Here is a 46,365-nt window from a genome sequence, read left to right as displayed (position 1 = left end):
TTTTGAATCATGATGAAATTTTCCCACGTTAAAATTTATTAAATGAATAATTATTCATACTATTAAAGTAATATAATACTATATTACTAATAAAAAATAATAAATTATTGAGCATATATATTTTTATATATACATATATTTTAATAATTTTTATATACAAATTTTTTTTAATAATTATTTTTTTAAAAAAATTATAATTCTGATAAAGGAGGAATATATGAAATAGACATATCCCATGGTTGTTCTATCCAAGTATCCTGAGAAACATCGATTACATATTCATCTACAAATAATTTCCCTATAGGTTTTGCAAAAATAGTTACAAAATATGCTTTCGGATACATATTACGAATAACTTTTGCTGTACCTCCTGTGTCGACTAAATCATCAATAACTATAATTTTTTCTTCATTTCCTTTTGCTAATTTAATGATTCTTAAATCTCGTAAATGATTATAATCATAACTAGAAATGCATAAGGTATCTACTAATCTTATTCCTAATTCTCTTGCAACAATTGCGGAAGGTATCAGTCCTCCTCTACTAACAGCTATAATACCTTTCCAGTTATTTTTTTTTTTTAATAAACTTTTAGCTAATCTTCTAGCATAAATTTGTAATTTGTCCCAAGTAACAATATATTTCTTACCCATAAAAATTCCGAAATTGTTAAATTATTATTTAATAATACTTTGGGAATAAAGTTACTAATATTAATTAATATATATTCAAAATATATAAAATTTTTCTATAAAAAATAATTAATATTAGTCTCGTATAAAAATTCATTTCATAGAAATATATATTTATATATATAAAAAAATATGTGAAAAAAATAAAATTTATATATATATTAAGATTGAAACCTTTTCATTTCTTTTTCAATTAATAATATAATAATATGAATTATTTTTATATGCATTTCCTGTATTCTATCAGAATATTTAAAATGAGGAATAGTTATTTCTATATCAGCTAAACCTGCAATTTTTCCTCCATTTTTTCCTGTAAGAATAATTGTTTTCATATTTTTCTTTTTAGCTGTTTTTATTGCCTTTAGAACATTTAAAGAATTTCCAGATGTTGTTATTCCAAATAAAACATCTTCTTTATTTCCTACAGCTTCTATATATCGTGAAAATACATTTTCATAACCTAAATCATTTCCTACGCAAGAAAGATAACTACTATCCGATATTGCTATAGCGGAATATCCAGGTCTAATTTTTCGATAACATCCTGTTAATTCTTCTGCAAAATGCATAGCATCGCAATTAGAACCTCCGTTTCCACATGAAAGAACTTTTTTTTTTTTTTAAAAGTATTAGCAATTAATACTGCCGCTTTTTCTAAAAAACTTAATTGTATATCATTTTTTAAAAAAATTTTTAGTATATTTAAAGCAGAACGCAATTCATTACGAATAATTTCTTTGTACATAAATTATATCCTTCTCTATTAAATATATGTATTCCTACGTATATATATAAAAAAAATATAAATTTTATTTTATATATTAATATATTATTAAAAATAATATTTTAAGAATTCTATTGAAAATATTACTAATTCAATATTGCTAAAAGTAATTTTTTAGTAATTAACAAGATCAAAAAGATTTTTTAAAAGGATTTTATGCGCAGAATTATTAAAGAAGAAAATAGAATATGAAATATTATATACTTTCGGTGCGGACGGGGCTCGAACCCGTGACCTCCGGCGTGACAGGCCGATATTCTAACCAACTGAACTACCGCACCAAGTAAAAATCTTTTCAAATCATATTATGATACTTTTTAAAAAAGTAGTCAACTAAATTATCAATTTTTAAAAAAATCAATCCATAAACACTGTCCAGATTTTTCTTTCATTTCTTTTAAATAAGAGTTATGATCGAGTTTTTCTTTTTCGGTAGAAGGTGTATGATAACAAAAATTATTTTTTAAAAAGCTATTTTTTTTTAACATATTTTTTTGCTGATATTTATTTTCTTGTAAATCAAAATTTATTTTTTCTTGATTGCTTGTCATAAGCAAATATACTTTTGCTAATAGCTTAGCATCTACTATTGCACTATGTAATTTTCTGTTAGTATTAGTTACTTTATAACGAGAACAAAGAGCATCTAAAGAGTTTTTTTTACCTGGAAATAATTTTCTTGCAATAACTAATGTATCTATTAAATTTAAAAAATTTTTTCCTATTTTTATTTTAATATTTAAAAAATTAAATTCATGTTGAATAAAACTAAAATCAAAATCAGCATTATGTATAATTAAATCTGAATTTCTTATATATTTTAAAAATAGATTGGAAATTTGTTTAAAAGATGGTTTTTCTTTTAAAAAAGAATCAGATATTCCATGAATCTTAAAAGCTTCTGAATCAACCTCTCGATTAGGATTAAGATAAAAATGGAAATTATTTCCTGTTAATTTACGATCTATCAATTCTACTGCTCCAATTTCAATAATCTTATGATTCTTGCAAATAGAACCTTTTCGATTCATACCGGTCGTTTCAGTATCTAAAACTATTTGTCTTATCATTAGTTTAAATATAAAAATAAGTGGTTATTAATTTTTAGGAGATTATATATTAAAATGGAAAAATTAGTTAAAATATTTACTGATGGGTCTTGTTTAGGAAATCCAGGACCCGGTGGATGTTCAGCGATTATCAAATATAAAAATAATAAAAAAATATTATCTCTAGGATATTATTTAACTACAAATAATAGAATGGAATTAATGGCGACAATCATGGCTATAGAATGCCTCAAGAAAAAAAGTAACGTTTTATTAACTACAGACAGTAAATATGTCAAAACTGGAATTACTAAATGGATTTTAAATTGGAAACTAAACAATTGGAAAACCAAAAAAAACAAAAAAGTAAAAAATATAGATTTATGGAAACGCTTAAATAGTTTATTAAAACAACACAACATTTCTTGGAAATGGACAAAATCACATATTGGTAATAAAAATAATGAAAAGTGCGATAAATTAGCTAAATTAGCCGCTAAATCTGCAAACCTAGAAGATTTAGGATATAATAAATAATTATTTTATTTATATTACAAATATAAAGAATTTTTAACTATGATTAAAATAAAAAAAATAAAAGTGTTAAAAGATAACTATATCTGGATAATAGTTAACAAAAAAAAATTGGTAATTATAATTGATCCTGGTGAATCTGAACTTCTTATTTCTTACTTAAAAGAAAAAAAATATTTTCCAGTCGCTGTATTTTTAACTCATAAACATTTAGACCATACAGCAGGGGTTTTGGATTTATTAAAAAAATTTCCTAAATTAACAATTTATGGTCCTAAAGAAATAAATAACTTAAAATTTATAAACTATGTTGAAGAAAATAAAGAAATTAATTTATTTGATAGAAAGTGGAAAGTTATACATACACCAGGTCATACTATAGGTCATATAAGTTATTATTCCGATCCATTTTTATTTTGCGGAGACGTTTTATTTTCTGGGGGATGTGGAAAAGTGGATGATAAAAATTATCTTTTTTTATTTAATTCTATTAAAAAAATATCTTTTTTACCCGGTGAAACTTTAATATATTCTTCACATGAATATACAGTTAAAAATCTAAAATTTTCTCATTCTTTATTAAAGAATGATAAAAAAATTAATTTTTATTATAAAAAAATTAAAAAATACAACAAAAAAACATTTTGTAGTTTACCCACAAAATTAAAATTTGAAAAAAAGATAAATATATTTTTAAGAACTGAAGAAAAAAAAATAAAAAATTCTATAAATTTACCTTTCTCATCTAGCTCCTTTGAGTGTTTTACTAAACTTAGAATTTTAAAAGATTATTTTTAATCTTGGAGCTAAGCGGGGTCGAACCGCTGACCTCCTGCGTGCAAGGCAGGCGCTCTACCAGCTGAGCTATAGCCCCCCATTTAATAATAATGGTAGGCCTGAGCGGATTTGAACCACCGACCTCACCCTTATCAGGGGTGCGCTCTAACCAACTGAGCTACAAGCCTGTTTTACTTGTTGTTTTAAACATCAGAAAATTTGTGTGGGCACATTCAAAATTAATCATATTTTTTTAAGGAGGTGATCCAACCGCAGGTTCCCCTACGGTTACCTTGTTACGACTTCACCCCAGTCATGAATCACAAAGTGGTAAGCGCTCTCCTCTAACTCAGAGGTTAAGTTACTTGCTTCTTTTGCAACCCACTCCCATGGTGTGACGGGCGGTGTGTACAAGGCCCGGGAACGTATTCACCGTGGCATTCTGATCCACGATTACTAGCGATTCCTACTTCGTGGAGTCGAGTTGCAGACTCCAGTCCGGACTACGATTTACTTTATGAGGTTTGCTTATCTTTGCAGAGTTGCTTCTCTTTGTATAAACCATTGTAGCACGTGTGTAGCCCTGGTCGTAAGGGCCATGATGACTTGACGTCGTCCCCACCTTCCTCCGGTTTATAACCGGCAGTCTCCTCTGAGTTCCCGGCATGACCCGATGGCAACAGAGAATAAGGGTTGCGCTCGTTGCGGGACTTAACCCAACATTTCACAACACGAGCTGACGACAGCCATGCAGCACCTGTCTCATAGTTCCCGAAGGCACTTTCTTATTTCTAAAAAATTCTATGGATGTCAAGACCAGGTAAGGTTTTTCGCGTTGCATCGAATTAAACCACATGCTCCACCGCTTGTGCGGGCCCCCGTCAATTCATTTGAGTTTTAGCCTTGCGGCCGTACTCCCCAGGCGGTCGACTTAATGCGTTAGCTTCGGAAGCCATTCCTCAAGGAAACAACCTCCAAGTCGACATCGTTTACGGCATGGACTACCAGGGTATCTAATCCTGTTTGCTCCCCACGCTTTCGCACCTCAGCGTCAGTATTCGTTTAGGAGGCCGCTTTCGCCACAGGTATTCCTCCAGATATCTACGCATTTCACCGCTACACCTAGAATTCTACCTCCCTCTACGATACTCTAGTTTTTTAGTTTCAAATGCAGTTCCTAAGTTAAGCTTAGGGATTTCACATCTGACTTAAAAAACAGCCTACGTGCTCTTTACGCCCAGTAATTCTGATTAACGCTAGCACCCTCCGTATTACCGCGGCTGCTGGCACGGAGTTAGCCGGTGCTTCTTTTTCGGATAACGTCATTAAATAAAATTATTAGTTTTATCTTTTTCTTTTCCGACGAAAGTACTTTACAACCCTAAGGCCTTCTTCATACACGCGGCATAGCTGCATCAGGCTTTCGCCCATTGTGCAAGATTCCCCACTGCTGCCTCCCGTAGGAGTCTGGACCGTATCTCAGTTCCAGTGTGGCTGTTTGTCCTCTCAGACCAGCTAGAGATCGTAGCCATGGTAAGCCTTTACCTTACCATCTAGCTAATCTCGTCTGGGCTCATCTAAAAGTGAAAGGTCTAATAAAAGATCCCCTCCTTTGGTTTTTCAACATTATGCGGTATTAGCTACCGTTTCCAGTAGTTATCCCCCTCTTTTAGGCAGATTCCCAGATATTACTCACCCGTTTGCCGCTCGCCGACAAAGAAATAAATTTCTTTTCGCTGCCGCTCGACTTGCATGTGTTAAGCTTGCCGCCAGCGTTCAATCTGAGCCATGATCAAACTCTTCAATTTAACAAAATTTTTCGCTCATAAGAGCATATTTCTTAAAATACTTTGTAATTAAATTTGATGTACCCACACAGATTTTCTGATATTTTTAAAGAGCTTTTTTACTAACTTTAACAATACTATAATTAAACTTTAATTTTGTCAATAAATTTATTAATTTTTTTTAAGTATTTTTTTATATAAATATAGTATAAAAATTTTTATATCTTTTTTCTAAAAATAATTTTCTCTTTACCATTTTAAAAATAAAAAGAAATTAAAAATTATTATTTTAATAAAAAATATGTTATACAGTACTCTTTTATATACAAAGGAAATTATAATAAATGAACCTTTATTTAAAACTTTCAGAAATAATAAAAAAGGCATTAATTGATTCTTCTGCTCCTTTAGATTGCAATCCTGGAATAAAAAAAAGTTCTGAAAATCAAAAAAGCGATTATCAAGTAAATGGGATAATTAGCATCGCTAAAAAAATGAATATAGATCCTTATAAATTTTCAAAAAAAATAATTAAAAACATTAAAAAAAAAGATTTTTATGAAGAAATAAAAGTTATTAAATCAGGAATAATAGTTATTTTTTTAAATAAAAAATGGTTAGAGAAAAAAATTAAAAAAATGTTTTTATGTTCCAGACTAAATATTTATAGTACTTCAAAACCAAAAACTATAGTAATAGATTACTCCTCTCCTAATGTAGCAAAAGAAATGCATGTAGGTCATTTAAGATCAACTATTATAGGGGATGTATTGGCTAGAGTATTAGATTTTTTAGGACATAAAGTCATTCGAGCTAATCATATAGGGGATTGGGGTTTACAATTTGGTTTGCTTATTTCATTCTTAATAGAAAAAAAAATTTATAAAGAAAAAAAAATTAGTTTAAACTTATTAGAACTAATTTATCAAAAAGCTAAAAAAAAATATGAAAAAGATCAAAAATTTTCTAAAAAAGTAAAAAATTATACTTTTTTATTACAGAATAAAGATTCTTTTTGTATGAAAATATGGAAAAACATAGTCAATATGACTATAAAATATAATCAAAAGTTATATAAAAAACTAAATGTTTCATTACGTCAAAAAGATATAAAGGGAGAAAGTCAATATAGTGATATGCTTTTTCCAATTGTTAAAGATCTTATACAAAAAAAAATAGCTATTCGAAAAAATGGTTCTCTTTTAATTTATTTAAATGAATTTAAAAATAGAGAAGGAAAAACCATGGGAGTTATTATACAAAAAAGCGACGGATCCTTTTTATATTCTACAATTGACATTGCTTGTTTAAAATATAGATGTGAAATTTTAAAAGCAGATAGAGTTATTTACTATACTGATTCAAGACAAAAACAACATTTAAAACAAATTACAATTATTGCTAAAAAAGCCGGATATGTACCAAATTATGTATCTATAGAACATCATGTATTTGGAATGATTTTATCTAAAAATAAAAAACCTTTTCAAACAAGAACAGGAAATACTATAAAGTTAGTTACTCTTTTAGATAATGCTATAAAAAAATCTATTAAAATAATAAAAGAAAAAAATCCAAACATGTCTAAAGATGAAATTGAGAAATACGCTCCAATTATTGGAATTGGTGCACTTAAATATTTTGATCTATCTAAGAATAGAAAGTCTAATTATATATTTGATTGGGATCAAATTTTATCTTTTGAAGGAAATACAGCACCATATATTCAATATGCTTACACTAGAATTATTTCTATTTTTAAAAAATCTAAACTTGATAAATCAAATATTTCAGGAAAAATTTATTTAAAAAAAGAAATTGAAAAAAAACTAGTTATTAAATTACTTGAATTTGAAGAAATTATTATTAATGTTTCCAAACACGGAAAGCCTCATATTATTTGTACGTATTTGTATGAACTATCTTCTATTTTCTCTTATTTTTATGAAACTTGTTCAATTATTTTTTCAAAAAAAAGAAAAATATTTATTAGTAGGATTACTATGTCATTATTAACTGCAAAAGTAATAAAAAAAGGATTAAGCTTGCTAGGCATAAAAACTATAAATAAAATGTAAGTTATTTTTTTAAAATTAAACAAAACAATCTTTTTATTCATACTGAATAAAATTTACTGTTGTAACAGTAGCACTATTTTTAATTTCCATATTAGATAAAACTGTTAATGCTGAACAATGTTTCCGTAAAACAATAGACAAAAATCTTCTTATAAAGTCATCGACTACAAGAACTAAAGAACCTTTTATTTCTTTTTGTTTTTTAATTGATTTTTTCGTAGCTTGTATTAATTTTAAAAGAAAAATAGGATCAATATTATTTTTATTTTTATTTTTTAATAAATCTAATAATTTTATTTCTATTTTAGCATCTAATTTCATTATTTTTGCATTATTTAAATCAGGAAAAATTTCTTGTACTATACTACTACTTAAAGCAATTCTAACTTCTCTTGTTAAATCATTTACATTTTCGTAAATATTTGAATATTCTATAATTGTTTCTAAAATTGTTCTCATATCTTTAATAGAAACATTTTCTGATAATAAATTTTTTAAAATAGTATGTAGTTTTATAAATGATATACTATTAGGTATTAAATTTTCTATCAATTTAGGTATTTCTTGTTCTAACCGGTTTAATAAATTTTGTGTTTCCTGAAACCCTAATAGATTGCTTAAATTTTTAGAAATTAAAACACTTAAATGAGTAGCTATAATTGAACTAGAATCGACTATGGAATAACCATACGCTTTAGCTGTATTTAACATATTCGCATCAATCCAAATAGCAGAAAAACCAAAAGCTGGTTCTATTGTACTTTTTCCCTTTATTTTAAGAATATTTTTTTTAGCATCAATGGCTAAATATTTTTTTGGAAAAACAGTCCACTCGTCGTATTTAATCCCTTTGATAAAAATTTTATAAGAATTACAAAGCAAATTCACATTATGTTTTATATGCACATATGAAGGTAAAAATCCGAATTTTTTAGCCGATATTTTTCTAACTTCAGCGATTTTATTTAATAAATTTTTTTCATTTTCGGAATCAACTAATGAAAGTAAATTCTTACCTATTTCTATACTAATCATATCTTCTATATGTACATCATCCCAGGAAGCTTCTACTATTTTTTTGCTTTTAACTTGCTTTCTAGAAAAATTTTCAATTTTTTTTCTTTTATGAATAAGATATTTTGAAAAGGAAAAAAAAAATATGGTAAATATTAAAAAAACTAAATTAGGCATTCCAGGAATTAATCCTAACGTTCCTAATACAAAACCACTAAGTAAAAATACTTTTGGATCAGAAAATAATTGTTTTACTATCTGTTCTCCAACATTTTGAGAAGTATTAACTTTAGTTACAATAACTCCGGAAGCTATTGAAAGAACTAAAGCAGGAACTTGTGCTACTAAACCATCTCCTATAGTTAACAACGTATACGTTTGTATAGCTGTTTTAAATTGCATTTTATGTTGCAACATGCCAATTATTAATCCACCAAAAATATTTATTATCATAATAAGAAGTCCAGCAATAGCATCTCCTCTGACAAATTTACTAGCTCCATCCATAGAACCATAAAAATCAGCCTCTCTAATTACTTCTAATCTGCGTTTTCTAGCTATTTTTTCTTTAATTAAACCCGCATTAAGATCAGCATCAATTGCCATCTGTTTTCCTGGCATTCCATCTAGTATGAATCTAGCGCTAACTTCTGCTATTCTTCCAGCTCCTTTTGTTATTACTATAAAATTAATAATAATAAAAATAGAAAAAATAATAATTCCAATTGTAAAATTACTACCGACTAAAAAATGTCCAAATGCTTCTATAACTCGACCAGCTGAAAAAACACCATTATGTCCTTTTAATAAAATAATTCTAGTCGAAGCAATATTTAATGCCAATCTTAATAAAGTTGAAAATAATAATATTATAGGAAAAGCTGAAAATTCTAGCGTTTCTTTAACAAGCATGGTTACTAGTAAAATCGTAATGGATATTGCTATGTTAAAAGTAAAAAAAATATCTAAAAAAAATGCGGATAAAGGAAGAATCATCATTGATAATATCATCAAAACTAAAATTGGTCCTACAAAAGAAACCCATTCTGTTTCTTTTAAAGTTTTTTTAATATTTTCAATAAAAATAAAATTTTTTAACATTTTTAATTTCCTTAATATAAGCATTAATCAGAAATAAATATATTTTTAGGTTTTTTAAGAAATGTCACTTCTGCTTCTTTTTTGTCTTTTAATTTTAAAAATCCAAAATACAGTATTATTTATTAAGTAAATATACTTTTTTTAGAAATTTCATTTTCTATAAAAATATTTTTATGACAAAAATAGCTAAAAAAATAATTATTTTAGTATTGGAATACTATTCCTTTTAGCTAATTTAACAATTAAAAATATTATTTTATTTTTTCTCTTCGCTAATGAAATCGGTTTTTTTTATTCATTAAATCAAAGCTTAATATAACTAAATAATGATGTCTATCTATAATAATCAGACCAATTATTTTAATACTAAGAATTATTTTTTTTTACTTAATATTTTTTTTATTTCATTTCGAATTCTATTTTTAATAATAATATTTCCTTCTATTTCTTTTGTTTCTTCCCTTATTTCTTGAAAAGACATTTTCATTCTTTTATAAAAATAAAAATTTTTTAAAAAAATATCAAAAAAAACAATAGGTAAAAAAATAAGAACAGCTAAAAAATAACATTCATAGATAATGTTCATTCCTAATAAAACAGATTTATTAAAAGAACATTTCATTAAAAAAAACAGCTTATTAGCTATATGTACTATATAGCATTCAGTAAAAAAAGAAATAACTATTATTTTTACTATTATTTTAAAAAATTCAATTATTGATTGGAAAGAAAAAATTTGTTTTATCCAATTTAAAAAATTCATTCTCTGGATGTTTCTTTTAAAAAAATTAGTTGTAAACCCTATACTTCCAGATAAAAACGAAAAAAATATTATTTGTATTAAAACTATTGTCATAAATAAGAAAAAAAATATTAGTATATTTTTAATAGATATAAAGAAATTTTTTCCTATGTGTTGAAAATTATTAACGATAGATTTATCAAAAACTAAGTAATTAGTTAACATATTTTTAAATTGAAAAAAAATATTAATTTTAAAAATCCAAATCATCGCAAAAATAGAAAATAAAATTATAAAAGAAGTTAATTCTTTAGAAAATTCTTTTATATTTCCATATTTTTTTTCTTTTTTAATACGATAAAGAGTTGGTTGTTCAGTTTTTTCATCATTTTCTAATTCATCGCTCATTTCTGATCCTCAAATAAAAATCGAAAATGTTTATAATTAATTTTTTATTTTAAAAAAAATTTAATTGAATTAATTTTTTTATTTTATTTCTAAAATAACAAAAAAATATATTTTTAGTTTCTAAATAAAATACTATATTCTATATATATATAAAATATAAAAAAATAATTTTTAAATAAAAAAAGAAAAATATAAATTATGAGAATTTCGAAATATATTCTATCTACTATCAGAGAAAAACCAAGTGAAGCTGAGACAATAAGTCATCAACTAATGTTAAAATCAGGTATGATTAGAAAGATATCTTCAGGAATATATACATGGCTTCCAATAGGTTTGAGAGTAGTAAATAATATACAAAAAATTGTAAGAGAAGAGATGCTCAAAATTGGCGGAATAGAGTTTATTATGCCGATGTTACAACCTATAGAATTTTGGGATCATAGCGGAAGATTGAATCAATATGGAAAAGAACTTTTTAAAACAATAGATAGAAATAAAAAAACTTTTATTCTAGGTCCAACTCATGAAGAATTAATTACAAAAATAATTAAAAAAGAAATATATTCTTATAAACAATTACCTATTATTTTATTCCAAATTCAAACAAAATTTAGAGATGAAATACGACCTCGTTCTGGAATAATTAGATCAAGAGAATTTATAATGAAAGATGCTTATTCATTTCATACAACTTCTTCTTCATTACAAAAAACTTACGATATTTTATATAGAACTTATATTTCTATTTTTAATAAAATAGGATTAAAAATAGTTATTGTAGAAGCTAACTGTGAATCTATGGGAGGAACGATATCTCATGAATTTCAGGCGTTATCAAAGTCAGGAGAAGATCTCTTAGCAATTTCTAATCAAAATAATATTACAACAGTAAAAAAAGTTTTTTCTATAAAAAATAAATTTAAAAAAAATAAACAAAAAACATTTAATTCAACTGAAAGTTTTTCTTTATTAAATAATAATAAAAATATTAATTTAAAAAAAATTAAATTAGTACAGATTATTTCATTAAAATCCAAAAAAAATAGTTTATTTAAAATAGTTTGTTTATTAATAGAAAAAAACAGTGAAATTGATATTTCTAATATTAGAATGACAGATTTATTAACTACTCCTATAAAATTTTTAAATCAAAAAGAAATATTTAAAATACTAGGAAAAAATTTAGGTTTGAAGGAAATCAAAAATTCTTTATTAATTAAATTAATAATCGACCAATCATTAATTTCTGAAAAATATTTTTTAATTCAACTAAATAATGAAGATAAATTTTTAACTTTGATAAATTTAAAAAAAGATTTTATTAAACCTATCTTTATAAATATCAAAAATACTATGAATAAAAATAAATATTTGAATCAAGAAGAATTTAATTTACATAAAAGTATAGAAATTGCTCATATATTTAAATTAGAAAAAAAATATTCTCGTATGATTAATGCTAAAGTAAAAAAAAGTAATGGTTCCTCTACTTTTTTTAAAATGGGATGTTATGGAATTGGAATTAGTAGATTAATTGCGGCTTTTATTGAACAGAATTATGATAATAGAGGAATTATTTGGAATAAATCTATAGCTCCTTTTCAAGTAGTAATTTTACCTATAAATTTAAAAAATTCTTCTAATGTCCAAAAAATGACATTTTTTATTTATGAAAAATTTAAAAAAGAAAATATAAATGTACTTTTAGATGATAGAGACGAACAAGTTGGAGTAATGTTTTCTGATATGGAATTAATAGGAATTCCCTATTCTATTATAATCAGTAAAAGATATTTATCAAAAAATAGTGTTGAATTTAAAGAAAGAATTAATAATACTTCTTTTATTGTTCCTGTAGATAAAATTTTTACTTTTATTAAAAATAAATTAATATAAAAATATATTTTTATACGTAATGTTAAATAGAAAAATATTATTTTTTTTTTATTTAACATTACCTATATAAAAAATTAATTAACTAATAATAAATTATTTTTTCTTCTAAATTACATTCTAATTTAAATTGAATTTTTTTTTCTCCTAATATTTTTTTTAATTCATTTAATAAATTATTAGATACTGAAATGTGATATTTTGTATCAAAGTAAACATCTTTTTTAAAATCTTTACTTATATAGTTCATATATACCGGAACTCTTCCATGAGCATGATTTACCAAAATTTCTTTTAATGAATTAAGTAATAATTCGCTATTATTACTTTCATGTAATTTAAAAATTAATTTAGATATATATTTTTTTCTAAAAAAATTTATATTGCTAACAAAATTAGCAATTAATATTTTTTCTCTATTAAAATAACTATATTTAAGTTTACCTTCTATTATTAGGATTTCGTTTTTTTTTAATAAATCTTCAAAAACATCTAATACTTTCTCAAAAATAATTACCTCTAATCGACCTAAATTATTATCTATTACGATAGAAGCAAATCTTTTCTTATTTTTTGAAAATAAAATTTTTACAGAAATAACTATTCCTGCTACTATTTTTTTTTCTTTTTTCTTAAGATATAAATCTTTATATACTTTATTTTCATTTTGTATATAAAAATTAAGTTCTTCTTTATACTGATTAATAGGATGTCCCGTTAAATAAAATCCTAAAACTTCTTTTTCCCAATTTAATTTTATTAATTCTGAAAAATTATTTTGAAAATTTGAAGATAAAGGATGTATTTTTTCTAATTCTGTTAATAACGATCCAAATATATTTTCTTGATACTCACTTTTGCTTTTTAAATATTGTTTAGCTGATTTCATAACTTTAGGCACTGAATAAATTAATTCATATCTAGTTTTTTTAAAACAATCAAAAGCACCTGCCATAATTAACTTTTCTATTATTCTACGAGAAAGTTTTGAAGGACTGACTCTAATACAAATGTTTAACAAACTAACGAAATTTCCATTTTTCTTTCTTTCCGTAATAATTTCAGTAATAGAACTTTTTCCAATTCCTTTTATAGCACCCAATCCATATTCTATACTATGGTTTGAATTAACATAAAACTCATATTTACTTCTATTAATATTGGGTGTATTAATAACTAACTTCAATCTCAAACATTCATAAAATAAAATTACAATTTTTTCTGTATTATCCATATCTACTGTCATTGCTGCTGCCATAAATTCTGCAGGATAATGTGTTTTTAACCATAATGTTTGATATGAAACCAAAGCATAAGCTACAGAATGAGATTTATTAAACCCATATCCTGAAAATTTTTCAACTAAATCAAATATTTTCATTGATAATTTTGAATCTATAAAATTTTTTTTAGCGCCTTGTTGAAATAAATTACGTTGTTGATTCATTTCTACTGGATTTTTTTTAGCCATAGCTCTTCGTAATACATCAGCACCGGATAAAGTATATCCAGCAAATACTTGAGCAATACTTATTACTTGTTCTTGATATAAAATTATCCCATAAGTGGAAAGTAAAACAGGTTTTAATAATTTATGTTGCCATTTTTTATCAGGATACGCTATTACTTCTTTTCCGTGTTTTCGATTAATAAAATTATCTACCATTCCGGATTGTAATGGTCCGGGGCGAAATAAAGCTACTAAAGCTATAAGATCTTCAAACGAATCAGGATGCATTCTTCTAATTAAATCTTTCATTCCAGGCGATTCTAATTGAAAAATAGCGGTAGTTTCTGCTTTTTGTAATAATTTAAAAGTTTTATAATCATTAATAGGAATTGATAGGATATCTATTAACTTTTTATTTTTTTTTAATAATTGATTATTAATCATATTTAATGCTGAATTAATCGTTGTTAACGTTTTTAATCCTAAAAAATCAAATTTCACCAATCCAATTTCTTCAATGTCATTTTTATCAAATTGAGTTAATAAATTTTTAGAGTTTATATCTCTACATAAAGGTGAAAAATCAGTTATTTTTGTAGGTGTAATAACAACACCTCCTGCATGTTTTCCTACATTTCTAATAACACCTTCAAGATTTTTGGCCGTATCAATTAATATTTGAACATCTCTTTTATGATTATATAAATCTAATAATTCTGTTTGTTTATTTAAAGCAGCGTTTAATGTAATACCAGGATCTAATGGAACTAATTTAGAAATTGCATTAATAAATCCATATGGATAACCTAATACTCTTCCAACATCTCTAATTACAGCTCTTGCGGTCATAGTTCCAAATGTAATAATTTGTGAAACGGAATTTTTTCCATATTTTTCCGCGACATGTTCAATAACTTTATCTCTTTTGTACATACAAAAATCTATATCAAAATCAGGCATAGATATGCGTTCTAAATTAAGAAAGCGTTCAAATAAAAGATCAAATTGCAAAGGATCTATTTCAGTAATATTTAAAGCATAAGCAACAAGAGAACCAGCTCCTGAACCTCTTCCTGGTCCAACTGGAATTCCATTTTTTTTAGCCCACTGAATAAACTCCATAACTATTAAAAAATAACCTGGAAATCCCATTTTATTTATTACTGTTAGTTCTTTAAATAAACGAATTTTATATTCTTTTGGAATAATATTTTCCGATATTTTATTTTCAGAAAATAAATTTTTGAATCTTTCTTTTAATCCTTTTTTAGCTTCTATGATTAAATAATTTTCAGTATTTATATTTCCAGTAAAAAATTTAGGTAAAAAATATTTACCGAAAATAATTTTCACATTACATCTTTTAGCAATTTCTACGCTATTTCTTAAAGCAACCGGAAAATCAAAAAATATTTTTTCCATTTCCTGTGAAGAACGCATAAATTGATTACGAGTAATGTTATTTATTTTTTTTATACTATTAAGTGTTAATCCTTTATTAATAGCAACTCTAATATTATGAGTATTAAAATCTTTTTTTTTAAGAAAAAAAACTGGATTTGTAGCAACTATCGGAATATTGTTTTTGATAGATATCTCAACAGCTTTATTAATATAATAATCTTCATATTTTAAATTTATTCTTGTTAATTCTAAATAATATGAATCAGGAAAAATTTTTTTATAAAAAATTAAACAATCTATAATTTCTTTTTTTTTTTTTTTAATATAAGTTGCCCAACATCTCCTAAACATCCTCCTGATAATGCTATTAAACCTTTATTATATTTACATAACCAATCTGTTATAATAACAGGTCCGTTATCCTGAAACGTTTCATTTTGATGGGCTTTAGAAGATAATTTTATTAGATTTTTATATCCTATTTCATTTTTAGCTAATAAAGTAATACTGCAAATCTTATTTTTTACAAATTTAGAAAAAAAATTAAAATCAATACCAATAATAGGTTTAATTCCTTTTTTATGAGCTGCTTTATAAAATTTTATAACTCCGTATAAATTAGATAGATCAGTTAAACCCAATGCAGGCATATTTAATTTTAGAGCTGAATCCACCAAATTTTCTGGTTTTGATAATCCGTTTATCATAGAATAATCACTATGAGAACGAAGATGAACAAATTTTAATTCTTCCATATTTTTAATGCCTAAATTTTTTATTTAAATTAAATATTTTTAATAACTTTAATATTTTAATAAAAAAAAGTCTCTTGAGAGAAAAATATATTTTTAATTAATTTTAAATTAGAAAAATTTATATTTAAATATAAATTTTTTCTTTTAAAGAAAATTACTATACTGAAAAATAATTTTAAAAAAAATTAATAATTATGATTTTTTAACGGAATCTTTATTTATTTTCATACAAGAAAAATATGTTAAGCATACAATTTTTTTATTTACTTTAGCAATACCTTTTAATTTTATAAGATTTTTTTTTTTATGAAAACTTTTATAAAAATTCTTTGTTCAGGAAAAACAAAAGTCTTTAAATTACACTTTTCTATACTAGAAAGACAATAAAAATCTTTTAAAAGTATTTTTTTTTGACTTTTTAATAATAAAAAACAACTAGATTGAGCCATTATCTCCATAATATATACACCTGGAAGAACAGGAAATTTAGGAAAATGACCTTTTAAAAATAAATCATTTTTTTTAATTAATTTAGTAGTTTTTATGTATTTATTTCTCTCAAAATCCAAAACTTTATCTACTAATAAAAAAGGATTTCTATGAGGCAAGACTTTCTTTATTTCATCTTTATTAAAAATAATATTCATAGTTGACAATTTATTTTTTCCTATTTTTTTTAAAAAAATAAATATTTATAAAAAATAAATATTTATTTATATAAAAATTTACTTTAAATAACTAGCATTCTTTATCAATAATTTGACAAATTTATAAAATTAAAAATAATTTTTTATTATTTATATATATTTTTTATTTCCCAAAGTTTCTTTTTCTTTTTTTAAATTGATTAATAGCTTTTGTAAATGACCGACTATTAAAGTCTGGCCAAAATATGTCAGTAAAATATAACTCTGAATAAGCGATCTCCCAAAGTAAAAAATTACTAATACGAATATTTCCTCCAGTTCTAATTAATAAGTCCACTGGAGGTAAAAACTTTGTAGATAATACTGAAGAAAAGGTGTCTTCTTGAAGATCGCTTATATCTAATTTACCTAAAAAAATTTTGTTTACAATATTTTTTACACCTCGTAAAATATCTTGACGACCTCCATAATTAAGTGCAATATTAAGTTTTAATCCTTTATTTTTACTAGTTAATAACTCAGAAATTTTTATTTGTTTTTGCAAAGCAGAATGTAATTTTTTTTTATTTCCTAAAATTTTTAATTTAATATTATATTTGTTTAAGTTTAAAACATCTTTTTTTAATATTTTTTCAAATAAAAACATTAGATTTCTAACTTCTATCGAAGAACGTTTCCAATTTTCATTACTAAATGCATATAAAGTTAAAACTTCAATATTGTTAAATAAAGCAAATTGAATAGACCGATAAACAGCTTTAATTCCTTCCTGATGACCAAAAATTTTAGGTTTCCCCCTTTTTTTTGCCCACCTACCATTTCCATCCATAATAATAGCAATATGAGAAGGAAAATTTCTTATTTTTATATTCATAAATAATATGACTATTTAATAGCTTTCATAAACTATATTTTTTACTTTTAAAATTTTTAATACTATATAAAATTTATATTTTAAAAATAAAATGATTTATGTATAAAAAATATAACAAAACTTATATATAACTAAAAATTCATTAATTCTAATTCTTTCTTTTTTAAAATATTATCTATTTTTTTTATAAAAAAATTTGTTTTTATTTGTAAATTACTTTGAAAAGTATAATCTTTATCTTTAGTAATTACTTTATCAATTAATAATTTTTTTATTTTTTCTTTTGCATCTCTTCGAATATTTCTAATATTAATACGAACTTTTTCAGTATCATTTTTTACAATTTTCACTAATTCTTTTCTTCGTTCTTCTGTTAAAAAAGGAATTTTTATTAAAATAGTATTTCCTTTAGAAATAGGATTTAAACCTAAATTAGAACTAATAATTTTTTTTTCTATTAATTTTTGAATGCTATTTTCAAACGGAGTTACTTTTAACGTTTGAGAATTTTCTATCGTAATATTAGCTATTTTTTTTAATTCTATTTTTTTTCCATAATATTCAATAAAAATTCCATTTAATATATCAGTTGAAACTCTACCTGTTCTTATTGTATTTATTTTTTTTTTAAATTTTACAATACATTCTTCCATTTTTTTATTAACATATTTTTGAATGTTTTCAACCATAGGATTTCCTTAAATATTTATTTAAAAATTTTATTAACAAAATTTTCAATATTTTTAAAATTAACATTTTTTAAAAAAAATAAACTTTTCTTCATGAATATTATTTATATCTTTTATTTTTAAAACATAACTAAATTTAAAAACCATTAAAGAACTTTCATTTACAGCTCTTTAATAGTTCTTTTAAGAGTTATAAAAAATTTTATTATTTTAATAATAGAATATTGTTAAGATTATGAAATCTCTCCAACCTCGAATCTTATAAAAGAAATTACTTGGGAATTATATAATTTAAGTAATTGAGAAACTTTTTTTTTAGGTTCAAAAACAAAATCTTGTCCTGTTAAAGAAATTTCGTCTTTAAATTTATTTATTTTTCCCTCCATAATTTTTTCCATGATTTCATTCGATTTATTCATTTTTTTAAGAGAATTTAAAAAAATTTTTTTTTCTCTAATGAGTACCTTTTCGGGAATAATATTTGGACTCAAATATTTTGGTTTACTAGCCGCAATATGCATAGCTATATTTTTTGAAAATAAATCATTATCAGAACTAATATCTAAAATTACTCCTATTGTATTATTATGATGCATATAACTAACTATATTAGTTCCAATTAAAAAATGTATTCTACAAATTTTAATATTTTCTCCTACTTTGGAAATAATTTCTTTTTTTTCTTTTTCAAAAATTGATTTAATATAATTTAAATCATTTGTTTTTTTTAATAAAATTTCATCAACAATTTTTTTTCCAAATAAAAGAAAATTTTTTTCTTTTGCCACAAAATCAGTTTCAGAATTTAATTCTAGTATAGCAGCTGCTTTTTTTTCTACTTTTAAAAAAATCTTGCCTTGTTTTGTTCCATAAAAAGATCTTTTTTCTGCTTTAATTTCACCTATTGTTTTAAGAAAATCAATTGATTTTTCTAAATTCCCCTCCATTTTAACTAAAGCATTTTTACATTCCATAATACCTGCACCGGTTCTATCTCTTAATTTTTTTACAAGAGAAGCATTCACTTCTTTACTCATATTTATTCCTTAATTGATTTATAAGAAAAATAATGTTAAATACTATAAATTAAAAAATACTCTTTTAAAGAAAAAATTTTTTATATAGTATATTTATATATAAAAACTTTTTATTTTGCTTTATTAAAAAATCGTATGTTTTTATTGTTTTTAACATTTATTCCATGAATTAAAGTAGTAATAGCATCCAAATATAATTTAATTGCCCTAATAGCATCATCATTACCAGGAACAATATAATTAATTCCATCAGGATTGGAATTCGTATCTACAATAGCAAAAACCGGAATTCCTAAATGATTAGCTTCTTTTATAGAAATTTGCTCATGTTCAGCATCAATAACAAATAAACAATCCGGTAAACCTCCCATATTTTTTATTCCGCCTAAACTATTTTCTAATTTCTTTAATTGTTTCTTTCTAATTAAGACCTCTTTTTTAGTTAATTTTTCAAAAGTTCCATCTTTAGATTGTATTTCTAAATTTTTTAAATTTTTAATAGATTGACGAACTGTTTTCCAATTTGTTAACATACCTCCCAACCAACGATGATTGACATAAAAATGCTTGCAAGCATTTGCTGATTCTTTTACTATTTTACTAGCTGCTTTTTTTGTCCCAACAAATAAAATTTTTCCTTTTCTAGAAACAATTTTTTTTAGTTCAAGTAAAACAGTATTAAACATAGGAAGTGTTTTTTCTAAATTAATAATATGCACTTTATTTCTTATTCCAAAAATAAACGGCTTCATTTTAGGATTCCAATATCTGGTTTGATGACCAAAATGTACTCCTGCTTTTATCATATCCCGCATAGAAACTATTGACATAATTACCTCTATTTAAAATTTTTTTGCCATAAAAATAGTATTTTTTTTTACTATCTATTTTTTTTATTTATTAAATATAAATTAATACAAATAAAAAATATTTAAACATATTTTTATCATTTATAAAAAAATAAATTATAATTTTTTATAAACTTTATTTACTTTATAGAAAATCAAAATTTTTTACTATTTTTTATAATAGTATAATCTATATATATCAAAAAAACTGTAAATTTAATAATTTCTATTATAAAAAAGGGGAAATTTTATGTATAAAAATCTCATAAAAAAAAATACAGAAATAAAAAAGATGAAAAAAGTTGGAAAGATAGTATCTAATGTTTTAAAAATGATTTCAGAATATGTTGTTCCAAATATAACTACAGGAGAATTAGATCGAATTTGTCATGATTATATTATATATGAAGAAAAATCATTTCCTGCTTGCCTAGGGTATAATGGATTTCCAAAATCAACTTGTATTTCTGTAAACGATGTTGTATGTCATGGTATTCCTAACGATAAAAAAAAATTAAAAGATGGAGATATTGTAAATATTGATGTAACCGTAATAAAAAATTCTTATCATGCAGATGCTTCTAAAATGTTTTTTGTTGGAAAGCCTACTATTTTAGGAAAAAGATTATGCTACGTTACTAAAAAAAGTTTAGATTTAGCTATTGAAATAGTAAAACCAAATATTTACATAAACCAAATAGGTAAAGTTATACAAACTTATGTTGAAAAAAAAGATTTTTCAATAGTGAAAGATTATTGTGGACATGGTATTGGAAGAAATTTTCATGAAAATCCTCAAATACTTCATTATTACAAAAAAGAAAATAAATTTTTATTAAAAGAAAATATGACTTTTACAATTGAACCAATGGTAAATGCCGGTTCTCATCATATAAAATCAATGCAAGATGGATGGACTATAAAAACAAAAGATAGAAGTTTATCTGCTCAATACGAGCATACTATTTTAGTTACTAAAAAAGGGTGCGAAATTTTAACTTTATAAAATATATTTCTTTAAAAAAAAATATATATTTTGATAAAAATCGTATAAGTTATAAATAGTTTATATTTTCATATATTTTAAGGTTTATTTAAAAAATGAAAAATTTAGAAAAAATAATTACAGAAATATTTCAAGATAAAGAAAATATTAAATTTTCAAAAAAAGAAAATTCAGTCATCAATGTTATTAAAAACGTTATTGAATTACTTAATATTGGAAAACTTCGAATTTCTGAAAAGAAAAATGATATATGGATTACTCATCAATGGTTAAAAAAAGCAGTATTGTTATATTTATATACTCAAAAAAATAAAATTATACCTAATTTAAATAGTAATTATTACGATAAAATTCCATTAAAATACTGTAATTACTCTTTAGAAAAATTTCAAAAAGAAAAAGTTAGAGTGGTTCCTAATGCTACTGTTAGATATGGTGCTTTCATAGAAAAAAATGTAATATTAATGCCTTGTTATATAAATATAGGCTCATATATAGGATCAAACTCAATGATTGACACCTGGGCAACAGTTGGTTCCTGTGCTCAAATAGGGAAAAATGTACATTTATCTGGAGGGGTAGGTATTGGAGGTGTTCTAGAACCTTTACAAAGTAATCCTACAATTATTGAAGATAATTGCTTTATTGGAGCACGTTCTGAAATAGTAGAAGGTGTTATAGTAGAAAAAAATTCTGTAATTTCAATGGGAGTATATATTGGACAAAGTACTAAAATATACGATAGAGAAACTGGAGAAATTTTTTATGGAAAAGTTCCATCAGGATCTGTTGTAGTGCCCGGAAACTTGCCTTCATTAAATAATAAATATAGTTTATATTCTGCAATAATTGTAAAAAAAGTAGATTCTAAAACTAGAGAAAAAGTAAAAATTAATGAATTATTACGTAATATAGACTAAAACAAATTTATTAAAAAAAAATTAAAAAAAATAGAAAAATTTTCTTTTTCACCTAATTTAATAATAAATTAGGTGAAAAACAATTTTTTTTAACTTTAAACTATTAAATAAATTCTACTACTTCCTCTTTTAATATCAAAAACTAATATTGAAAAATTTTTTTCAAAAATATTTTTTAAATCAGTTAAATTAAAAATTTCTTCTTTATTTATATGCAAAATAATATCATCTTTTTTAAAACCTAACTTATAAGCAAGAGAATTAACTTTAACAGAGTTAACTTTAACTCTTTTTTTATTATTAATAGCAAAATTAACAAAGTCGACACCTTCAATTAAATCTCCTGTAATTTTAGCATCTGTTCTTTCTCTTGGACGATATTTTAATGTTACTGATATAATCTTTATTTTTTCATCACGTACTAAACCAATTTTAACAATACTATTAACTGGTAAACAACCTATTTCAGCTCGCAAAGAAGAAAAATTAAAAATTGGTTTCTTATTTAAAGAAATAATCACATCTCCTGCTTTTATTCCTGATTCATCAGCCGCAGAGTTTTTAAATACTTGATTTACAAAAGCTCCTCTTTGCAATTTTAACTTCATTGCTTGTGCTAAATTAAATGTTAATTCAGTTCCGGTTATTCCCAGTTCGCCTTGAATCACTCGACCATATTTAATAATTTGATCAGTAATATTTTTTACTATATTTGTTGGAATTGAAAATCCAATTCCTATATTTCCACCATCCGGAGATAAAATGGCAGTATTAATTCCAATCAATTTTCCTTCTAAATTAATTAATGCTCCTCCTGAATTCCCTCTATTTATAGCTGTATCAGTTTGAATAAAATTTTCATAATGACTATTATTTAATCCACTTCTCCCTAAAGCAGAAATAATACCTGAAGTAACTGTTCCCCCTAATCCATAAGGATTTCCAATTGCTAAAGTATAGTCTCCTACTTTTAAAGTATTTGAATCAATCATTTCAATAGCTACTAAATTATTAGCATCATTGATCTTTAATAAAGCTATATCAAAGCGATTATCTTGTCCTATTAATTCTGCATCATATACGCGTCCATCGTTTAATTTAACTTGAATTTTATTTGTATTTTGAATAACATGACTATTAGTCACCACATATTTATTTTCTGAATCAATTATAACCCCTGAACCTATTACTTTAATCATTTTAGGAAATTGATTATTTTTTATCCACTGTTTACATAATGGAGTTTCATAAAATGGAGATTTATTTTCACAAAATAAAGCTTCATCGTTTAATAAAGATTTATCATTTTGATTTTTATCAATATCTAATGTTGCTTTTACTTCAGAATCTATACTTACTACTGCTGGCATTACTTTATCTAAAATAGAAGATAAGTTAGGAACATTAACTGAAGAAATATTAATTTTTTTAATTAAAAAAGAATCTTTATTTAAAGCAATACTTAATCTAGGAAATACAAAACTTATTATCATTAGTGCAATAGCTATCTTTTTCATATTTTATTCTCAAATTTTATTTTTAAATTCTATGTGAATTTTTTTTGATAAACTTATTTAAATCTCCTTGATTTTATACACTTTTTTAAAAAGAACTATTTTTCTATATTTTTTATAAGTTATCTAACATATTATTAATATATAAATTTAATAATGTAAATTAAACGTTATTTCTCTATTTTAGATTTACATCTTTTTTAAAAAAAATTTCTAAATTTTTTTAAAAAAATAATTTTTTTTTTAAAAATTAAAGTTTTAGAAATAAAAATGATTTATAATTAAGAGATATGTATTTCTAATATTTTAGAATAATACAAAAAATATCTATTTTGGTTTTTAATTATGAAAATAAGTAATTTACTTCTTTTTTTTTTATTTTTTTTCATTTTTTTTATTTGTATAAAAAAAAATTTTCTTTTAAATCAAAAAAAAATATTTTTTTTACATGGCCATACTATGGGTACAACATGGAAAATTCAACTATTTAAAGAAAAAGAAAAAATAAATTTTTTAAATTTAAAGAAAAATATTCAAATATTACTAAATCATGATGAAAAAGAACTATCTACTTGGAATAACAAATCAATGGTTTCAAGAATTAACCATGGAGTTGATAATAGACCCATAATAATTAGCAAAAACTTTAGCACTATTATTTCAAAAGCAATTTTAATAAATAAAAAAACATTTGGTGCTTTAGATATTACTATTGGTTCATTAATAAAAATTTGGGGATTTAATATTATAAATACACCTTTTAAACTCCCTTCATTAAAAACAATAAAAATTGCTCTTTCAAAATCTGGGATAAATCATATTTATTTAATAAAATATCAAAAAAATGAATATTTATACAAAGATTTAAAAAATTTAGAAATAAATATTTCTACTTTAGGAGAAGGTTTTGCCGTAGATCATATTTCTAAATTACTTAATAAAAAAAAAATTACTGATTATATAATTTCAGTTGGTGGAGCAATTAAATCTAAAAAAAATTGTTTACATAAAAATTTTTCAATAATAGCTATTCAGAAACCAACTAATAAAAAAAATTCTATTCATATGTTAATTAAACTAAAAAATCAATCAGTTAGTACTTCAGGAAATTACAGAAATTATTATTATTTTAATAAAAAAAAAATTTCTCATTTAATCAATCCTTTTAATGGAATGCCTATTGTTAATAACTTAGTATCAGTAACTGTAATTTCCCAAAATGCATTAGATGCTGACGCTTGGGATACTGCCCTAGAAATATTAGGTTTTAAAAAAGCTAAACAATTGATCTTAAAAGAAAAACTTGCTGTTTGTTTAGTGCAGAAAAGAAAAAAAGGTTTTTATACCTGGGTTTCTCCTAAATTTAAGAAATTTTTAATTAAATCCTCTTTTAAAGTTACCAAAAAATAATTTTTTTACTATAAAAAAACAAAATATTTAGATTTAAGAAAACTTAAAAACAATATATAAAAAAATATAATTCCAATAGGAAAAATAAAACTTTTTAATTTTTTTAAAATTTCGTTAAAAAATTTTGGAGGTTTACAATGCCAGTTTTATCAGGAGCGGAAATGGTAATACGCTCTTTAATTGATCAAAATATTAAATATATTTTTGGATATCCTGGAGGAGCAGTTCTCGATATTTATGATGCTTTAAAAACAATTGGTGGTATTAAGCATATTTTAGTAAGACATGAACAAGGTGCTACTCATATGGCAGATGGTTATGCCAGAGCAACTGGAAAAGTAGGAGTTGTTTTAGTTACTTCTGGACCAGGAGCGACAAATGCTATTACTGGTATCGCAACTGCTTACATGGATTCAATACCAATGGTAATAATATCAGGTCAAGTAGCTTCTAATTTAATAGGATATGATGCTTTTCAAGAATGCGATATGATCGGAATATCTCGTCCGATTGTTAAACACAGCTTTTTAGTTCAAAAAACAACAGATATTCCTATAATTTTAAAAAAAGCATTTTGGTTAGCTTCTAGTGGAAGACCTGGTCCCATTGTAATAGATATTCCTAAAAATATTTTAGGTGAAAAATGCAAAAAACCATATATTTGGCCTAATTCTATTAATATTCGATCTTATAATCCAACAACTAAAGGAAATACTAGACAAATTAAAAGAGTTTTACATACTTTATTGAAATCAAAAAAACCAATTATTTATGCCGGAGGAGGTGTAATTACTTCTAATAGTCATCATGAATTAAAGATTTTAGCAGAAAGTTTAAATTTTCCTGTTACAACTTCATTAATGGGACTCGGAGCATTTCCAGGTACTCATAAACAAAGCTTAGGCATGTTAGGTATGCACGGAACATATCATGCAAATATGGCCATGCATAATTCAGATGTAATATTTGCTATTGGAGTTAGATTTGATGATCGTACAACGAATAATTTAGAAAAATATTGTCCTTATGCTAAAATTTTACATATAGATATTGATCCTACTTCAATTTCCAAAACTGTTTTAGCAAATATTCCTATTGTAGGAGATGCTAAAAAAGTATTAAAAGAAATTATTAAAGAATTAAAAAAAATTATTATAACAAAAAAAAGCAACTCCTTTGAAAGTTGGTGGAATTCTATTCATATTTGGAAAGAAAAAAACGAAAATAAAAAAACTATAGATGAAGAAAATGTTATCAAACCACAAAAAGTTATTAAACTGATTTGGAAAAAAACAGCAGGTGAAGCTTTTATTACATCTGATGTAGGACAACATCAAATGTTTACTGCTTTACACTATCCCTTTGATTATCCTCGACAATGGATTAATTCAGGAGGTTTAGGAACCATGGGATTCGGATTACCCGCTGCATTAGGAGTAAAGTTAGCTTTTCCTAAAAAAATGGTAATTTGCATTACAGGGGACGGAAGTATTCAAATGAATATTCAAGAGTTATCTACTGCTATGCAATATCAATTGCCTATTCTAATTGTTAATCTTAATAACAAATCATTAGGAATGGTAAAACAATGGCAAGATATGATATATTCTGGACGTCATTCTCATTCTTATATGCAAGCTTTACCTAACTTTGTTAAATTATCAGAATCGTACGGACACGTCGGAATAGCTATAAATCATCCTTCAGAATTAGAAGAAAAAATAGAAACAGCATTTAAAAAATTAAATCAAGGAAAATTGGTATTTTTAGATGTTTTAATTAGTGATTCTGAACACGTTTATCCAATGCAAATTAAAGGGGGTGGAATGAACGAGATGATACTAGAAAAAAAGAGAGATTTTTAAAATGAGACGAATTTTATCAATATTATTAGAAAATGAATCCGGTGCACTATCTAGAGTAATAGGTCTTTTTTCTCAAAGAGGCTATAATATAGAAAGTTTAACTGTAGCACCTACAGAGGATTCCTCCTTATCTCAATTAACTATACAAACTGTTGGAGATGAAAAAGTCATAGAACAAATTGGAAAACAATTACATAAGCTCATTGATGTTCTAAAGGTTTCAGAAGTTAATGATACCGATTATATAGAAAGAGAAATAATATTAATAAAAACAGGAAATATTTGTAAAAAAAAGGGAAAAATAAAAGACATCGTTGATATATTTAGAGGACAAATAATTAGTTTAACTACTGAAGGTTATATTATTCAAATCACCGGTTCTAGTAAAAAAATTAACTCTTTTCTCGAATTAATTCGAAAATATGTTAATATTGTTGATTTATCAAGATCGGGAATTATTGGGATTTATAGAAATTAATTTTCTATTTCGCTGATTTAATAGTTAAAGATTTTTTTCTATAAAAAATAAAATTTAATATAAATTAAAAATATTATAATTATGAAAAAAAAAAACATATTCCCGTACTTTTACGGGAAACAATACTATCATTAAATATTAAAAAGAACGGAATTTATATAGATTGTACTTTTGGATGTGGCGGGCATTCAAATGAAATATTAAAAAAAATAGGTAATAATGGAAAATTATATGCCATAGATGTTGATCCTTCTGCTATCCAAGAAGCGAAAAAAATAACAGATTCTCGTTTTAAATTTTTTCAAGGATCATTTTCAAATATCATTTTTCTTTTAAAAAAAGAAAATTTAATAAATAAAGTGGACGGAATCTTACTGGATTTAGGTGTATCATCTGTACAACTAGATGATCCAAAAAGAGGGTTTTCTTTTAATTCTGACGGTCCTTTAGATATGAGAATGAACCCAATATCTGGAATTACTGCATCAACTTGGTTATCAACTAACAAAGAAAAAAAAATAGCAGACGTGCTAAAAAAATTTGGAGAAGAACGATATGCTAAAAAAATTGCTCGTGCTATCGTAAAAAGAAATGAAATCTCTTTAATTAAAAGAACCACTGAATTATCTGATTTAATTAAAAAAAACACGCCTTTTAATAAATCAAAACATCCTGCTAGATGTAGTTTTCAAGCAATTCGTATTTATTTAAATCAAGAATTAAATGAACTAAAAAAAATATTAAATGAATCTTTAAAACTCTTATCGCATAAAGGTAGATTATCAATAATTTCATTTCATTCCTTAGAAGATAGAATTATAAAAAAATTTTTTATAAATCACAGTAGACAACATTTTTTTATTCCAAATAAGTTACCAATAACAGAAAATCAAATAAAAAAAATTAAAAAAAATAGTTTGAAAGTAATAGGGAGAATCTTTCCAAATGCTAATGAAATAAATAAAAATTATAGATCTCGAAGTGCAATTCTTAGAATTGCCGAAAAAATTTAAAAAAATATAGTTTATCTAAAAATTAGCTTTAAAAAAAATTTTAAAAAATATTTTAGTATTTTAAAATTTATCAAATAATAAGTAAACATTTTAAATAATTAAAAATTATAAAAAAAATATATTTCAAATAAATCTGTATAAATTAGATTTAAATATTAATTTTATTTTTTAAAAATTTTAAAAACATTTTCTTTATTATCAACATTTTTTTAAATAACTAATAGTTTTAAAAAAAAACTTATTCTTTAATTATTTAAATATTATTCGTTATAAAAAAATTATTAATTATTAATTTAAAAAGTTTACTAAACTGTAATTAATATTACGAATATATATTAATTTTTTCTAAACTAAAAAAATAAAAAGAAAAATTTTAATCTTCAATTAAAAATATTTTTTTATTACTTAATAATACAATAAAAAAATTATAAATATAAAATTTATAAAAATAAAATATTAAATGAATTTTTTCATAAAAAAGTAAAAAATCTTAAATATATTTAATAAATATCATTAATAAAAAAACATAATCATTAATTAATCAATTTCTTCTTATTAAGAATATAAAAATTTAATTAATATAAAAAAATTACTTAATATTTTTTTTAAAAATAAAAAATAATAATAGTTAAAAGCCATAAGTTATTAATATTATTTAATTAATATGAATCAAATCAGTTAATGATAAGTATCTATTACTATATAATAAATGATTCCTAATCATATTAATGATTAATTAATAAAAATAGATTTAGTTCAATTATTAATCAAAATATTGATTACTACTTTTATTAAAAAATATTAATTACGAATATTATTTTCTTTTATTATTTTAAATAATTCTTATAACTTTCATATATTTTATATATATAAATAAAAAATTACTAATTTTTTTAAATTTAATTTAATAGCTAAACTATTGAATTCTTATTCGAATATTAAAAAGAAATGCAATTAAATAAGATTCGATTATTAACAAACTTTTTTATTTTTTTTTATACTTACTAAATTAAAGATATTTTTTATAAAAAATAAAATTTATTAAATAAAAATTTTTAAAAAATTAAATAAAATTAAAAAAATAAAAAAAATAATAGTATAAAAATAGATTTGATTATTTAAAAATTTATTAAAATAAGAATTTTTAAAATGAATGTTTAATACTGATTAAATTAAGAAATAAATTTTTATAAAATAAAGTAAAAAGTTATTACATGTTTTTTAAAATTTATACTTTCTAAAAAAAATAATTTATTTGGAAAATTAAAAAATAAGCATTTTTCAATTATAAAACTAGAAATTAAAAAATTTATAGCATTGATATGCCAATATTAAAAATATAAATAACAAAATATTTTTATAAAAAAACTGCTTTTATGAAAAATTTAATTCTATTAAAATATACTTTTAGTAACTAAAATTAACTATTGCTACTAAAAAAATATTATTATGAATAATATACTTTATACATATAAAAATTAAAAAAATTTTTAATAAGAAAATATGTTTTTTATTAAAAAAATAAAAAAATGAATAGAGAGACTAATGAAATTAAAAAAAAATTAATATATTATGTAGATCATTAACTATTTTGTTAATAATTAATTAATATTTTTAATTAAAATTTTTCTAAAAAAAATAAAAATATTTTTTAAATAAAGGCAATTAATAAAATCTTTTTCTATTTAAAATATTAAAATTATTAATATAATATTTATATTAAGTTGTATTTAAATTAATTTAATTTTTATATTAAAATATAATCCAATTTTAAATAATTAATAATTATATAGTATATATATATACACTAATTTGGATTAAAAAATGAATCAATCAACAGAAAAAAAAATGATAGTTGGACTTGAAATAGGAACAACAAAAATTGTTACCTTAATAGGAGAAATTTTACCAAATAATTTAATTAATATAATAGGAATAGGTAGTTGTGAATCTCATGGAATTGAAAAAGGAGAAATAAATGATTTAAAATCTGTCTCTAAATCAGTTCGAAACTCTATCAAAAAAGCAGAAGATATGGCAGGATATGCTATTTCCTCTGTCTATTTATCTATGTCTGGAAAATTTATAAATTATCAAAATGAAATAGGAATAGTCCCATTATCTAATAAAGAAGTAACAGAAAAAGACATAAAAAATGTTATACATACCGCTCAATCTGTAAAAATTAATAATGAACATCAAATTTTACATACTATTCCAAAAGAATTTTCAATCGATCAAAAATTTGGAATAAAAAATCCTTTAGGGTTATCTGGAATTAGAATGCAAGTAGAAGTGCATTTAATTACATGTCATAATGAAATAATAAAAAACTTTATAAGATCAATTAAAAACTGTCGATTAAAAGTAGATGAAGTTATTTTTTCAGGAATAGCTTCTAATGAAGTTGTAATTACCAAAGAAGAAAAAAAATTAGGAGTTTGTATGATTGATATGGGAGGTGGAACTATGGATATAACTATTCATATCAATGGATCCATTTGTTATAGTTCTGTAATTCCCTATTCGGGAAATACAGTTACCAATGACATTTCTTCTCTTTTTTCTATTTCAAAAAAAGATGCTGAAAAAATTAAAATTGAAAATGGTTGTTCTAGTAAAAAAAATGATAATAAAACAAAAAAAATTGAAATTACTACATTTAATGGAAAAAAGATTCAATATATAGAACAAAAATTATTACATCATATTATCGATGCTAGGTATATCGAACTTTTAAATTTAGTAAAAAATAAATTATTAATATTTTTTGAAACTACTAATGAAATAAAAATTAAAAAAAAGTTATCTGGAGGAATAGTATTAACAGGAGGGGCAGCAAGAATAAAAAATTTAGAAGAACATGCTGAAAAAATATTTAAAACAAACATAAAAATAAGAAAATCTAAAAAAATAGAAGGACTAACAGAAAATTTTAGCACCGAAAATTATTCAACAGTTATAGGATTATTAAAATATGGAAAAAACAAAATTTTAAAAAAAACAGAAAATGTTAAAAATAAAAGTTTTTTTCAAAAATACTTTAAAAAAATTAATCATTGGATTTTTAATAAAAGTTAAATATGAAATTTTATAAAAATGTTTTATAACTTCTCACATTATATAAATCGGAGTAATTATGTTTGAAGAAAATGAAAAAAATAACCTTACTATTATTAAAGTAATAGGCGTAGGAGGTGGGGGATGTAACGCTGTAGAGCATATGATAAAAGAAAAAATAGAAGGAGTGGATTTTTTTGCTATAAATACTGATGCTCAAGCATTACAGAAAATAGAAGTTAAAAAAAAAATACAAATTGGAAAAAAAGTTACCAAAGGATTAGGTGCTGGAGCGAATCCAGATGTAGGAAAACGTTCAGCTGAAGAAGATCAGGAAATTTTAAAAACTCTTCTAAAAGAAGCAGATATGATTTTTATTGCTGCTGGAATGGGTGGCGGAACTGGAACTGGAGCTGCTCCTGTAATTGCTAAAATAGCCAAAGAAATAGGTATACTAACTGTTTCTATTATTACTAAACCTTTTAATTTTGAAGGAAAAAAAAGAATCGAATTTGCAAAAAAAGGAATACTTGAATTATCAAAAAGTGTTGATTCGTTAATCATAATACCGAACGATAAATTAATTGAAGTATTAAATAAAGAAATTTCTTTATTAGATGCTTTTAGTGAAGCGAATAACATTTTAAATGAAGCTATACAAGGAATTTCTGAACTAATAACTCGTCCAGGATTAATAAATGTAGATTTTGCTGATGTTAAATCGGTTATGTCAGAAATGGGATATGCTATGATGGGTACAGGATTATCTTCAGGAGAAGAAAGAGCAGAAGAAGCAACAAAAATAGCTATTTCCAGTCCTTTATTAGAAGATGTTGATTTGTCAGGTGCTAAAGGTATATTGGTGAATATAACAGCAAGTGCGGATTTTAAACTTAATGAATTTAAAACTGTTGGAAATATTATCCGATCATTTTCTTCCGATCATACAACTTTAGTTATAGGAACATCTTTAGATCCTAAAATGAAAAATACAATTAGAGTTACAGTTATTGTAACAGGTATAACAATAGATTTAAATCAACATGAAAAAAAAATTTCCACTCATAAAAACATTCAAAAAAATATTTTAAATTACAAAAATACCGAGTTACAAAAATCTATTTTTTTAAAAGAAAAAAATGAAAAAAAAGAAAATTTAATGGACTCGAAATATATAACTAAAAAAAATATAGATTATTTAGATATACCTACATTTTTAAGAAAAAAATAAATTCTACTAAATAGAAAAAAATATTTTCTTTTGATTTAATATTTTTTAAAAAATAAAAATATAGAGATTATTTAAAATAATTGTTAATATATTAACTATTATAATTTAATCGAAATTAATCAAATATCTTATCTAAAATATAGAAAATTATTATGTCTGAAATAAATCAAAAAAATTTTTTTGTTTCCGAAACAGCTAAAAAAAAAATAGATGAATTATCGAAAAAAAAGAAAGATTTAAATCTAAACTTTAGAATTTATATTTCCGGAGGGGGTTGTACAGGTTTTAAATATGGTTTTATTTTTGATAAAAAAATAAATAAAGATGATATTTGTATAAAAAAAATTAATGTTCCTATAATTATAGATTATATAAGTTTCCAATACCTTGTAGGAGGAACATTAGATTTTATAGAAAATTTGGAAGGATCAAAATTTTTTATTTCTAATCCAAATGCAAAAGTCACGTGTGGTTGTGGATTATCATTTAGCATTTAATTTTTTTAAATATTTTTAAAAGTTACATATTCCTAAAATTTTTTAATTATTTTTCTAAAAGAACTGCTATTATAAATATTATTAAATAAATACTTATTTTACAAAAATATTATGCTTAATATAGGAATTGTTATTGCGATTAAAAAAGAATTAAATGAAATAAAAAAAAAATTATTCATATACAAAAAAATTAATTTAAAAAAATATGTTCTCTATCTAGGAAGTTTTAAAAAAATAAATTTTTTTTTATTACAATGTAATATTGGAAAAACTAATGCTAGTTGTGCTACAACCTTATTATTACAAACATATAAAATTAATTTTATTATTAATATAGGTTCTTCTGGCTCTTTAAAAAAAAAATAAAAATATTTGATATAATCATTGCAAAAAAAACATGTTATTATGACGTCGATTTAACTGCTTTTAACTATCCTATTGGAAAAATACCTAATTCCCCAAATTTTTTTAATTCTGATTCTTATTTAAAAGAAATTGCTATACGAGCATGTATTAAAAAAAAATTTTCTTTTTTTTTAGGAACTCTAGTAACCGGAGATACTTTTTTAAAAGAAAAAAAAAAAATAAATTTTATTAAAAGCATATTTCCTTCCGCTATTGCACTAGATATGGAAGCTTCTGCTATTGCTCATGTTTGTTATATTTTTACAATACCTTTTATTAATATTAAATTTATATCTGATTGTTCCAGTAAAAACTCTCAAGAAGAATTTAAAAAGAACATAGATTTAATTTCTTTTAAATCCTATTTAATTATTTTAGAAATTCTAAAAAATTTAAGTGATTTATAAAAAAAATAAAGTTATAATTTTTTTATATAAAAAATTATAAAAACATTTTTTTAATAGTTTATTTTTTAAATTTTTACTTTAAAAACATATAGTTCTTTTCTTAAAAAAAATAGAACTATATGTCGGTCAAATAGCTCTTATTAAAAATATAAAAATATTGCAATTATAAATATATATTAATATTAATTCATTAAATCAGTTATTGTACCTTCGTAAACTTCAGCTGCCAATGGAATTGTTTCTGATAATGTTGGATGCGCATGAATCGTTAACGAGAGGTCTTGAGCATCACATCCCATTTCAATAGCTAAACTAATTTCGGATAATAATTCCCCAGCATTTCTGCCTATTATTACTCCTCCTATCAATCTTTTAGTATCTTTATTAAAAATTAATTTTGTTAATCCCGAAGAAGCGCAATCAGATGCAATTGCTCTTCCTGAGGCACTCCAAGGAAATAAAGCTACTTTATAATTTATATTTAACTGTTTGGCATTTTTTTCAGTAATACCAGTCCAAGCTATTTCTGGTTCTGTATATGCTACGTTTGGAATAACCTGAGGATCAAAAAAATGTTTTTTTTCTGCTATTACTTCGGCTGCTATTTTAGCCTGATGTATTCCTTTATGTGCTAACATGGGTTGTCCTGTAACATCACCAACAGCATAAATACCTTCTATATTTGTTTTTAATTGATTATCAACCTTTATATATCCTTTGTTATCTATTTCAATCCCAACTTTTTCTATTTCTAATACATCAGTAGCTGGTAAACGACCTACGGCTACTAAAACAGCATCATATATCGTTGTTTTTTTTCCTATTCCTTTTTGATCTATTGTTACTGAAATTCCATTTTCTACTTCTTTTATATCTAAAATATTAGTTTCTAACATAATATTAAATTTATTTTTAATAGATTTTAAAAATATTTTTATAACATCTGTATCAACAGTAGAAAGAATTTGATTATGATTATCGGTAATATCAATTTTTGAACCTAATGAATAATATATTGTAGCCATTTCTAAACCAATAATACCTCCTCCAATAATCAATAAATTTTTAGGAAGAAAAGGAATAGATAGTGCTTCTGTAGAAGTCCAAATTCTTTTATTTTCATACGGAATAAAAGGTAATTTAACTGATTGTGATCCTGTTGCAATAATTACATTATTAAAATTAATTTTATGATCTTCTTTTTCTGAATGAACTATTAATTCATTATTTGAAACAAATTTTGCAATACCTGTGATAACTTTAACTCCTCTTTTTTTAGCCATATGACTTAATGCAAAATTCAATTTTTTTATATTTTGATTCTTCCAATTTACTAATTTTTTTATATTTATTATTGGCAAAGAAAATGTAATTCCATATTCAGATAAGGCTTTACTTTGACTAATAGTTTTTGATACATACAATAAACTTTTAGAAGGAATACAGCCTACATTTAAACAAACCCCTCCTAAATTTGAATAACGTTCTATCAGAATCGTTTTTATTCCTAAATCTGCACAACGAAAAGCCGCTGTATATCCAGCCGGGCCAGCTCCTACTACAACAACACTTTTATTACTTTTAATACTTTTAATACTCATTTTTATTTTATTTCCTAAATATTCTTAAATAATGTTGATTATTAGAAATAATATTATTTTTTTAATATGGATGTTTGACTTAAAAATAACTGTTTTTACTAAAAAAAATAATTATTTATTTCAAATAAACTATTATACATTTATAATATTAATAATTTTATATCGGATAAAAGTTGACTGATATATTTCATAAAATTAGCGCCATATACTCCATCAATGATTCGATGATCATAAGATAAAGAAAACGGTAACACTAAACAAGGACAAAAATTTTTATTTTTCCATATAGGTTTAACTATTGTTTTTGAAATGCCTAAAATTCCTACTTGAGGTGCATTTATTATAGGAGTAAAACCTTTTCCTCCTAATTTTCCTAAACTTGAAATAGTAAAACTTCCTCCTTGAAAATCTAATAATGTTAATTTATTACTTCTTGCATCAGTACATTTTTGATTTATTTCAAATGATAGTTCGTATAATTCTTTTTTATTTACTTCTTTTATAACAGGCACTACTAAACCTTTTTCAGTATTTACTGCTATTCCTATATTAATTTCCTCATTGAAAATAAAACTGTTTTCTTTATTAGAAAAAAAAGTATTAAAAAGAGAAAATTTCTTTAATGATTTTCCAACTATTTTAGTAATAATAGAAAGTAACGTTATCTGTTTATTTGATTTATTATTTTTAATAATATTTATTTTTTTTCTAAATTTTTCAAGTTCTGTAATATCCGATTCATAAAATTGAGTAACATGTGGAATAGTGCTCCAACTTTTTTGTAAATTATAACTAGAAGCAGCTTGAATTTTAGTAAATTCTACTCGATTATTACTTTTATAATTTTTAATTACATCATTAACATTTTTATTTTTATAGTTTAAAAAATTTTTTTCTTTACTTTTTTTGTTTTTATATAATTCAAGGTCTTCCTTTAAGATTCTTCCATTTCTTCCCGAACCTACTAAATTTTTTAAGTCTATTTTGGATAATCTTGCTAAACGACGTACTAAAGGAGAAGCATGAAAAGAAGTATTTTTTTTAAAATTAAAATCGTTTAAGATCACATCTTTTTTTTTATTTTTTCTAAAAATACTAGAAAAATCTTTATTATTGGAATTTAATTTCTCATTAACTTCTTCCATAATCAAAATTAAATCATTATGCTTTACTTTATCTCCTATATTAATAAAAATTTTTTTTATTTTACCCGAATTTGGAGAAGGAATTTCCATGGAAGCTTTTTCACCTTCAACTAAAATTAAACTTTGTTCTTTTTTTACTTTATCATTTTTTTTAACTAAAATTTCAATAACTTCTACTAAATCTGGACCAATATCTGGAATTTTAACTTCGATACTCACTTTAATTATCCTTTTTTAATTCTTTTATGCTAAACGAGGATTAACTTTATTGATATTAATATCAAACTTAGAAATAGCTTCTTTTACTATTTTAGGTTTAAAATATCCACATTCAACTAATAATCCTAAAGCTGCTACTACTATATAATGAGCGTCTACTTCAAAATAATAACGTAATTTTTTTCTACTATCTGAACGACCATAACCATCTGTTCCTAACACAAAATAATATTTTGTAGGAATATATGCTCTAACTTGTTCTGCAAACAATTTCATATAATCAGTTGAGGCAATAGCTGGTGAAGAATTCATAATTTGTGAAATATAGGGAATTTTAGGTTTTTCCATTGGATGTAACAAATTCCATCTTTTACAATCCTGACCATCTCTTGCTAATTCAGTAAAGGAAGTTACACTATAAATATCCGATGATATTGAGTATTGAGAAGATAAGATCTTTGCAGCTTCACAGACACTTTGCAAAAGAGCTCCAGATCCCATTAATTGAACTTTATATTTGTTATATTCAGACTTCTTAAGTTTATAAATGCCTTTTATAATACCTATTTCAGAATTTTTAGGCATTTCAGGCATAGCATAACTTTCATTTATTGTAGTTATATAATAATAAACATTTTCTTGTTTTTTACCATACATTCTATTTAATCCATTTTGAATAATAACAGTTATCTCATACGCATAAGCAGGATCATAAGAAATACAATTAGGTACTGTTAAAGAATAAATATGACTATGCCCATCTTCATGTTGTAAACCTTCTCCATTTAATGTTGTTCTACCAGATGTTGCTCCAATCAAAAATCCTCTTGCTTGTTGATCTCCAGCTGCCCAAAATAAGTCTCCTATTCTTTGAAATCCAAACATAGAATAAAAAATGTAAAATGGAATCATTGGAAAATTATTACTACTATATGAAGTGGATGCTGCTAACCATATAGCACCAGCTCCTAATTCGTTAATTCCTTCTTGTAAAATTTGACCATTTTCTTTTTCTTTATAATATAAAAGTTGTTCTGAATCTTGAGGAATATATTTTTGACCTTTTATATTATAAATACCTATTTTTCTAAATAAACTTTCCATTCCAAACGTTCTTGCTTCGTCTGCAACAATAGGAACTAAAAAATCTTTTATTTTAGTATTTCTTAACATGATATTTAAAAATCGAACAAATGTAACAGTAGTAGAAATTTTTTTATTTTGTTTTTCTAATAACGAAGAAAAATCACTTAATAAAGGAATTTCAAAAATCTTCTCAAATTTTGCACTTCGTAAAGGTAAATATCCTCCCAACTTTTTTCGTTGATAATGTAAATAATTATACTCTTCTGAAGATTTTTTTAAAGTAACATAAGGTAATTCTGAAATTTGTTCATCTTTAACAGGAATATTAAACCGATCTCTAATATATTGTAAGTCCGAAATTTTTATTTTTTTTATCTGATGAGCAATATTTTTTCCTTCTGCTACTTTTCCCATTCCATAGCCTTTAATAGTATGAAACAATATTACTATTGGTCTACCATCTTTTTCTTTTGCTAACTTTAAGGCAGCATAAATTTTCTTAGGATCATGTCCTCCTCTATTTAATGACCAAATTTCTTCATCTGTCATATTTTTTACTAATTCTTTAGTTTCCTCATATCTTTCAAAGAAATTTTTTCGTATATAAGCACCATTTTTTGACTTAAAAGTTTGATAATTTCCATCAACAGTTTCATTCATTAATTGAATTAATTTTCCGGAAAAATCTTTTTTTAATAGTGGATCCCAACGACTACCCCATATTACTTTTATTACCTTCCATCCAGCTCCGGAAAAAATATTTTCTAATTCATGTATAATTTTTCCGTTACCCATAACTGGACCATCTAATCTCTGTAAATTACAATTAATTATAAAAATTAAATTATCTAATTTTTCTCGAGCTGCTATGGTTATAGCACCTTTTGATTCAGGTTCATCCATTTCCCCATCGCCTAGAAAAGCATACACCGTTTGATTTCTAGTATCTTTTAAGTTTCTATTATTTAGATATCTTAAAAATTTAGCTTGATATATTGCTGAAACAGGACCTAAACCCATAGAAACCGTAGGGAATTGCCAAAAATTAGGCATCAATTTAGGATGAGGATATGAAGATAATCCTATTCCATCTACTTCTTGTCTAAAATTATTCATTTGTTCTTCCGAAATACGCCCTTCTAAAAAAGCCCTAGCATATATTCCTGGAGATGCATGACCTTGAAAATATATTAAATCTCCTGGATGAAAGTCATTTTTCGCTTTAAAAAAATGATTAAAACAAACTTCATAAACAGTAGCAAATGATTGAAAAGATGATAAATGTCCTCCTAAATCCAAATTTTTTTTAGAAGCACGTAAAACCATAATGATTGCGTTCCAACGAACAAAAGAACATATTTTTTTTTCTAATAATAAGTTACCAGTATACTCAGGTTCTTTTTCTACTGAAATACTATTTATATAATTTTGAAAATAACTAAAATTTAAAAAATCAGATTTTTTTTTATAAATTTTTTGCAATACTACTGATATAAGAAACTCTGCTCTCTCTATTCCTTCATAATCAATTACTGATTGAATTGCTTCTATCCAATCTTTTGTTTCAATAGGATCCACATCTTTATTTAAATATTTTGGCATAAATAAAATTCCTTATGTATGAAACATATTTTTTATATATTACAAATTAATATACTTACATTTTTTTTCAATAAATTTAACGAAATTAATTCTGATTACCATTAATTTTTTATTTTTTAAAATTTAATTCAAAATAAATCATAAAAAAATAAAAATTTTATTTTTTTTAAAAATTAATTTTAATTAATTAAAAAACCACTTTTATGAAAAGTATTTTTTTAATTAATTAAAATTAATTTCTTTAAAAAATATATTTATTAAATATATATATTTTTTACTAGGATAAGAAAAATATATTTTTAAAAAATGTTAATGCTAACAAAAAATTATATATATAGAAAAAATTTCTATCATTTAAAAAAAATATTTTTTTTAAAAAATTTTTTGTAAAAAAGTTATTTAGCAATTGAGATTAAATAAATTAATAACAACTTCATATTTAATAATTTCGATCATTTTAAAAAACATTTTAAAAGATTCTCGTTTATACTCTAATTTAGGATCTTTTTGAGCATAGCCTCTAAGATGTATACCTTTTCTTAAATATTCCATATTCAATAAATGTTCTTTCCAAAAAAAATCTAAATTATGTAAAACTACTGATTTTTCTATTTCCTGCATTTTTTTAAAACCAATAATTTTTTTTTTCAATAAATAACAACTTTTAACTTTAGTTATTATATATTCAGTTAATTTTTTATGTTGATGTAATGATCTTATTAAATTTATTCGCTCTGAAATTAATAATGTTAGATTAAAATCTGTTTTTAATTGTCTTTCTAAGCCTACTAAATTCCAAGAATTAGAAGAAAACTTTTCAGGAACATATTTATTAATAATTTTTTTTAGTATATCTGTTATAAATAAAAGAATATTTTCACTAACTTTTTTAATAGTTAACAATGAATTTCTCTGAAAATAAATTGACTTTCGTTGATTATTAATAATATCGTCATACTCTAATAACTGTTTTCGAATTTCAAAATTTCTATATTCAACTCGTTTCTGAGCATTAGAAATAGCAATCGTAATCCATTTATGTTGGATTGCTTCATTTTCCTTTATACCTAATGTTTTTAACGTATTAATTATTCCTTTTGAAGAAAAAACACGTATTAAAGAATCTTCCATGGATAAATAGAACTGAGAAGAACCTGGATCTCCTTGTCTTCCTGACCTACCTCTAAGTTGATTGTCAACTCTTCTAGATTCATGCCTTTCTGTTCCAATAACATGCAAACCGCCTGCTTTAACTACTGTTTTATTTAATTTTTTCCAATTTTTTTTATACAAAAAAAATTTCTTATTTTTACTATATTTTTTATTAAAACTTCCACCTAAAACAATATCTGTTCCTCTGCCTGCCATATTAGTTGCAATAGTAACAGTTTCTGGTCTTCCTGCTTCTTCTATAATATTTGCTTCCTGAGAATGAAACTTAGCATTTAAAACATTATGTTTAATTCCTAAATTTTTTAATTTATTAGAAATAATTTCAGATTTTTCAATAGAAGTAGTACCTACTAATACTGGTTTTTTTTTTAAAATATTTCTTTGTATGTCAAAAATTATAGAATTAATTTTTTCTTTTTCAGTTAAATATATTAAATCAGCATAGTCTTTTCTAATCATAGGTTTATTAGTAGGAATACTAACTGTTTTTAAGTTATAAATAGAATTAAATTCAGAAGCTTCTGTTGCTGCTGTCCCCGTCATACCTGATAATTTTTTATATAATTTAAAATAATTTTGAAAAGTAATAGATGCTAGAGTTTGATTCTCATTTTGAACTTTTAGATTTTCCTTTGCTTCTATTGCTTGATGCAATCCATCCGACCATCTTCTACCTTGCATTATTCTTCCTGTATGTTCATCTACTATTATAACTTTTTTATTTTTGATAATATAATCAACATTTTTTTTATATAATATATTTGCCTTTAATGCATTATTAATATATTCCGTTAAAGTTATATTTTTTACCGTATATAACGAAGAATTTATATCAATTAACTTATGACTAACTAATAAATCTTCAACTTTTTTTAATCCTATTTCAGTTAAATGTATTTGTTTTGATTTCTCATCCACTAAAAAATATTTATTTCCTTTAAAAAAATCAAAATCTTTTTTATTTTTTTCTTTCATGTAAAAAATAATTTTATTAATTTTAGAATATATGTCTAGATTTTCTTCTTCTACTCCTGATATAATTAAGGGAGTTCTTGCCTCATCAATTAAAATAGAATCAACTTCATCTATTAAAGCATAATACAATCCGCGCTGTACTCGTTCTTTACAATCAAACACCATATTATCTCTAAGATAATCAAATCCAAATTCATTATTAGTTCCATAAGTAATATCTGAAAAATATGCTTTTCTTTTTAATTTTGAAGACATACCGGATAAATTTATCCCCACACTTAAACCTAAAAACTCAAATAAAAACTTATTTTTTCTTGCATCTCTTTGCGAAAGATAATCATTCATAGTAACTAAATGAAATCCTTTTCCTTTTAAAGCGTTTAAATACATAGGTAAAGTAGAAGTTAATGTTTTTCCTTCTCCTGTTTGCATTTCAGCAATGCATTGTTTATGTAGTATTAAACCTCCTAAAATTTGAACATCATAATGTCTCATATTTAAAATTCGTCTACTAGCTTCTCGTACAGTTGCAAATGCTTCTGGAATTAAATTTTCTAAATTTCCATTTCTTTTTAAATATTTTTTAAACTCATATGTTTTTAATTTTAACTTTTCATTAGAAAAATTTCTAAACTTTGATTCCATTGAATTAATAATTTGTACTGTTTTTTTCATTGAATTTAAAATTTTATTGCTTTGAGTACTGAATATTTTATTGAATAAATTAATTAACATGCTAACAATCTCTTATATAAATAATGTAATTACTATATTAAGATATTCTATCATTAAAAATTTTTTATTAATAACCATCAAATCTAAGAATTTATTTTTCTGTTTAACTATGTTTTTAAAATAAATTTTTTACTAAAGTTAAACATAACGAATATATAAATTATTAACTTTTTCAACTATTACATTTTTTTAATTTTCGTAAAAATTTTAATATAGTTTCAATATTTTGAATATGTTTATTTTTTAAGTATTTTACATTTTTTTAAAATATTTTTTTTTATACCTTTTCATATTTTATAAAAAAATATATCTATTCTTCTTAAAAATATTTGTATAGAAAATAAAGCTATTAAAATTTTTTTTAAAAAAACTATTTTTTTAAAATATGTAAAAAAAATTATTTTAATAAATTTTAATAAAAATATTAAACATTGGTTAAATAATTTTTGTAAAAAATTAATTGATATTTATTGTTAACAATAATTTTTTTATTTAAAAATTATTTACTATTTTTTCAAAAAAACCAATTAATTTTTTTTGCATATAAAAAATTTACATTTTTAAATAAAAAAATAAAATTTAACTAATTAACTCGTACTTTTTAAAAAACTAAGCACGAGACTTATAAAAAATTAAATTATGAAACTTTTATTAATAATTTTAGGTATTTTAAAAAAAATAGGATAGTTTACATAAACTAAATATAATCCTTTTGCTGGAAGCATGGGGCCACAAAAAATTCTATTTTTTCTTTGCAATATTTGATTCAACCAACTAATTTTTCGTTTGGATTTCCCAATTTCTAATAAAGAACCTGCTATATTTCGAACCATGTGATGCAAAAAAGAATTAGCTTTTATTTCAATTATTATAAATGATTTTTTTTTAAAAACTTTTATACTATATACTTTTTTAATAGGAGTTAACGATTGACATGAACTAGACCTAAAAGAAGAAAAATCATGTTCTCCTAATAAATATTGACTGGCTATATGCATTTTTTTAACATTTATATATTGATGAACATGTGTCGAAAAATTAAAAAATAAAGCAGATCGAAATTTAGAATTTAAAATTATATATCTATATAAACGAGATGTAGCATGATATCGAGCATTAAAGAAATCAGGTACTAATTTAATCCATCTAGCATTTATATCTTTAGGAAGGTATGAATTTACTCCTGCTATCCAAGAGAAATCTTTCCTAATAGCTGAAGTATGAAAATTAATAACCTGACCTAAACTATGTACTCCAGAATCAGTTCTTCCTGCAGAAACAACAGATACCGGATGATTAGCTATCATACTTAATGCTTTTTCTACTGTTTCCTGAACAGTAATTATTTTTTTTTGAATTTGCCATCCGTGAAACATTTCTCCATTATATTCAATTCCCATTGCAAAATTTATAAAATTTTCTCCTTATTTTTTTAAAAAAATATAAATAAATAAAACTTATATCGATAAAAAATTTTAATATAATTTCTTGATTAATAATATCAATAAATTATAATTTGTTATTATATTTTAAATTCTAAAAGTAAACATAAAAATATTTAATTTTTTTAAATAAAAAAATATTTAAAATTAAAAAAATAAAATAAATATAAATTAAATTTATATCATAATTTCAATTTTAATTGATAAATAAAATTATAAGTTTTTTAATTTTATAAAAAATTAACATTCAAACTAAGGGATAAACCGTAAAGTACTATAATGGAAAAACTATGAATAAAGAAAAAAAAAATCAATCATCTCTAAATATTTTAAACTTTTCCAAAATAAAACCATATATAAAAAAAAAAAATGAAATATATATGAATATTAATCAAATAAATCATTTTAAAAAAATTCTCAATGCATTTAGAGATTCATTAAAAAAAGAGGTCCGATCTACTATTTATAATATGTGCAATGAAAATACTAATTTTCCTGATCCAATTGATAGAGCTACCCAAGAAGAAGAGTTTAATATTCTTTTAAGAAATCGACATAGAGAACATAAACTATTAAAAAAAATAGAAAGAACTATAAAAAAAATTATATCTAATGATTTTGGATATTGTGAAACATGTGGAATTGAAATAGGGATACGTAGATTAGAAGTTTATCCAACAGCCAGTTTATGTATTGATTGTAAAACACTAGCAGAAATCCGAGAAAAACAAATGATTGGTTAAAAAATGAATTTACTAAAAAATTAGTAAAACAAGTATCTTGTTTTACTAATTTTTATTATTTGTAAAAAATATAAAAAATCATAAAATATATATTTTTTATTAAAATTTATAAATACAAAAAAAAATAAACGAAAAAATCATATTATGATTATAATAAATAAAAATAAATATAATTTATCACATAAAAAAATTAGTAAGAATGCATTAAAAGTTCTTTATAGATTAAATAAATTAGGCTATCAAGCCTATTTAGTTGGAGGAAGTATACGAGATTTACTGCTTAAAAAAAAACCAAAAGATTTTGATATTGCTACCAATGCAAAACCCAAAGAACTAAAAAAAATATTTAATAACTGTAGATTAATAGGAAAAAGATTTTTAATTGTTCATATATTTTTTACATCTGAAATTATAGAAGTCTCCACTTTTCGGAAAAAATATAAAAATAAAAAAAATATACCTTGTAAAAGAAAAAAAAATAATAATAAAATGTTATTAACTGATAATAATTTCGGAAAAATAGAAGAAGATGCTATAAATAGAGATATAACTATTAATTCTTTATATTATGATATATTTAATCGTAGTTTAAGAGATTATGTAAACGGATTTTATGATTTTAAAAAAAAAATTATTCGAATTATTGGAAATGCAGAAACAAGGTATCAAGAAGATCCTATAAGGATATTAAGAGTAGTATATTTTTCAGTTAAATTAGAAATGAAAATAGAAAAAAATACAGAAAAACCTATAAAAAAATTAATAATTTTATTAAAAAATGTTTCAAAAACTAGATTATTAAATGAAATTATTAAAATATTAATTAATGAATATGGAGAGAAAATTTATAAAAAATTAGAAAAATATAATTTTTTTAAAAAAATAATATCATTTCCATATTCATATTATAGTCAAAAAACATTGAATATGATTCATCTAATTACTATTGAAGCTATAAAAATATCAGAAAAATTAAATTTAAAAAAAAAGAAATCTGAAATTTCTTTTTTATTTTCTACAATTCTTTGGTATCCGTTATTGGACTTCGCTTTAAAAATTAAAAAACAAGAAAAAATTTCTTTTCGTACAGCATTTAAAAAATCAATACAAAAAACTATTAATAAAACATCAAAATATATATATATATCTAGAAAAAATTTTCTAATAATTAAAAATATTTGGAAGTATCAACTTGAATTTAATATTCAAAAAAACTTAATTAAAAAAAAACTAAATAAAAATATTTATTTTTTAATAAAAAATTTTTTC

Annotated in this window: 28 protein-coding genes, 3 tRNA genes, 1 rRNA gene and 5 pseudogenes (1 of these 37 running past the window's edge); 16 read left to right on the top strand and 21 right to left on the bottom strand. The window is 23.0% G+C overall.

Features of this window, described 5'->3' with window-relative positions:
* Positions 1–191: 191 nt before the first annotated feature.
* The 4 genes and pseudogenes from gpt to dnaQ all read right to left on the bottom strand — a co-directional run bounded on the left by gpt (position 192) and on the right by dnaQ (position 2,549).
* Positions 192–653 carry a xanthine phosphoribosyltransferase gene (gpt, locus tag AB4W62_RS01070; protein ID WP_367680099.1) on the bottom strand — a complete coding sequence of 154 codons (462 nt, stop codon included), beginning with the start codon at positions 651–653 and terminating at the stop codon, positions 192–194.
* A gap of 200 nt (positions 654–853) precedes the next feature.
* Positions 854–1,440 (bottom strand): annotated as a pseudogene (lpcA, locus tag AB4W62_RS01065) (D-sedoheptulose 7-phosphate isomerase).
* A gap of 246 nt (positions 1,441–1,686) precedes the next feature.
* Positions 1,687–1,760, bottom strand: a tRNA-Asp gene (locus AB4W62_RS01060).
* Positions 1,761–1,820: 60 nt separating this feature from the next.
* A complete protein-coding gene (gene dnaQ / locus AB4W62_RS01055) occupies positions 1,821–2,549 on the bottom strand; it encodes a DNA polymerase III subunit epsilon (protein ID WP_367680098.1) in 729 nt (242 codons plus the stop codon).
* A 54-nt stretch (positions 2,550–2,603) separates the two neighbouring features.
* Here dnaQ and rnhA point away from each other — a divergent pair, with 54 nt between their 5' ends.
* Positions 2,604–3,065 carry a ribonuclease HI gene (rnhA, locus tag AB4W62_RS01050; RefSeq protein WP_367680097.1) on the top strand — a complete coding sequence of 154 codons (462 nt, stop codon included), beginning with the start codon at positions 2,604–2,606 and terminating at the stop codon, positions 3,063–3,065.
* 39 nt (positions 3,066–3,104) lie between these two features.
* A complete protein-coding gene (gene gloB / locus AB4W62_RS01045; protein ID WP_367680096.1) occupies positions 3,105–3,860 on the top strand; it encodes a hydroxyacylglutathione hydrolase in 756 nt (251 codons plus the stop codon).
* 3 nt (positions 3,861–3,863) lie between these two features.
* Here gloB and AB4W62_RS01040 read toward each other — a convergent pair.
* The 3 genes from AB4W62_RS01040 to AB4W62_RS01030 form a co-directional block, all read right to left on the bottom strand.
* Positions 3,864–3,936 (bottom strand) — tRNA-Ala (locus AB4W62_RS01040).
* Positions 3,937–3,950: 14 nt separating this feature from the next.
* Positions 3,951–4,027: transfer RNA gene (locus AB4W62_RS01035), tRNA-Ile, on the bottom strand.
* 66 nt (positions 4,028–4,093) lie between these two features.
* A 16S ribosomal RNA gene (locus tag AB4W62_RS01030) occupies positions 4,094–5,647 on the bottom strand.
* Positions 5,648–5,970: 323 nt separating this feature from the next.
* Between AB4W62_RS01030 and argS the strand changes: the two genes are divergently transcribed.
* A complete protein-coding gene (argS, locus tag AB4W62_RS01025; protein ID WP_367680095.1) occupies positions 5,971–7,704 on the top strand; it encodes an arginine--tRNA ligase in 1,734 nt (577 codons plus the stop codon).
* A 33-nt stretch (positions 7,705–7,737) separates the two neighbouring features.
* Here argS and flhA read toward each other — a convergent pair whose 3' ends face one another.
* Both flhA and AB4W62_RS01015 read right to left on the bottom strand, forming a co-directional pair.
* Positions 7,738–9,819, bottom strand: coding sequence for a flagellar biosynthesis protein FlhA (flhA, locus tag AB4W62_RS01020; RefSeq protein ID WP_367680094.1), 2,082 nt, complete (start codon positions 9,817–9,819; stop codon positions 7,738–7,740).
* A gap of 373 nt (positions 9,820–10,192) precedes the next feature.
* Entirely contained in the window at positions 10,193–10,969 is a 777-nt protein-coding gene (locus tag AB4W62_RS01015) for an EscU/YscU/HrcU family type III secretion system export apparatus switch protein (RefSeq protein WP_367680093.1), read from the bottom strand.
* A gap of 198 nt (positions 10,970–11,167) precedes the next feature.
* On the opposite strand from AB4W62_RS01015, the gene AB4W62_RS01010 reads away from it, so the two are divergent.
* The gene (locus AB4W62_RS01010; protein ID WP_367680092.1) at positions 11,168–12,868 is read left to right on the top strand and encodes a proline--tRNA ligase; all 1,701 of its coding nucleotides are present in this window, start codon (positions 11,168–11,170) and stop codon (positions 12,866–12,868) included.
* An 82-nt stretch (positions 12,869–12,950) separates the two neighbouring features.
* Here the strand turns inward: AB4W62_RS01010 and dnaE are convergent.
* The 6 genes and pseudogenes from dnaE to rpsB all read right to left on the bottom strand — a co-directional run bounded on the left by dnaE (position 12,951) and on the right by rpsB (position 20,551).
* Positions 12,951–16,474, bottom strand: a pseudogene (gene dnaE / locus AB4W62_RS01005) (DNA polymerase III subunit alpha).
* Between the two features lie 287 nt (positions 16,475–16,761).
* Complete coding sequence (locus AB4W62_RS01000) at positions 16,762–17,121, bottom strand: 3-hydroxyacyl-ACP dehydratase FabZ family protein (protein WP_367680134.1); 360 nt, start codon at positions 17,119–17,121, stop codon at positions 16,762–16,764.
* Between the two features lie 163 nt (positions 17,122–17,284).
* Positions 17,285–17,995 (bottom strand): polyprenyl diphosphate synthase, encoded by a 711-nt coding sequence (uppS, locus tag AB4W62_RS00995; protein WP_367680091.1) that lies wholly within the window; start codon positions 17,993–17,995, stop codon positions 17,285–17,287.
* Between the two features lie 131 nt (positions 17,996–18,126).
* A complete protein-coding gene (gene frr, locus AB4W62_RS00990) occupies positions 18,127–18,684 on the bottom strand; it encodes a ribosome recycling factor (protein ID WP_367680090.1) in 558 nt (185 codons plus the stop codon).
* A gap of 233 nt (positions 18,685–18,917) precedes the next feature.
* The gene (tsf, locus tag AB4W62_RS00985; protein ID WP_367680089.1) at positions 18,918–19,721 is read right to left on the bottom strand and encodes a translation elongation factor Ts; all 804 of its coding nucleotides are present in this window, start codon (positions 19,719–19,721) and stop codon (positions 18,918–18,920) included.
* 110 nt (positions 19,722–19,831) lie between these two features.
* Positions 19,832–20,551, bottom strand: coding sequence for a 30S ribosomal protein S2 (gene rpsB, locus AB4W62_RS00980; RefSeq protein WP_367680088.1), 720 nt, complete (start codon positions 20,549–20,551; stop codon positions 19,832–19,834).
* 268 nt (positions 20,552–20,819) lie between these two features.
* On the opposite strand from rpsB, the gene map reads away from it, so the two are divergent.
* Both map and dapD read left to right on the top strand, forming a co-directional pair.
* Entirely contained in the window at positions 20,820–21,575 is a 756-nt protein-coding gene (gene map / locus AB4W62_RS00975; protein WP_367680087.1) for a type I methionyl aminopeptidase, read from the top strand.
* A 95-nt stretch (positions 21,576–21,670) separates the two neighbouring features.
* Entirely contained in the window at positions 21,671–22,495 is an 825-nt protein-coding gene (gene dapD, locus AB4W62_RS00970; RefSeq protein ID WP_367680086.1) for a 2,3,4,5-tetrahydropyridine-2,6-dicarboxylate N-succinyltransferase, read from the top strand.
* A 95-nt stretch (positions 22,496–22,590) separates the two neighbouring features.
* Here the strand turns inward: dapD and AB4W62_RS00965 are convergent, their stop codons facing one another.
* Positions 22,591–24,012, bottom strand: coding sequence for a Do family serine endopeptidase (locus AB4W62_RS00965; protein ID WP_367680085.1), 1,422 nt, complete (start codon positions 24,010–24,012; stop codon positions 22,591–22,593).
* A 456-nt stretch (positions 24,013–24,468) separates the two neighbouring features.
* Between AB4W62_RS00965 and AB4W62_RS00960 the strand changes: the two genes are divergently transcribed.
* From AB4W62_RS00960 to AB4W62_RS00925, 8 genes and pseudogenes are all read left to right on the top strand, one after another.
* Positions 24,469–25,419, top strand: a complete 951-nt coding sequence (locus tag AB4W62_RS00960; protein WP_367680084.1) for an FAD:protein FMN transferase — start codon at positions 24,469–24,471, stop codon at positions 25,417–25,419.
* Positions 25,420–25,556: 137 nt separating this feature from the next.
* Positions 25,557–27,284 (top strand): biosynthetic-type acetolactate synthase large subunit, encoded by a 1,728-nt coding sequence (gene ilvB / locus AB4W62_RS00955; RefSeq protein ID WP_367680083.1) that lies wholly within the window; start codon positions 25,557–25,559, stop codon positions 27,282–27,284.
* A gap of 1 nt (position 27,285) precedes the next feature.
* Positions 27,286–27,762: an acetolactate synthase small subunit gene (ilvN, locus tag AB4W62_RS00950; protein ID WP_367680082.1), complete on the top strand. Its 477-nt coding sequence runs from the start codon at positions 27,286–27,288 to the stop codon at positions 27,760–27,762.
* A gap of 92 nt (positions 27,763–27,854) precedes the next feature.
* Positions 27,855–28,775: pseudogene (gene rsmH / locus AB4W62_RS00945) on the top strand (16S rRNA (cytosine(1402)-N(4))-methyltransferase RsmH); the annotation flags it as partial.
* 1,824 nt (positions 28,776–30,599) lie between these two features.
* The gene (ftsA, locus tag AB4W62_RS00940) at positions 30,600–31,856 is read left to right on the top strand and encodes a cell division protein FtsA (RefSeq protein ID WP_367680081.1); all 1,257 of its coding nucleotides are present in this window, start codon (positions 30,600–30,602) and stop codon (positions 31,854–31,856) included.
* A gap of 58 nt (positions 31,857–31,914) precedes the next feature.
* A complete protein-coding gene (gene ftsZ / locus AB4W62_RS00935) occupies positions 31,915–33,066 on the top strand; it encodes a cell division protein FtsZ (protein ID WP_367680080.1) in 1,152 nt (383 codons plus the stop codon).
* 152 nt (positions 33,067–33,218) lie between these two features.
* Positions 33,219–33,563: an iron-sulfur cluster insertion protein ErpA gene (erpA, locus tag AB4W62_RS00930; protein WP_367680079.1), complete on the top strand. Its 345-nt coding sequence runs from the start codon at positions 33,219–33,221 to the stop codon at positions 33,561–33,563.
* Positions 33,564–33,674: 111 nt separating this feature from the next.
* Positions 33,675–34,375 (top strand): annotated as a pseudogene (locus AB4W62_RS00925) (5'-methylthioadenosine/adenosylhomocysteine nucleosidase).
* A 182-nt stretch (positions 34,376–34,557) separates the two neighbouring features.
* Here the strand turns inward: AB4W62_RS00925 and lpdA are convergent.
* The 5 genes and pseudogenes from lpdA to truA form a co-directional block, all read right to left on the bottom strand.
* Complete coding sequence (gene lpdA, locus AB4W62_RS00920) at positions 34,558–35,976, bottom strand: dihydrolipoyl dehydrogenase (RefSeq protein ID WP_367680078.1); 1,419 nt, start codon at positions 35,974–35,976, stop codon at positions 34,558–34,560.
* A 140-nt stretch (positions 35,977–36,116) separates the two neighbouring features.
* Positions 36,117–37,340 carry a 2-oxo acid dehydrogenase subunit E2 gene (locus AB4W62_RS00915; RefSeq protein ID WP_367680077.1) on the bottom strand — a complete coding sequence of 408 codons (1,224 nt, stop codon included), beginning with the start codon at positions 37,338–37,340 and terminating at the stop codon, positions 36,117–36,119.
* 24 nt (positions 37,341–37,364) lie between these two features.
* The gene (gene aceE, locus AB4W62_RS00910) at positions 37,365–40,028 is read right to left on the bottom strand and encodes a pyruvate dehydrogenase (acetyl-transferring), homodimeric type (RefSeq protein WP_367680076.1); all 2,664 of its coding nucleotides are present in this window, start codon (positions 40,026–40,028) and stop codon (positions 37,365–37,367) included.
* Between the two features lie 405 nt (positions 40,029–40,433).
* Positions 40,434–42,911: pseudogene (gene secA, locus AB4W62_RS00905) on the bottom strand (preprotein translocase subunit SecA); the annotation flags it as partial.
* A gap of 632 nt (positions 42,912–43,543) precedes the next feature.
* The gene (truA, locus tag AB4W62_RS00900; RefSeq protein ID WP_367680075.1) at positions 43,544–44,311 is read right to left on the bottom strand and encodes a tRNA pseudouridine(38-40) synthase TruA; all 768 of its coding nucleotides are present in this window, start codon (positions 44,309–44,311) and stop codon (positions 43,544–43,546) included.
* A 332-nt stretch (positions 44,312–44,643) separates the two neighbouring features.
* On the opposite strand from truA, the gene dksA reads away from it, so the two are divergent.
* Positions 44,644–45,096 (top strand): RNA polymerase-binding protein DksA, encoded by a 453-nt coding sequence (gene dksA / locus AB4W62_RS00895; protein ID WP_367680074.1) that lies wholly within the window; start codon positions 44,644–44,646, stop codon positions 45,094–45,096.
* A gap of 144 nt (positions 45,097–45,240) precedes the next feature.
* Positions 45,241–46,365 carry the 5' portion of a polynucleotide adenylyltransferase PcnB gene (gene pcnB / locus AB4W62_RS00890; RefSeq protein WP_367680073.1) on the top strand. It continues 51 nt past the right edge of the window, so the window shows 1,125 of its 1,176 coding nt (coding positions 1–1,125); it begins with the start codon at positions 45,241–45,243; its stop codon lies beyond the right edge, outside the window.

This window comes from Buchnera aphidicola (Mindarus abietinus) (assembly GCF_964059085.1).
In the GTDB taxonomy this organism is placed as follows: domain Bacteria; phylum Pseudomonadota; class Gammaproteobacteria; order Enterobacterales; family Enterobacteriaceae; genus Buchnera_A; species Buchnera_A aphidicola_C.
Note: the sequence above shows the minus strand (reverse complement) of the source record. Positions and strands in the feature narration are given on the sequence as shown.

What these genes read in the sequence shown, in the direction of transcription:
- gpt (WP_367680099.1), bottom strand. Translation starts at nt 653, where the DNA reads ATGGGTAAGAAATATATTGTTACTTGGGACAAATTACAAATTTATGCT.
- dnaQ (WP_367680098.1), bottom strand. Translation starts at nt 2,549, where the DNA reads ATGATAAGACAAATAGTTTTAGATACTGAAACGACCGGTATGAATCGA.
- rnhA (WP_367680097.1), top strand. Translation starts at nt 2,604, where the DNA reads ATGGAAAAATTAGTTAAAATATTTACTGATGGGTCTTGTTTAGGAAAT.
- gloB (WP_367680096.1), top strand. Translation starts at nt 3,105, where the DNA reads ATGATTAAAATAAAAAAAATAAAAGTGTTAAAAGATAACTATATCTGG.
- argS (WP_367680095.1), top strand. Translation starts at nt 5,971, where the DNA reads ATGAACCTTTATTTAAAACTTTCAGAAATAATAAAAAAGGCATTAATT.
- flhA (WP_367680094.1), bottom strand. Translation starts at nt 9,819, where the DNA reads ATGTTAAAAAATTTTATTTTTATTGAAAATATTAAAAAAACTTTAAAA.
- AB4W62_RS01015 (WP_367680093.1), bottom strand. Translation starts at nt 10,969, where the DNA reads ATGAGCGATGAATTAGAAAATGATGAAAAAACTGAACAACCAACTCTT.
- AB4W62_RS01010 (WP_367680092.1), top strand. Translation starts at nt 11,168, where the DNA reads ATGAGAATTTCGAAATATATTCTATCTACTATCAGAGAAAAACCAAGT.
- AB4W62_RS01000 (WP_367680134.1), bottom strand. Translation starts at nt 17,121, where the DNA reads ATGAATATTATTTTTAATAAAGATGAAATAAAGAAAGTCTTGCCTCAT.
- uppS (WP_367680091.1), bottom strand. Translation starts at nt 17,995, where the DNA reads ATGAATATAAAAATAAGAAATTTTCCTTCTCATATTGCTATTATTATG.
- frr (WP_367680090.1), bottom strand. Translation starts at nt 18,684, where the DNA reads ATGGTTGAAAACATTCAAAAATATGTTAATAAAAAAATGGAAGAATGT.
- tsf (WP_367680089.1), bottom strand. Translation starts at nt 19,721, where the DNA reads ATGAGTAAAGAAGTGAATGCTTCTCTTGTAAAAAAATTAAGAGATAGA.
- rpsB (WP_367680088.1), bottom strand. Translation starts at nt 20,551, where the DNA reads ATGTCAATAGTTTCTATGCGGGATATGATAAAAGCAGGAGTACATTTT.
- map (WP_367680087.1), top strand. Translation starts at nt 20,820, where the DNA reads ATGTATAAAAATCTCATAAAAAAAAATACAGAAATAAAAAAGATGAAA.
- dapD (WP_367680086.1), top strand. Translation starts at nt 21,671, where the DNA reads ATGAAAAATTTAGAAAAAATAATTACAGAAATATTTCAAGATAAAGAA.
- AB4W62_RS00965 (WP_367680085.1), bottom strand. Translation starts at nt 24,012, where the DNA reads ATGAAAAAGATAGCTATTGCACTAATGATAATAAGTTTTGTATTTCCT.
- AB4W62_RS00960 (WP_367680084.1), top strand. Translation starts at nt 24,469, where the DNA reads ATGGGTACAACATGGAAAATTCAACTATTTAAAGAAAAAGAAAAAATA.
- ilvB (WP_367680083.1), top strand. Translation starts at nt 25,557, where the DNA reads ATGCCAGTTTTATCAGGAGCGGAAATGGTAATACGCTCTTTAATTGAT.
- ilvN (WP_367680082.1), top strand. Translation starts at nt 27,286, where the DNA reads ATGAGACGAATTTTATCAATATTATTAGAAAATGAATCCGGTGCACTA.
- ftsA (WP_367680081.1), top strand. Translation starts at nt 30,600, where the DNA reads ATGAATCAATCAACAGAAAAAAAAATGATAGTTGGACTTGAAATAGGA.
- ftsZ (WP_367680080.1), top strand. Translation starts at nt 31,915, where the DNA reads ATGTTTGAAGAAAATGAAAAAAATAACCTTACTATTATTAAAGTAATA.
- erpA (WP_367680079.1), top strand. Translation starts at nt 33,219, where the DNA reads ATGTCTGAAATAAATCAAAAAAATTTTTTTGTTTCCGAAACAGCTAAA.
- lpdA (WP_367680078.1), bottom strand. Translation starts at nt 35,976, where the DNA reads ATGAGTATTAAAAGTATTAAAAGTAATAAAAGTGTTGTTGTAGTAGGA.
- aceE (WP_367680076.1), bottom strand. Translation starts at nt 40,028, where the DNA reads ATGCCAAAATATTTAAATAAAGATGTGGATCCTATTGAAACAAAAGAT.
- truA (WP_367680075.1), bottom strand. Translation starts at nt 44,311, where the DNA reads ATGGGAATTGAATATAATGGAGAAATGTTTCACGGATGGCAAATTCAA.
- dksA (WP_367680074.1), top strand. Translation starts at nt 44,644, where the DNA reads ATGAATAAAGAAAAAAAAAATCAATCATCTCTAAATATTTTAAACTTT.